A 55,426-nucleotide genomic window follows, 5' to 3' on the forward strand; every position below is an offset into this window, starting at 1 on the left:
CGCACGCGGGCGCGGCGCGATCCCGGGTCGACGGCCGCGCCGGTCAGGCGCGCCGCGCCAATGGCGCATCGGGATCCGCCCTGCGCCTGTCGCGGGATCGGCGCGCGGTCATCGGGGCGGGGCGCCGGCGGCGCTGCTATTGGGTGTTGGCGATCGAGGCGATGAAGCGCGGGCGGATGACCACGTAGCTTTTCCAGGTCTGGTTGCCGATGCCCATCCAGTCGCCAAGGGGTTCGAAAGGCACCGTGGTCTCGGTGACGATCACGGTGTCGAATTCCGCCATCACCGGCATGTTGGCTGCGGGCACGTCGGCGTTCGCAAGGGGCTGGCCGCCGCCTTTCGCGGTGGACCAGAGCACCTGATACGCATCGTTGCGGAACTCGATGCTGCTGACGCGCAATTGCTTGCCGGCGGGGGTGCGGGGCAGCAGCTTTTCCTGAAGCTGGTAGAGATCCTCGATGAAGGCGTCGCTCACCACCAGCTGTCGGGACATGATGTCGCTGAGGGTGAAGGCGGCCTTCGCGGCCTCGGAGCGTTCCTTGTAGGCGTCGAAGAAGGCGACGCTGCCTGCGAACCACAGCGCCAGGATCGGCACCCAGATGACGAATTCGATGGTGATCGCGCCGCGCGTGTCATCCAGAAACGCCCTTGCGCCGCCCCGCCGCCAGCGATCGCGGATATGATCCATGATCATCGGCTCACTCCGGTTCGTTCACGAAGGCGGAATACGAGATCAGCGCATAGCCGCCGCTGGCGTCCTTGCGCAGCTGCTTGCCGAGACCGAGCATGGGAAACAGCGGATCGACCATGGCGCAGGCGCGCACGAACATGATTTCCGAACGCGAGCCGGGGTTGAAGGAGATCACCGGTTCGATATCGGAGCCCCGGTCGATGCATTGCACCGGCCCGCTGGGGTAGCTGGCGCTGTTGGCGACCGGGGTCAGTTCCAGCTGCACCACGTTGAGGCAGTCGCTGATGACCACCGCGTGATCGCAGATCCGCGCCTTGATGTCGTCATGGCTGACATTGGGGATGCGCCCGAGCCGCAAGTCCCGGATCGCCAGATCCAGGCCGCGCTCCAGCATCACCGAGCGGGTCATCAGCCACCCGGATTCGTAGATCGAGAACACGATGGTCAGCAGCATCGGCATGATGATGACGAATTCGACCGTGGCGTTGCCCGCCGTGTCGCCGAGAAACCGGCGCAGCGCCCGCCCGACATGTCCGCCCCGCCGGGTCATTCGACAAGCTTGAGCTGCTGGATGCTGCTGGCGATCAGCGTGAAGGCGGTGGTCAGCTCGATGCCTTCGACCCGGTGAAAATGGCTGGGCGTGCTGGCGCAGGTCTGCATTTCGGTGAGCGCGTCGGCGCCGTCGGCGATGTCAAAGCCGATGGTGAACACCACCACGCCGTTCTGCTTGGCCAGGGTGCAAAGCTGGTAGAACTGCTGCACGCTGAGATCTTCGTCCGCGGTGCGGTTGGAGCTGTAGCGCAGCGTCCAGTTGCTGCTGCTGAGGCTGGTCAGACCGTGGGAGGCGAGGTATTCGCGTTCGGCCGCGGTGTCGTATGCGCTGGCCACCGGGCGCTGCTGATAGCGGATGTTGCCATCGGTCATCAGCACGATCACCTTCAGCACGTCCGGGTCGTCATAGGCGCGCGGGCGGAAGCGAAAGGCGTCGGGCACGTCGCCGGCGATGGCCATGGTCTCGATCAGCGGCTGGGTCGAGGGATCGAGCAGGCCGAGCCCCCATTTCATGGCGTTCTGGGTGCCGGTGCCGTCATGCCCCATGAAACCCTGGATGGCGGTCTTGAGCAGGTCGTTGTCGTTGGAATAGGGGATGACGGCGCGGTCGTTGGAGGGGCACCAGCCCCATTCCGCCTCATGCCCGTAATCGGCTTCGAATCGGAACCACTGGAAATGCGGCGTCTGCGGGCGGGCGTTGGCCGCGGGCAGCGCGGCGGTCAGGAAGTCATTGCCGTTGAAGTCCACGCAGCGCGAATAGCCATGCGCCTGGGACTGGCGGAAATAGTCGAACATCGTGGCGTTCAGCGCGGTCTGCCCGGCGAAGGGCACCAGCGAGATCGAGGTGGTGGCGCGGGTGTCGTCCGTGAGGATCAGGTCCACGAAGTTCGACGCCGAATTGCGCAGCACCTGCAGCCGGCTTTGCGTCACCGGGTTGCCGAACTGGTCATCGACGGTCACCGACGAGTTTTCCCGCGCCATGGAGCCGGAGATGTCGAGCACCAGCGAGATCTCCACATCCATGCGCCGTTCCTCGGCCGCCGAACCGACGCTGACGCCGAGCTGGGTCTGGTTGAGGATCTTGAGGAAAAAGGACTCCAGCGCCGAATCCGCCGTGGCGCTGACCCGGCGCGAATTCAGCAGCTGGCCGGAGCCTTCGGGGGTGGCGTTGACGGTGGGCGTCACCGGCGTGTCGTCGAACTGCCGGGTCTTCATGTAGTCATTGACCACCAGCGTCGGATCTATGGTGGAGCGCAGGGAGGTGGCGGCCAGCACGCCGCGATCGAGCGAATCCTGCAGATCGGCGCGCCGCGCCTCGAATCGCATCAGGTCGATGGCGATGCCGGTGGCCATGACGATCCCGAGGAACAGGACCAGGATCAAGGCCGTGATCGCGCCGCTGTCGTCGCGCGAAAAGTCTCGAATGCGATCAAGGAATCTCGCCATCACTCACACGCCTCACACACTGTACGCACACGCGTCCGCAGGTCGGATCGCGAGCCTTCCCATCCCGGCCTCAGCCGGGAGCTCGGTCCCCATGGTCCGCAGACTCCGCCATTAGACCCCTGACGGGGTCGGCTGTCGAGAAGAGTCAACCAAGAATTTTCCAGACATTCGCCGGATATCAGCCCGGGCGCCGCTTGCGTGACGGAGCTCGGACCGGCCATTCCTGGTTCATCTCCTCATCGGGGTTAGCGGTCCCGGCAAATCGCCTGATCCGCGTCATGTCATTATATTAATGCCTTATGAATGCATTTCATGGAGTTTCCCAAAAATCAAGCGAAGGGTAAGATTAATTGCATGTTCACTATGAATTCAGGTCGGTCATGGGCTTTTCGCGCCCCCCCAGGGTTGAAATTTCGTCACTGGTGTAACCCATTTCACTCAGAATCGCCGCCGTGTCGGCGCCCGCGGCGACCGGCGGGCGGGGGGGCGGGGCCGGGGTGCGGGCGAATCGGGGGGCGGGGGCCGCCTGGGTCAGGCCCTCGACCTCCACATGGGCGGCGCGCGCGCGGTTGTGGGGATGGGCGAAGGCCTCGTCCGGGGACAGCACCGGGGTTGCGCAGGCGTCGGTCCCGGCGAAAAGGGCCTCCCATTCGGCGCGGGTTCTGGTGCGAAACAGCGCCGCGTAGCGCGCGGATTTCTCGGGCCAGCCGCGCGGGTCGTGCTGATCGGCGCGGTCGGCGTCGGGCAGCCCGGCCTTTTGCGCCAGTTCGGCGAAGAATTGCGGCTCCAGCGCTCCGACGGCCATGTAGCCGCCGTCGGCGGTCTCGTAGCAGCGGTAGAACGGCGCGCCGCCATCGAGCATGTTGGCCTCGCGCGCCGGGCGCCATCGCCCGGTTGCGTTCATCATCCTGAAGATGCCGGTGAAGGCCGAAACCCCGTCCACCATGGCCGCATCCACCACCTGCCCCCGCCCCGAGCGCGCCCGTTCCCACAGCGCCGCCATCACCCCGAACAGCAGCAGCATCGTGCCGCCGCCGTAATCCGCCACCAGGTTGAGCGGCGGCGAGGGCGGCTGATCGCGGCGCCCCATCATCCACAGCGCCCCTGTCAGCGACAGGTAGTTGATGTCATGCCCGGCGGTCGGGGCCAGCGGCCCGTCCTGTCCCCAGCCGGTCATGCGCCCGTAGACCAGCCGGGGATTGCGCGCGGCGCAGATCTCGGGCCCCAGCCCGAGGCGTTCCATCACCCCGGGGCGAAACCCCTCGATCAGCGCGTCGCTGCGGTCGATCAGCCGCAGGGCCGCCGCGATTCCGGGCGCGGTCTTCAGGTCGAGAACCAGCGAGCGCTTGCCGCGATTGTTCACGTCATGGGGGCGGGGCGGGCCGGGCCTGCGTTCGACGACGATCACCTCGGCGCCCAGATCCGCCAGCATCTGACCGGCGAGCGGGCAGGGGCCAAGGCCCGCCATTTCGACGATCCTCAGCCCGGCCAGCGGTCCCGAATCGGCATCGGGGGCGGCATCGGGGGCGGCGGGCGCGGCCATCAGTTGCGCCTCCGTTCGTCGAGCCCGAGGCCGCGGCCGATGATTTCCTTCATGATCTCCGACGTGCCCGCATAGATGCGCGAAATCCGCGCGTCGGCGTAAAGCCGCGAGATCTCGTATTCCTCCATGTAGCCCGCGCCGCCATGCAGTTGCAGGCATTGATCCACCACCCGCCCTTCGACTTCCGAGGCCAGCAGCTTGGCCTGCGCCGCATGTTCGGGGCTGAGCGCGCCTTCCAGATGTTCGCGCACGCAGTGATCGGCGAAGGCCCAGGCGGCGTCGAGTTCGGTGCGCATCTCCGCCATGCGAAAGCGCGAGTTCTGGAACATCCCGATCGTGCGCCCGAAGGCGCGGCGCGCGGTGATGTAGTCCATGGTGACGTCAAAGGCGCGTTCGGCGCGGCTGACGAAGCCGATGGCGCCCAACAGCCGTTCCTCGGCCAGATTCATCATCATCAGCCGAAACCCGCCCGCCGGGTCGCCGATGACGTTTTCCTTGGGCAGCTTCACGTTGTCAAAGAACAGTTCGGCGGTGTCCTGGCTGTGCAGGCCCAGCTTCTTCAGGTTGCGCCCGCGCGAAAACCCGTCCATGCCGTCCTCGACCAGAAACAGCCCGATGGCGTGGGGGTTGTCGGCGCTGACGCGCGCCGCGACCAGCACGAGACCGGCCAGGAACCCGTTGGAAATATAGGTCTTCGATCCGTTCAGCAGCCAGTGGTCGCCCATGTCCTCGGCTTTCGCGCGGATCGCGGCGAGGTCGGACCCCGCGCCCGGCTCGGTCATGGCGATGGCGAGCACGGTGTCCCCGCGCACCAGCCCCGGCATGTAGCGGTCGCGCAGCGCGTCGGAGGCGAACTTATGCAGATATGGCCCGACGATGCGGTTGTGCAGCGAAATGAAGAACCCGGATTCGCGGGCCCCGATTTCCTCGACGATGATCTGGTCGTAGCGGAAATCGTCAAGCCCCAGCCCGCCGTGCTTTTCGGCGGCATACATGCAGAGAAACCCCTGCGCGCCGGCGCTTTTCCACACCTCGCGGCTGACGCAGCCATCCTCGCGCCACTGGGCTGAATGGGGGAACACCTCGGCCTCGGCCCATTTTCGCACCGTGCTGCGGAAGATCTCGTGCTCCTCGTCAAAGAGTCTTCGTTTCAACATTTTCTTTTTCCATGCTGGTTTGCGTTGGTTATTTCATCCGGCGTCTGAATTGCGCAGCCGTTCCAGCGCCGATGGTTTCACCGCAAATCGCGCGCCATGGGCCTCGGCCAGTTCGCGTGCGCGGGCGGCGAAGGCGTCGAGCCCGACGCCGCGGATGAACCGCAGCGCGCCGCCGGTATGGGCCGGAAAGCCGATGGCGAAGATCGAGCCGATATCGGCCTCGGTCTCGGAGCGCAGCACGCCCTCGTCGAGACAGCGCAGGGTCTCGACGGCCTGCCGGTAGATCAGCCGGTCCTCGGCGTCCTGCATGGAAATTTCGCCGTTGCCCTGGGCGAATTGCGCCAGCCCCGGCCACAGGGTCCGGGCCCCGTCCGCGTCGTAATCGTAGAAGCCGCCGCCATGACGCCGCCCGCCGCGGCCCATGGCGACCATCCTGTGCGCCACCGCCAGCGTCGCCGAATTGTCGGTGGGAAACCCGTTTTCGACCCCGAGCCGCGCATCCAGCGCCAGATGCGTGTCATGCACCTTCCTGCTGAGCGTCAGCGACACCTCGTCATGCACCTGCAACGGACCCACCGGCATCCCGGTCTTCCAGGCCGCGCGCTCGATCGCCGCCGGGGCCATGCCGTCGCGCAGCAGCGCCTGCCCCTCGTCGAGATAGGTCCCGAACACCCGCGAGGTGAAGAAGCCGCGCGCGTCATTCACCACGATCGGGATTTTTCCGATCTGGGTGACGTAGTCATGCGCCTTGCGGATGGTGTCCTGCGAGGTCTGCGCCCCGGCGATGATCTCCACCAGCCGCATGCGATCCACGGGCGAGAAGAAATGGATGCCGACGAAGCGCGACGGATCCGGGCAGGCCTGCGCCAGAATCGAAATCGGCAGGGTCGAGGTGTTGGAGCCGTAGATCCCGTCCTCGGCCAGAAGCGCGAAGCTTTCCGCGATCACGCTTTCCTTCAGCGCGAGGTCCTCGAACACCGCCTCGATGATGATGTCGGCGCCTGCGCAATCATCCGCGTCCGTGGGGCGGATCAGGTCGAGCAGCGCCGCCCTGGACTCCGCATCCATGCGCCGCCGTTTGATGCGGGCGTCGCACAGCGCTTCGGAATGCGCCTTGCCTTTCCGCGCGTTGCCGATATCGGTGTCCTTCAGCGCCGTCGGCAAGCCGCGCGCGGCGTGGGCGAAGGCGATGCCCGCGCCCATCATCCCGGCCCCGAGCACCGCTGAACCGGCGGCTTTCCAGCGCGGGCCCTCGGGGCGAAAGGCGCCGCTTTTCACTGCGTTCATGCCAAAGAAGAACGTGGTGATCGCCGCCTTGGCCTCGCGGCTCGGGACCAGCGCGCAGAAGGCGCGGCTTTCGGCGCGCAGGGCGCTGTCGAACCCCATGCGCATGGAATTCACCGCCAGGTCGAGGATTTTTTCCGGCGCCGGGGCCAGCCCGCGCGTGCGGGTGACCAGCATGGTCGGGGCCATCATCGCGGTCATGCGGATGTTGTCGGCCTCGGCATTGCCGCCGGGATAGGCGAACCCCTTGCGGTCCCATGGCTGGGCGTGGGCCTGCGGGTTGGCGAGAATCCAGTCCTTCGCCGCCGGGATCAGATCGTCGCGCGCCGCGGCCAGCGCGTCGATCATGCCCAGTTTCAGCGCTTTGGCCGGCGCGTGGGGCTTGCCCTCCAGCAGCACCGGCAGCGCCTTTTCAAGCCCCAGCAGCGCGGTGATGCGCACCACGCCCCCGGCCCCGGGCAGCAGGCCCAGCGTCACCTCGGGCACGCCGGTCACCGCCGCCGGATCGTTCAGCGCGATGCGGTGGTTGCAGGCGAGCGCGATTTCATAGCCCCCGCCAAGCGCCGCGCCGTTGATCGCGGCGACCACCGGGACCGGCAGGCGTTCAAGACGGCGCAGAAAATCCTTGTTTTCCTCGACATGGCCGAAATAGGTCTCGTCGGCCCTGTCCACCGCCAGCAGCGCGTGCAGATCGCCCCCGGCGAAGAAGGTCTTCTTGGCCGAGGCGATGACCACGCCGGCGAGGCCGTCTTCGGCCTCCAGCCGTTCCATCGTGGCCTTCATCAGGTCGCGATAGGCGGCGTTCATGGTGTTGGCGGACTGTCCCGCCATGTCCATGGTCACGGTGACGATCCCGTCCGCGTCCTTTTCATAGGCGAACATGGCTCAGATCCTCTCGATGATCGAGGCGATGCCCATGCCGCCGCCCACGCACATGCAGATCAGCGCGCGTTTCAGGTTCCGCCGGTCCAGTTCGTCGAGCATGGTGGAGACCAGCATCCCCCCCGTCGCCCCCAGCGGATGCCCCATGGCGATGGCGCCGCCCACCACGTTGAGCTTTTCGTCGGGCACGTCCAGATCCCGTTGCAGGCGCAGGGCGACGGACGCGAAGGCCTCGTTGATCTCCACCAGGTCGATGTCGTCGATGGTCAGCCCGGCCTTGGCCAGCGCCTTTTTCGAGGCCGGGCCGGGGCCGGTGAGCATGATCGTCGGTTCCGTGCCGGTCAGCGCCACCGACACCACCCGTCCGCGCGGCGTCAGCCCCATGTCGCGCCCCGCCTGCGCGTTGCCGACCATCACCAGCGAGGCCCCGTCGACGATCCCGGACGAATTGCCCGGGGTGTGCACATGGTCGATGCGCTCGATTTCGGGGTATTTGGCCAGCGCGATGGCGTCAAACCCGAAGGCGCCGGATTTTTCGAAACTGGGCTTCAGGGCGCCGAGCCGCTGCATGTCGGTGTCGGGCTTGATGAAATCGTCGCGGCTCTGGATGACGAAGCCGTTCTCGTCGGTCACCGGCACGACCGAGCGGTCGAACCAGCCGGACTCCCGCGCATGCGCCGCGCGGCGCTGGCTTTCCACGGCGAAGGCGTCCACGTCGTCGCGCCGCCAGCCGCCCAGCGTGGCGATCAGATCGGCGCCGATGCCCTGGGGCGCGAAGCCGGTGGCGAGGTTGGTCTCGGGGTCCTCGGCGAACGGCCCGCCATCGGCGCCCATGGGCACGCGGGACATGGATTCGTAGCCGCCGGCGCAGACCAGATCCTCCCAGCCGCTGGCCACCTTGGCGGCGGCGGTGTTGAAGGTGTCGAGCCCCGAGGCGCAGAACCGGTTCACCTGCGCCCCGGCGACGCTTTCATCCCAGCCGGCCTTTTGCAGCGCGATTTTCGGCAGCACCGACCCCTGCTCGCGCACCGGCATGACGCAGCCCAGCATCACGTCGTCGACGCGCGCGGTGTCCAGATCGTGGCGCGCCTGCATCTCGCGCAGCAGGGTGGTGACCAGCGTGATCGGCTTCACCTCGTTCAGCGTGCCCTGCGGCTTGCCTTTCGAGCGGGGCGTGCGGATCGCATCATAGATATAAGCCGTCTCGGTCATCTCGAACCTTCCACTGACCCCCCGTGCGCGGGGGGCGCCAGGGCGAGGCTAGGTCAGCCGCGCGACGCGTTCAAGCGTGGCGCGGGGCGCGCGCGGGGTGACGTCGCGGCGCCGCGCGCCTTGCCGCAGAACGCGATTTCGCATTGACCCGGGCGCCGCGCGGATCAATCCTTGCCGCCTGAGGACGACCCGCGCGGGGCGCCGATCACGCCGCGCCGCGCGCCTGCCACGAAAAATGGGGAACCACCATGCCGGACGCCAAGCAGTTCTACATCAACGGCGCCTGGGTCGCGCCCGTCGCGCCGACCCATATCGACATCATCAATCCGGCCACCGAGGACCCCGTGGGCCAGGCGGCGCTTGGCAACGCCGATGACGTGAACGCCGCCGTCGCCGCCGCCAACGCCGCCTTCCCCGCCTATGCCGCCACCAGCCGCGAGGACCGCGTGGCGCTGCTGACCCGCATCGGCGACATCTACGAATCGCGCATGCAGGACATGGCCGACGCCATCCAGACGGAAATGGGCGCGCCCTCCAAGCTGGCGCTGCAGGCGCAGGCCGCCTCGGGGCTCGGGCATATCCGCCGGGCGCTGTCGGTGCTCAGGAAATACGAATTCGACATTCCCATGCGCTCCACCATGGTGACCCGCGAACCGATCGGCGTCTGCGGCCTGATCACCCCGTGGAACTGGCCCATGAACCAGGTCTGCTGCAAGGTCGCCCCGGCGCTGGCGGCGGGCTGCACGATGGTGCTGAAACCGTCGGAAATCGCGCCGCTGTCCACCATGGTCTTCATCGAGATCCTGCACGAGGCCGGCGTGCCCGCCGGGGTCTGCAACATGGTGATCGGCGACGGGCCGGGGGTGGGGGCGGTGATCTCCGCCCATCCCGACATCGACATGGTCAGCTTCACCGGATCGACCCGCGCCGGCATCCTGGTGTCCAAATCCGCCGCCGACACGGTGAAGCGCGTGGCGCTGGAACTGGGCGGCAAATCCCCCAACATCATCCTCGACGACGCCGACATGGAACGCGTCATCAAGGGCGCCGCCATGTCGCTGTTCTCCAACACCGGACAAAGCTGCAACGCCCCGAGCCGCCTGCTGGTGCCCAGCGCCTGGAAGGACGACGTGGAATCGATCTGCGCCGCCGCCGCCGAACGCTGCAAGCCGGGCGACCCGAAGGCCCCCGACACCCGCATCGGCCCGCTGGCCAACGGCGTGCAGTTCGCCCGGGTGCAGACCCATATCGAAAACGCCATGGCCGAGGGCGCGAAGCTGGTCGCCGGCGGCCCGGGCCGCCCCGACGGGCTCAATCGCGGGTTCTACGTGCGGCCCACGGTGTTTTCCGACGTCACCAACGACATGAGCATCGCCCGCAACGAGGTGTTCGGTCCGGTGCTCGCCATCCTCACCTATGACAGCGAGGACGAGGCGGTGGCCATCGCCAACGACACCGATTACGGGCTGTCATCCTACGTGTCCTCGGGATCGCTGGAACGCGCCCGCGGCGTCGCGCGGCGCATCCGCGCCGGCATGGTGCACATCAACGGCGCCGGCGGCGACAACGCCGCGCCCTTCGGCGGCTACAAGCAGTCGGGCAACGGGCGCGAGCATGGCGTTTTCGGGTTCGAGGAATTTCTCGAAGTCAAATCCATGTTCGGCTACGCCCCGGGCTGATTGCTTTCATGTTCACGCCGGGGCCGGCGCAACCGCCGGCCCCCGATCGCGCCAACGAAAGCCCGCCATGACCATCGACCCCGAAAAGCTCATGGCGCTGCGGTTTCCCGAAATCGAGCATCGCTACGACGAAAAACACGTGATGCTCTATGCGCTGGGTCTCGGGCTTGGCGCCGATCCCACCGACCCGGCGCAGCTGCGCTACGTCTACGAGGACGGGCTGCGGGTCCTGCCCACTTTCGCCACCATGCTCGCCTATCCCGGCGCCTGGGCGCGGGATCTGGACACCGGCATCGACTATCTGAACCTCGTGCATGGCGAACAGCGCCTGCGCCTGCACGCGCCCTTGCCGGCGGCGGCGACGGTGACCGGGCGCATGCGCGTCACCGGGCTGATCGACAAGGGCGCGGGGCGCGGGGCGCTGGTGTTCTCCGAACGGGTGGTGCGCGACAAGGCCACCGGCGCGCGCCTCGCCACCGTCTCGCAAACCACCTTCTGTCGCGGCGATGGCGGCTTGGGCGATGGCGGCGGCGGGGCATTCGGCGCCCCGCCGCCCCGGCCTCACGGCGTGCCCGAGCGCCCCGCCGATGCCTGCGTCGACATCGCCACGCGCCCCGAGGCGGCGCTGATCTACCGCCTGTCGGGCGATCTGAACCCGCTGCACGCCGACCCGGCGACCGCCCGCGCCGCCGGGTTTGCGCGCCCGATCCTGCACGGGCTCGCCACCTACGGGATCGCCGGGCGCGCGGTGCTCGACTCAGCCTGCGCCAACGATCCCGCGCGACTCGCGGCGTTCGACGCCCGCTTCACCGCGCCGGTGTTCCCCGGCGAGACCCTGAAAACCGAAATCTGGATCGACGGCGCCGAAGTCAGCTTTCGCACCAGCGCGCCGGATCGCGACGCCGTGGTGCTCGACAACGGCCGCGCCGAGATCGCCCCCTGAGCCTCAGCGCCCGCCCGACACGTTCAGAATCGACCCGGTGACATAGGACGCCGCGTCCGACAGCATCCACACCGCCGCCTCGGCCACCTCCTCGGCGCGCCCGGGCCGGCCCAGCGGCGTGGTGGCGCCGATGGCCGCCGCCCGGTCCGGCGCCCCGCCCGAGGCGTGGATGTCGGTGTCGATGACCCCGGGGCGGATGCCGTTGACCCGCACGCCCTCGGGCGCCAGTTCCCTGGCAAGCCCCAGGGTCATGGTGTCCATCGCGCCCTTGGTGGCGGCGTAATCCACGTATTCTCCGCCCGCGCCGCCAAGGGCGGCCACCGACGACATGTTGACGATCGCCCCCCCGGCGCCGCCGCGCGAACGCGCCATGCGGCGCGCCGCTTCCCGCGCGCAAAGAAACGCCCCGAGGATGTTGACGCGAAACACCCGCTCCATGCGCTCGAGGCTCATCTCGGCCAGCGGCATTCCGGGCGCCACGATGCCGGCGTTGTTGACGAAACCGCCGATGGGTCCGAACCGGGCCTCGGCGGCGTCGAACAGCGCCGCGACCTGCGCCTCGACCGCCACGTCGCCCCGGATCGCCGCGCCCCGACCGCCGGCGGCGGCGATCCCGGCCGCCACCCGATCCGCCGCGGCCGCGTCGCTGTGAAAATTCACCGACACGTCCCAGCCCCGCTGGCCCGCCAGCAATGCCGTGGCGGCGCCGATGCCGCGCGATCCACCGGTTATCAACACATGCACGACGACTCTCCTCGCTCGCAATTTGCGCCAACCGCTTTTTCCTGCCGGAGGCGGGGAAAAGCTCAAGACTCCCGCGCGGGCCCGCCCGCGCTCCGTTTGATGGACGCGGCCCTCAGGTGAACCGGTTGTCCCTCGGGAACCCCCGCGGCGCCATCCGCCCCGCCGCGGCGCGCCTGGCGATGTATTCGTCAAGCTCCGGGCGCAGCACCGTGCGGGTGCGCCCGCCGCGCTCCTTCCATTGCAGCCCGTCGTCGATCGCGAAGGCGATCGCGTCGCTCAGCCCGCCATCCTTGTATTTCTGCAGCCGCACGCCCTTGCCGCGGGCCATCTCCGGCAGCTCCGACAGCGCGAACACCAGCACCTTGCGGTTGTCGCCCACCACCGCCACATGGTCCCCGGTCACCGCGCGGCAGACCCTGGCCTTGGCCGCGCCGCGCAGGTTCAACGCCTGCTTGCCGCTGCGGGTCTGCGCCGCAACATCCGCTTCCGCCACCACGAACCCGTCCCCGGCCGAGGAGGCCAGCAGCCGCTTGCCGCCGGGGCGCAACGCGAACAGGTCCACCATCGCCTCGTCATTGGGCAGATCCACCATCAGTCGCACCGGTTCGCCCATGCCCCGCCCGCCGGGCAGCCCCGAGGCCGCCAGCGTGTAGAACCGCCCGTTGGAGGCGAACAACAGGATGCGGTCCGTGGTCTCGGCGTGGAACACGAAACGCGGCCCGTCGCCATCCTTGAACTTCAGCTCCGAGTCCAGCGCGATATGCCCCTTCATCGCCCGGATCCAGCCGTTCTGGGAACAAACCACGGTGATCGGCTCGCGCTCGATCATCGCCTCCAGCGGCACCTCCTCGATGTCGGGCGCGTCGGCGAAGCCGGTGCGCCGCGCGCCCAGCGGATACTCCTCGCCATGCGTCTTCTTCAGCGCCGCCAGATCATCGACGAAGGTCAGGCCGCGAAACGCCCGCGGCGCCCCGAACTGTTTCCTGGTTTCGCGCAGTTGTTCGGCGATGCGCGCCCATTGCGCCGTCTCGCTGCCCAGAAGGTCTTCGAGCCCGGCGCGCTCCAGCGTCAGCGCGTCGCGTTCGGCCCGCAGCTCGATCTCCTCCAGCTTGCGCAGGGAGCGCAGGCGCATGTTCAGGATCGCCTCGGCCTGCACGTCGCTCAATTCGAATTCGGCCATCATCACCGCTTTCGGCTCGTCCTCGTAGCGGATGATGGCGATCACCCGGTCGAGGTTGAGGAACGCCGTCAGATAGCCTTCCAGCACCTCCAGCCGCCGGTCGATCTTTTCCAGCCGGTGGCGCGAGCGCCGCTCCAGCACCTCGCGGCGATGATCGAGAAAGGCGCGCAGCACCTCGGGCAGCGAACAGACCCTGGGCACCCGCCCGTCGATCAGCACGTTCATGTTGAGCGGAAACCTGGTCTCCAGATCGGTGAGCCGGAACAGCGTCTCCATCAGCACCGCCGGATCGACGTTGCGCGAACGCGGCTCCAGCACCAGGCGGATGTCCTCGGCGCTTTCGTCGCGCACGTCGCCAAGGATCGGCACGCGCCGGGCGTTGACCAGATCGGCGATCTTCTCGATCAGCTTGGATTTCTGCACCTGATAGGGGATTTCCGTGACCAGGATCTGCCACTGGCCGCGCCCCAGATCCTCGACCTCCCACTTGGCGCGCAGCCGGAACGACCCGCGCCCCGTGCGATAGGCGGCGACGATGCTTTCGCGCGGTTCCACCAGCACCCCGCCGGTGGGGAAATCCGGGCCCGGCACGTATTGCACCAGCGTTTCGGCCGAGGCCCCGGGCGCCTTGATCAGATGCAGCGCCGCGTCGATCACCTCGCCGACGTTGTGGGGCGGGATCGAGGTCGCCATGCCCACGGCGATGCCGCTCGATCCGTTGGCGAGCAGGTTCGGGAACGCCGCGGGCAGCACCGCCGGCTCCTCGTCGGCCTCGTCATAGGTGGCGCGGAAATCGACGGCGTTCTCGTCGAGCCCCTGCATCATCACGGTCGAAACCGCGGTCAGCCGCGATTCCGTGTAGCGCATGGCGGCGGCGTTGTCGCCGTCGATATTGCCGAAATTGCCCTGCCCGTCGATCAGCGGGTAGCGCACCGAAAATTCCTGCGCCAGCCGCACCAGCGCGTCGTAGATCGCCTGATCGCCATGGGGGTGGTACTTGCCCATCACGTCGCCGACCACGCGGGCGGATTTCTTGAACCCCTGGGGCGGGTCCAGCTTCAGCAGCCGCATGGCCCACAGCAGCCGCCGATGCACCGGCTTCAGCCCGTCGCGCGCATCGGGCAGGGCGCGGTGCATGATCGTGGACAGCGCGTATTGCAGATAGCGCTCGCCCAACGCCCGACGCAGCGGCTCCGCCGTGATCGCGCCGCCCTGATCGTTCTCGCCCGCATCGTTCATTGGCGCGTCCCGCTTCTTGCTGCCTTTGCCGATCCCGGTGATAGCCGCCGCAACCGGGAGGGTCCAGTCGCGGGCGGCGATAATCGCGCAGGGCGGGGCTTCACGCGCCGCGCGCGGCGCGGCATAACCCGGGGGACGACCGCCGTCCCGTCGCCCTCGCGTGAAAGCCCATGTCATGACCCCGAAAAACCGGCGCCGCGCGATCCTGATCACCGGCTGTTCGTCAGGGCTGGGGCGGGACGCGGCGCGCGGCCTGCGGGCGCGCGGCTGGCGGGTCTTCGCCACCTGCCGCAAGGCGGCCGACTGCGCCGCCCTGCGCGACGAGGGGCTGGAGAGTTTCCCGATCGACTACGCCGACGAGGCCAGCGTCGCGACCGGGGCGGCCGAGGCCCTGTCCCGCTGCGACGGCCGGCTGGACGCGCTTTACAACAACGGCGCCTTCGCGCTGCCCGGCGCGGCCGAGGACCTGCCCCGGGCGGCCCTGCGCGAGACCTTCGAGACCAATGTTTTCGGCGTGCATGACCTCACGCGTCGCGTGATCCCGGCGATGCGCGCGCAGGGCCATGGGCGCATCGTCAACTGCTCCTCGGTGCTGGGGCTGACGGCGGCGCGCTATCGCGGCGCCTATGTGGCGAGCAAATTCGCCCTGGAGGGCCTGACCGACTGCCTGCGGCTGGAGATGCGCGGAACCGGCATCCACGTGATCCTGCTGGAACCGGGACCGGTGCGCACGAAGATCCGCGAGAATTCGCAGGCGCCGTTCGAACGCTGGATCGACTGGCGCGCCTCGCCCCGCGCCGAAAGCTACCGCAGCGAGGTCCTGCCCCGGCTCTACGCCCCCGCCGCGCGAAAACCCGATGCGTTCGAATTGCAGCCGGCGGCCAACACCCGCCAGTTGATCCGCGCCCTGGACGCGCCGCGCCCGGCGCCGCGCTATTTCGTCACCCGCGCCACCTGGATCGCCGCCGGGCTGAAGCGGGCGCTGCCCTCGCGCTGGCTCGACGCGATTCTCGCGCGGATCTGAACCGGGCGCCGCAATGCCCCTGAAAAACGCCTTGACGCTGGTCATGGCCGGTCAGGCGCGCTATTTGTCCGTGCATGTCGAAAATACTGCTCATCATCACTCTCTTCGCCTGCCTGGCGGTTCTGGCGGTGCTGCTCTTTGGCGTCGGCAGTTTCGCGCGCGGCGGCGATTTCAACCGCAAGCACGCCAACAAGATCATGCGCCTGCGCATCATCATGCAGGCGATCGCGGTGGCGCTGATCCTGCTGACGGTCTACGTGGCGCGTCAGGGCGGCTGAGCCGCCCCGGGATTCAGAGGCTAGGCGAGGAGATCGCGACATGGTCGTGCTCAACAAGATCTACACCCGCTCGGGCGACGCGGGTCAGACCGCGTTGGGCGACGGGTCGCGCGTGGACAAGCACGCCGCGCGGGTTGAATCCTACGGCAGCGTCGACGAGGCCAACGCCGCGGTGGGGCTGGCGCGCCTGCATGCCGCGGGCGACATGAGCGCGGCGCTGGCGCGCATCCAGAACGACCTGTTCGATCTGGGCGCCGATCTCTGCCGTCCGGACATGGCCAAGGACGCCGAATCGGATTTCCCGCCGCTGCGCATGATCGACAGCCAGGTGACGCGGCTGGAGACCGAGATCGACGCCATGAACGCCCATCTGACGCCGCTGCGCAGCTTCGTGCTGCCCGGCGGCGCGCCGCTGGCGGCGCATCTGCATCTGTGCCGCACGGTGACCCGGCGCGCCGAACGGCTGGCGGTGGCGCTGGCGGCGGCGGAACCGGTCAACGAGGCGGCGATCCGCTATCTCAACAGGCTCAGCGACTGGTTTTTCGTCGCCTCCCGGGTCGCCAACGACAACGGCGCCGCCGACGTGCTCTGGGTTCCCGGCGCCAATCGTTGATCCCGGCGGCTTGGCCGATCGCGCCGCCGCGCCGTCCCCCCTTGACTTACGTTAACGTTAACGTCAATAAAAAACCCGCAGTCAAAACCCCCGATTCCGTCGCCTTGCGTCGCTTTTCCCCTCGTCCCCGCGCGCGGGCCGCTGTAAGTCGGAGGGGAAATTTTCCTGCGCGGCGCGACTGCCGCGCGCAACGAGGAGATACGCCGAGATGAAGGTGCTGGTGCCTGTCAAGCGCGTGATCGACTACAACGTGAAAGTTCGCGTGAAAGCGGACGGAACGGGGGTCGATCTCGCCAATGTCAAGATGTCGATGAACCCGTTTGACGAGATCGCCGTCGAGGAGGCCCTGCGCCTGCGCGAAAAGGGCGTGGCCTCGGAAATCGTCGCGGTGTCCATCGGCGTGAAGCAGGCGCAGGAAACCCTGCGCACGGCGCTGGCCATGGGCGCCGATCGCGCCATCCTGATCGAGGCCGCCGAGGACGTGACCACGGATATCGAGCCGCTGGCCGTCGCCAAGCTGCTGAAGGCGGTGGTCGACGAGGAGCAGCCCCAGCTGGTGCTCGCCGGCAAGCAGGCGATCGACAACGACATGAACGCCACCGGCCAGATGCGGGCGGCGCTGCTGGGCTGGTCGCAGGCGACCTACGCCTCGGAGCTGACCATCGAGGACGGCGCCGCGGTGGTGACCCGCGAAGTGGATGGCGGCTTGCAGACCATCAAGGTCAGGCTGCCGGCGATCGTGTCGGTGGATCTGCGGCTCAACGAACCGCGCTACGCGTCCCTGCCCAACATCATGAAGGCCAAGCGCAAGCCAATGGACATGAAGACCGCCGCCGATTACGGCGTCGACGTGACGCCGCGCCTGACGGTGCTGTCCACGACCGAGCCGCCGGCCCGCGCCGCCGGGGTGATGGTCGCGGATGTGGACGAACTGGTGTCCAGACTGAAAAACGAAGCGGGGGTGATCTGATGGCCGTTCTTCTTCTCGCCGAAACCTTCGGCGGCGAATTGTCGGTCGATCAGACCGGCAAGGCGCTGAGCGCCGCGAAATCGCTGGGCGATGTCACGGTGCTGGTCGCCGGCGCGGGCTGCGCCGACGCCGCGGCGGGGGCCGCGAAGCTCGACGGCGCGGCGAAGGTGCTCTGCGCCGACGATCCCGCCTATGGCAACGGGCTGGCCGAGCCGATCGCCGATCTGATCGTCTCCATCGCCGGGGATTACCAGCACATCGTCGCCCCGGCGACGGTGTCGGCCAAGAACATCCTGCCCCGGGTCGCGGCGCTGCTCGACGTGATGGTGATCACCGACGTGACCGGGGTGAAGGGCGTCGACGAATTCGAACGCCCGATCTACGCGGGCAATGCGCTGCAGGTGGTGAAATCCTCCGACGCGACCAAGGTGCTGAGCGTGCGCACCGCCACCTTCGACGCGGCGGGCGAGGGCGGGTCCGCGCCCATCGAAACCCTGACCCCGGTCGCCGATCCCGGCCTGTCCGAATGGGTCGAGGACAAGGTGCAGGCCAGCGACCGCCCCGAACTGACCTCGGCGAAGATCGTGATCTCCGGCGGGCGCGGCATGGGGTCGGCGGAAAACTTCGCCATCATCGAGCGGGTCGCCGACAAGCTCGGCGCGGCGGTCGGCGCCTCGCGCGCGGCGGTGGATTCGGGCTATGCGCCCAATGACTGGCAGGTGGGTCAGACCGGCAAGGTCGTGGCCCCCGATCTTTACATCGCGGTGGGGATTTCCGGCGCGATCCAGCACCTGGCGGGGATGAAGGATTCAAAGGTCATCGTCGCCATCAACAAGGACGAGGACGCGCCGATCTTCCAGGTCGCCGATTACGGCCTGGTCGCGGATCTGTTCGAGGCGGTGCCGGCGCTGGAAAAGGCTCTGGACTGACTTTCGCGGAATCCGGCGCGCGCCGCCGGCTTGTCGTCTTGCGCCGCCCCGCCAAGTTCGGCGGGGCGGCGCTTTGGCGTCAGGCGGCGAGCATCCAGAGCGCGACCAGCGCCAGAACGCCGCTGAACAGCATGTTGAGTTTTCGGGCGCTTTCGGGTGTCCGGAGCCGCGCGGCGATGCGATCGCCCGCCAGCGTCCAGACCGAAAAAGCCGCCATGTTGTTGAGGGTGAACACCGAGGCGATCATCAGCACGGCGCCCGCCTGGCCATGCGCCGCCGGCCCCGGGAACTGGGTGAACATCAGGGCGATGATCATGTAAGCTTTCGGGTTGAGCGCCAGCAGGATCGCCCCGTCCAGAAACCCGGCCGGACGGGCGTCGGCGGCGTTCGTCAAGGCGCCGGCGCGGAACATCTTCCAGGCGATCCAGAGCACATAGACCGACCCCGCCAACCGCAGCGCCGTGAAACCCGCGGGGAAGGCGCCCCGCGCCGCGGCGAAACCCAGGCCGATGCCGGCCGCGGCCAGCCATGTGGCCGCGTGATAGCCGAGATTGGCGCGCAGCGTCGCGCGGAAACCGAAGCGCGCGCCATTCGCGGCGAAGAACATGTTGCCGGGGCCGGGGCTGTAGGCCAGCGGAAACAGGAACGCGATGAGGGCGATGACGGACTGGTTCATGATGTTTCTCGATCGGTCAGGGACCGCCAGTCATTGCATTGCCGGCGCGGGGGCATCCACCCGGATCTTGCGCCCGGAGGCGCGGCGGTTTTTTCGGCGCGGCGCATCGCCTCAGGGCGGGCGCACGATTGCGTGACGGCCACTGGTCAAATCATGGTCGAGAACCGACATTGTCGCCAAACAAGGGAAGGCGAACGCGATGCTGCGCATACTGGGACTGTTTTTCATCGGCACGGGCCTGACCGCCGCCGCGCTCGACTATTACGGTCAGGGCGAGGGCGGCTTCGCCTTCTCGCCGATCGGCAAGTTCTGGTTCGAGATCCACAAGACCAGCCTCATCGGCCTGCAATCGGGGCTGGAGAACCGGGTCTCGCCCGAGGCCTGGGAAACCATCGCCCCGGCGCTCGACTGGCCGGCGGCGCCGGCGCTGATCGGCCTCGGCGTGGCGGTGCTGGCGCTGAAGGGGCTGCTGAAAATCCGCGCCGCCAACAAGCGCGCCAGCCGCATCTGAGCCCGACCGACCGGGATCCGCCCTGCGCAAAAGGCAAGTCTTGGCGCCTCAGGCGCGCCGCCGCCCCCGGCGTCGGGCGCGACTGGCGGCCATGGGGTCGGCGTCGAACAGCGCCGCGAGCTGTTCGGTCATGGCGCCGGCCAGCTGCTCCACATCGGTGATGGTCACCGCGCGGTCGTAATAGCGGGTCACGTCATGGCCGATGCCGATGGCCAGCAATTCCGGCTGGCGTCGCCGCTCGATCATGGCGATCACGTCGCGCAGGTGTTTTTCCAGATAGTTCGACGGGTTCACCGACAGGGTCGAATCATCCACCGGCGCGCCGTCCGAGATCACCATCATGATCTTGCGCTGCTCGGGGCGCGCGGTCAGGCGGCGCGCGGCCCATTCCAGCGCCTCGCCGTCGATGTTTTCCTTCAGCAGACCTTCTTTCATCATCAGTCCGAGATTGGCCCGCGCGCGCCGCCAGGGCGCATCGGCGCTTTTGTAGATGATGTGGCGCAGGTCGTTGAGCCGCCCCGGATTGGCCGGGCGTCCGGCCTGCAGCCAGGCCTCGCGCGACTGCCCGCCCTTCCAGGCGCGGGTGGTGAAGCCCAGCACCTCGACCTTCACCTGGCAGCGTTCCAGCGTGCGCGCCAGGATGTCGGCGGAGATCGCGGCGATGGAGATCGGGCGCCCGCGCATCGACCCTGAATTGTCGATCAGCAGGCAGACCACGGTGTCGCGGAACTTCGCCTCCTTCTCCACCTTGAAGCTCAGCGGCGTGGTCGGATTGGCGACCACGCGGGCGAGGCGGGCGGCGTCGAGCACGCCTTCTTCCTTGTCGAAGTCCCAGGATCGGTTCTGCTGCGCCTGCAGCCGGCGCTGCAGCTTGTTGGCGAGCCGCCCGACCATGCCCTTCAGGGGTTCGAGCTGCTGGTCGAGATAGGCGCGCAGGCGTTCCAGTTCCTCGGGTTCGGCCAGATCTTCGGCGTCGACGGCCTCGTCGAAGGCGGTGGTGAAGGCCTTGTAATCCGGGTCGGCCTCGGAATGGGGCTCGGGCGGCTGGGGCTGGGCCGGCGGTTCGCCGTCCTCGGCCTGGGCCGCGTCGGCCATGTCCGAGTCCTCGCTCTCCTCCATGGAGGTTTCGGCGGATGACGATTCCCGCTCCTCCGAGGAGTCCTCGTCGGCGGCGGAGTCCTGATCCTGCTGCTGGTCCTCCTCGCCGCCCTGCTCGCCGTCCTGCTGCTGGTCGTCCTCGCCCTCCTGCTGGTCCTCGTCGCTGTTCTCGGGGTCGTCAGGATCGTCGCCCAGCTGTTCGCCATAGCCGAGATCGGCGATCACCTGACGCGCCAGCCGGGCGAACGCGGTCTGGTCGTCGAGCGCCGCCTCGGCGTCGCCGATATGTTCGCCCGAACGGCTGTCCAGAAAGCCGCGCCACAGGTCCAGCACGTTGTCGCAGCCCGGGGGCAGGGGGCGCCCGGCGGCCAGTTCGCGGATCATCAGCCCGGCGGCCTCGGCCAGCGGCGCGTCGCTCGCCTCGGTGATCCCGGCATAGCCCTTGCGTTTCGCCTCGTCGGCGAGGCGGGCGTCAAGATTGTCGGCGACCCCGGGCATGGCGCGGGCGCCGATGGATTCGCAGCGGGCCAGTTCCATGCTTTCGAAAATGTCGCGCGCCATTTCCCCCTGCGGCAGGTAGCGGGCATGGGTGGCGTCGTCATGAAAGCGCAGGCGCAGCGCGTAGGCGTCCGAGGCGCCGCGGGCCAGCATCACCTCGTCGCGGGTCATGCGGCGCGACACCTGGGGCAGGCGCACCGCGTCGCCGCTCAAGCCCGGCGGGTCGATGGAAAACGCCACCGACAGCTCGGGCTCGTTGGCCATGGCGCGGGTCGTCTCGGCCAGCGCCTTCTTGAACGGTTCGGCGGGGTTGTCCTGGCCGCCTGGCCCGGCGGACCGGTTTGACTGCGGGGCGGCCATGTTCAGCCGAGGCTGACGGAGGCGGCGCTTTCCGGCAGTTCCTCGCCAAAGCAGCGCTGGTAGAATTCGGCCACGGTCTGGCGTTCCAGTTCGTCGCACTTGTTGAGGAAGGTGAGCCGGAACGCGAACCCGACATTGTTGAAGATCCGCGCGTTCTCGGCCCAGGCCAGCACCGTGCGCGGCGACATCACGGTGGACAGGTCGCCGTTCATGAAGGCGGAGCGCGTGAGGTCGGCCACCGTGACCATGCGCCCGATGGTGGTCTGGCCCTCGGGGGTCTGGTAGTCGGCGTTCTTGGCCAGCACGATCTCGGCCTCGGCGTCATGGCTGAGGTAGTTGAGCGTCACGACCATGGACCAGCGGTCCATCTGGCCCTGATTGATCTGCTGGGTGCCGTGATAGAGCCCGGTGGTGTCCCCGAGCCCCACGGTGTTGGAGGTGGAGAACAGCCGGAAGAACGGGTGCGGGTGGATCACCACGTTCTGATCCAGCAGCGTGAGCTTGCCGTCGGTCTCCAGCACCCGCTGGATCACGAACATCACGTCCGGGCGCCCGGCGTCGTATTCGTCGAACACGATGGCGACCGGATTGCGCAGCGCCCAGGGCAGGATGCCCTCGTGGAATTCGGTGACCTGCACGCCGTCGCGGATCTTGATCGCGTCCTTGCCGATCAGGTCGATGCGGCTGATATGGCTGTCGAGATTGACCCGCACGCAGGGCCAGTTGAGCCGGCAGGCGACCTGTTCGATATGGGTGGACTTGCCGGTGCCGTGATAGCCCTGGATCATCACCCGGCGGTTATGGGCGAATCCCGCGAGGATCGCCAGCGTGGTGTCCCGGTCGAAACGATAGGTGGGGTCGAACACCGGCACCCGGTCCGTGGGCTCGGCGAAGCCCTTGACCGTCATGTCCATGTCGATGCCGAACGCCTCGCGCACCGAAATGTCGACCGAGGGTTCCATCGTCTCCAGCAACGCGCCGTCCGCCATGATGTTTCGTCTTTCCTAAGATCGCGCCGTGTCTCGCAAGGGAACCGTCCGGAGGGCGAACGGCGGCGGGACCAAAACCGTCCGCCGAGAGCGTCTGCGCGCTGAACTGATCTTTTGGAACATATGGCGTGCTGGCGCAAGGGCGAGGGCGCGCGCGCGCGGCCCCTTGTCGCGTGACGCGACGGCGCCCATAATGGGTGCGGGCACAGGGGGGGAACGGTCATGAGCGGCGGCATGCGCCTGCGCATCGGCGCGGCGGTCGGCTTTTCGCTGGCCGCGGCGGGGCTGGGCTGGTCGGCGATCGATCGCCTGGATCCGGGATTCGGCGGCCGGGGGGCTGGCGGTCTGGGATTTGGCGATCGGGGCGGGCTTTCGGGCGCGCCCGGCTTCGTCACGCCCGCGGATCGACCCAAATTCATCACCCCGCCTGATGCGCCGATCGCGTCGGGCGTGCCGGACGCGGCGGGGCGCGCGCGGGTGATCGACGGCGACACGCTGGAGGTCGCGGGCCGGAAAATCCGCCTCGAGGCCATCGACGCCCCCGAAACCGACCAGAACTGCACCGACGCCGCCGGGCGCGCCTATGCCTGCGGCGACCGGGCGCGCGCGGCGCTTGACGGGTTCCTGCGCGGCCGGCGCGTGGTTTGCGCGGGCGAGGCCAGCGACCGCTATGGACGGCTGCTCGCCATCTGTCGCGTCGGCGACGGGGATGGCGACGGCGTGGATCTGGGCGCCTGGATGATCGGGCAGGGCTGGGCGCTGGCCTATCGGCGGTATTCGGCGCGCTACGGCGACGCCGAGGATGCGGCCCGCGCGGCCGGGGCCGGCATGTGGGCGGGCGGCTTCACGCCGCCGTGGGAACACCGCTCGGCGCAACGGGTGGCGGCGCGGCGCGGCGCCCCGACCGCTTTACGCAACGCGCCCGACGCGGGCTGCGTCATCAAGGGCAATATTTCGAAAAACGGCAGGATCTACCATGTGCCGGGGTCGCGCGCCTATGCCAGGACCCGCATCAGCACGGCGCGCGGCGAACGCTGGTTCTGTTCGGAATCCGAGGCCCTGTCCGCCGGCTGGCGCCCCCCGCACGGCTGATCCGGCGCGGGCGCCGCGCCGCGCGAAAGATCAGTTCGCAAAGCTGCGGCTGTCCTTGATCTGCTCCCAGGCCCAGAGCACCTCGCGCAGGCGGTCTTCTTCATCGCGGCGCCCGTCATTCATGTCCGGGTGAAGATCCTTCACCAGTCCCTTGTAAATTTTGCGAATTTCGGTTTTCGTCTGGTGATCCGCCACGCCGAGGATGGCAAGCGCCCGGCGCTCGGAATGGGGCAGGTTGCGCTTGCGCCGGGGGCGGGGATCCGGCCCGGCGCCGGTCTTGCCGGGGTTGATGGTGGCGTTTTCGCCCAGCACCTCCATGGGGTCGGCGAAGCCGAAGCGTTTCCAGGCCTGACCCTCGGCATGGGGCTCCGCGCCCTGGGGCTTTTGCGGCTGGTCGCCGAAACGCCAGGTGGGGCGGTCCCAGGTCATGTCGGCCTTGATCTGGCGTTCCATCTCGTCGGCGGTGTGATCGGCGAAGAAATTCCACGACTTGTTGTATTCGCGCACATGGTCGAGACAGAACCACAGGAACTCGTCCAGCGTGTCCGGGGCGCGCGGCGCGCGATACTGGGCCTTGGCCGCGCAGCCCGCATGGGCGCAGCTGCGCGCGCCGCCGTCCACGGCGCCGGACATGCCGCGCCGGCGCGTGCGTCTGCGCTTGTCGGCGGTGACGGAAACGTCGTAATCAAGAGGCGAACGCGGCGGCAAGCGAGGCTCCTGCATTGACCCATGACGCGGCTCGGCGCGCATGGCGTGGTTGGCGGCCCGGGCCGCTTGTCCGGCGCGCCGGTCGATGGCGCGCGAATCCGGGGACGACGACTGTATCCCATGGGGCGTAAACGCCAAGTCACCTCAGCGGGGCGCGATGCCGCGCCGCCCGCGTGACGCAAGCCAGAACGGAGACCACATGACCGCATCCAACGCAAGCGCCGAAAACCCGGACGAGAAACCCATCGCCGCCCGATTGCGCGCCAGCCTGACCGAGGCCTTCGCCCCCGAGGCGCTGGAGATCGAGGACCAGTCCGAGCGTCATCGCGGCCATGGCGGCTATCGCGAGGGCGGCGAGACCCATTTTCACCTGCGCATCCGCGCCGCCGCCTTCAACGGGCTGAGCCGGGTCGCCAGCCAGCGGCTGATCTACAAGGCGGTCGCGGCCGAGATGCGGGACCGGGTGCACGCCCTGTCGCTTGACGTGTCGGGCACGGCGGCGTGACCGCGCCGCTGGGCCTGATCGCGGCGCTGGCGCTGCTGAGCGGCTGCGCCGTGGCGGCGGTGACCGGGGCGGCGGTGGGCACGGCGGTGAGCGTCGGATCCACGGTGGTGGGCGTCACCGTGGACGCCACCGGCGCCCTCGTCAGCGCGGCGATTCCCGACGGCGAGGACGACGACGACTGAACCGCGGCCCCGACAGCGCCGCCCCGGCGCCGTCCCCGCCGCCGCCCCGGTCACCGTCGCCGCGGCGCTCAGGACGTCGCGGGGCCGAGCCGGTGCGGCGATCCCTCGGGCGCGGCGGGGTCGATCTGCATGTCGGCGCGCAGGGCGAAGGGCTCCGCCCCGGCGCGCTGCGCCAGCGGCGCCGAATCCCGCGGCGCGGGCGTCGGGCGCGGGGTTTGCTGGGGCGGCGCATTCTGCGCCAGCCGCGCCGCGATCTGCGGCGTCAATTGCGACGGGACCTGCTGGATTTCCCGGCGAAACACCAGAAAGCTGTGGAACACGTCCTCCACCCGGCGGAACAGGCCGGTCCTTTCCTGACAGGGCAGGTTTTCGGCGCGGTAGTATTCCCAGCCGTCCACCGCCTCGGCGGCGAGCAGGTCCTCGACGGTGCGCGCGAAGCTGTCCGCCTTGCCGCGCACGCCCTTGAAGCGCTTGGCGCGTTGGGGGGCGGCGACGGTCTTGTATTCGTATCTGGTCATTTCTGCTTCCCTGCGGCGCGGTCCCGGTCTGGCGTGAATTTAACCGCTGATCGCGGCGCGGTCGAGGCGCCGGGGGCGAAAACTCCGGGCGGCGCCTATTCGATGCCAAGCTTCTCGCGCACCAGTTTCTGCACCGCCTGCGGATTGGCCTTGCCGCGCGAGGCCTTCATCACCTGGCCGACGAACCAGCCGGCCATGGACGGCTTGGCCCTGGCCTGTTCGGCCTTTTCGGGATTGGCGGCGAGCACCTCGTCCACCGCGGCGGCGATGGCGGCGGTGTCGGTCACCTGCCGCATGCCGCGCGATTCGACGATGTCCGCCGGATCGCCGCCTTCGGACCAGACGATCTCGAACAGCTGCTTGCCGATCTTGCCGGAAATGTCGCCCCTGGCGATCAGGTCGATGATCCCGCCGAGCTGCGCGGCGGAAACCGGCGATTTCTCGACCGCGAGGCCCTGCTTGTTGAGCCGCCCGAACAATTCGTTGATCACCCAGTTGGCCGCCTGCTTGCCGTCGCGCCCGTCGGCCACCGATTCGAAGAACCGCGCGTTGGCCACGTCGGCGGTCAGCACCCCGGCGTCGTATTCGGTAACCCCGAAATCGGTCACGAACCGCGCCTTCTTCTCGTCGGGCAGTTCGGGCAGCGTGGCGGCGATCTCGTCCACCCAGGCCTGATCGAAGGTCAGCGGCAGCAGGTCGGGATCGGGGAAATAGCGGTAGTCATGGGCCTCTTCCTTGGAGCGCATGGAGCGGGTCTCGCCCTTGCCCGGATCGTAGAGGCGGGTTTCCTGGTCCACCTTGCCGCCATCCTCGATGATGGCGATCTGGCGGCGGGCCTCGTATTCGATGGCCTGCTGGATGAAGCGCATGGAATTCATGTTCTTGATTTCGCAGCGGGTGCCGAGCACGCTGAAATCATCGGCCTCGCGAAAACGTTCGTAATCGCCGGGGCGGCAGACCGACACGTTCACGTCGGCGCGCAGGGACCCTTCCTGCATGTTGCCGTCGCAGGTCCCCAGATAGCGCAGGATCTGGCGGATCTTGCGAACGTATTCCGCGGCTTCCTCGGCTGAGCGGATGTCGGGGCGGGACACGATTTCCATCAGCGCCACGCCGGTGCGGTTGAGATCGACGAAGGACAGCGCCGGGTCGAGATCGTGGATCGACTTGCCGGCGTCCTGTTCCAGATGGATGCGCTCGACGCGGACCCTGCGCGCCACCCCGGGCGCGATGTCCACCAGCACCTCGCCCTCGCCGACGATGGGGTGCTTGAACTGGCTGATCTGGTAGCCCTGCGGCAGGTCCGGATAAAAATAGTTTTTCCGGTCGAACACCGAGCGCAGGTTGATCGCCGCCTTCAGCCCCAGCCCCGAACGGATCGCCTGTTCGACGCATTTCTCGTTGATCACCGGGAGCATGCCGGGCATGGCCGCGTCGACGAGGCTGACATGGGTGTTGGGCTCGGCCCCGAATTCGGTGGAGGCGCCGGAGAACAGCTTGGCGTTCGAGCGCACCTGGGCGTGGATCTCCATGCCGATGACGATCTCCCAGTCGCCGGTGACGCCCGACAGGGTGCGCGCCTGGGGTTCGCGGTATTCGAGCTGGGCCATGTCTTGTCTCCTGTCGCCAACGCCGCCCGGCGCGGATGCGCGCGTCGGGCGCGTCCCGGCTTTGGCTTCACATACCGCGCGTCGCGGGCGATTTCCAGACCGCCGGCGCCACTGATTTTCCGGTCGCGCCAGGGGGGCGGCCCGGGGCCGGGGTTTGCGGCCGGCGTTCCGGTTTGCGTTGCATTGACGCGCCGGCCTTTGCACTATGGCCCTGTTGCGATGGATCAGGGAGTGCGTCATGACCGATCGATCAATCCGGGCGTCGATCCGGGCATTGACGGGGTTGGCCGCGTTGCTCGCCGTCGTCGCGCCGCCGGGCCCTGCCTTGGCCGAGGTCCGGGACGCCGTCGCCCGGATCCGCGAAACCGGTGCGATCCAGCTCGGCTACCGCCGCGACGCGCCGCCGTTTTCCTATCGCGACGAAAACGACGCCCCGGCCGGGCTGGCGGTGCTGCTCTGCGACGAGCTGGCGAACCGGATCGGCGCCGAACTGGGCCTGCCGGAGATTCGAAAGATCTGGCGCCAGCAGAGTTCGCGCTCGCGCTTTGCGGCCATTGAAGACAAGAGCGTCGACCTGCATTGCGGCCCGACCACGCAGACCGTGAACCGGCGGCGCAGCATGGATTTTTCGATCCCCTATTTCATCGACGGCGCCGGCATGGTGTTCCGCCGCGGCGGGGCGGAAAGCCTCAGGGCCCTGTCCAGCGAGCCCGTGGGCGTGCTCGGCGGCACCACCACGGAAAAGGTGGCCATGACCCTGCTGGACAAGCAGGGCGCCACGTCGCGGATCATCGCCTATGACAGCCATGTCGAGGGGCTGAAAGCCCTGCAGCGCGGCGAGATCGAGGCCTATTTCGGCGATCAGTCGATCCTGTACTACCAGCTTGGCCGGCTGCAGCCGGTGGTGCCGCTGGTGATCTCGCCCAAGCAGTATTCCTTCGAACCCTACGCGCTGGCCATGGGGCGGGGCGAATCCGAACTGCGGCTGCTGGTCGACAAGGGGCTGAGCGACATCTACCGCAGCGGCAAGATCTACGATTTCATCCGCGTGTCGCTGGGGCGGATCAACCTGTCCGAACTGACCGAAGCTGTCTATGGCGTGGTCGCGCTGCCCGATTGACGTCCCGGTCCGGGGTTGGGGGCGCCCCCACCCCCCGGGACGGCAGGAGATCAGTCGAAGCGGATCTGTTCGTTGGCGCGTTCGGCGTCGAGCCGTTTCTGATAGTTCGATTGCAGCACGTCCACCACCACCAGCACGAAGATGGCGAAGTAGAAGGTGGTCTTGGACAGCGGCTCCACCAGATAGCCGAAGATCCGCAGCTGCGCCTGATGCCCGCCTTCGCCCAGCAGCACGATGCCGACGATCATCAGGATGAACAGGCCCAGGACCTCGTATTTGCGGTTGCGGCGGATGAATTCGGTCACCCGATCCGCCAGGGCAAGCATGGCGACGCCCGACACCAGGATGGCGATGGCCAGCACCGCGAACACCTCGGTGATGGCCACCGCCGACAGGATCGAATCGAAGCTGAAGATCAGGTTCATGAAGACGATCAGCATCACCACATGCGCGGCGGATTTGGCGCCGCCGGCCTCGTCGGGCTTGTGGTCGAGCTGGTCCATGGACAGCAGATGGCTGATTTCCTTCACCGCCGTGTACATGATGAAGACGCCGCCGAACAGGAACACCAGGGTGGCGAAGTTGAACTCGCCTTCCAGAATTCCCGGCAGGCTGATGGAAAAGAACGGATCGGTGAGCCCCTCCAGCAGCTGGATCATCACGAACAGCAGCACGATGCGCAGCGCCACCGCGATCAGGATGCCCCAGCGGCGCACGCTCTGCTGCTGATCCACCGGCGCGCGCCGCGATTCGATGGAGATATAGAGCAGATTGTCGAATCCGAGCACCGCCTGAAGGAAGATCAGAACCCCCAGATTGCCGATGTTCTCGAAGGTGAACAGTTCCGCCATGTCGCGCTCCCCATCTGTCTGTCCGGCGTCTTTGCGCGCCGCGCCGCCGGGGGTGTCGCCCGGGCGCGGTCGCGTCGGCGGACAATGCCCGTCCGCGCGCGGGCAGGCAAGCGGCGGCGCGCGTCGCGTCGCCGCATTCCGCGACGCTTTCACTTGAAACGGTTGATTAATAAATTTTGAATTGATGGTAAATATTAATGAAATAGAAGGACATGGTTTTGATTTCCTGCGGACATTGCGGTATGAAGGATGGTGCAGACCGACGGAATCCTGAGCTGCCGCATGTTCTTGTGCCTCGCAGTCTTCTGAATTTCTTGATGACTGCAGACTGAGCCGCGGCAATTCCGCGAGGCGGCGGATTTTGATGGAGAGCGACAATGGCCAAGGGGACGGTCAAATGGTTCAATTCGGAAAAGGGCTTTGGGTTCATTCAACCCGATGACGGCGGCAAGGACGTGTTCGTGCATATCACCGCCGTGCAGGCGGCGGGGCTGCAAAGCCTCAGCGACGGGCAGACCCTTGAATATGAAATGGTGCCGGGGCGGGACGGCCGCATGAGCGCCGGAGACCTTGTCATCGACTGATCGGACGCCGGCCGTTGCGCGTGATCGCCCGTTGCGCGATCCCTGCGGCAATGGATCGCCTTTCGCCGAGCGCAGAGGCGGCAGACAGTGCCAGCGCGCCCCTCGGGGGCGCGTTTTGCGTCAGCAATGCGGAATGAACCGGCGCGCCCCGCGCCGCGGGACATGAGGATACGCCATGAGCATGAGCATCTTGAAGCGCGCCGCATCGGCGGCGGTGATCGCAACGACCTTCGCCGCGCCGGCGCTTGGCGGCGAGGATCTGGTGCGCGTGGCCAGCGACGCCTCGGTGGACGTGACCGTGGCGCGCCTGACGGCGGCGGTGGAAAAGGCCGGGGCGACGGTGTTCGTGGTGGTGGATCACGCGGCGGGGGCCGAGGATATCGGCGTGGCGCTGCGCCCGACCACGCTGGTGGTGTTGGGCAACCCCAGGATCGGCGCGCCGGCGATGCATGAGTCCCAGACCATCGGGTTGGCGGTGCCGCTGCGGGTGCTGACCTATGAGGACGAATCCGGCAAGGTCTGGCTGACCTACGAGGACCCCGCCGAGATGGCCGAGGATTTCGGGCTGTCCGCCGATCATCCGTCGATCAAGAAGATGCGCGGCGCGCTGGCCAAGCTCACCGGCGTCGCGGCTGGCGGCTGAAGGCCAGGGCGCGAAGGGGCAGGGCGCAAGGGGGCGGGGCTCAGGCCGCGAGCATGGCGACCGCCTCGGCGATGTCGAGGCGGCCGTCATAGATCGCGCGCCCGGATATGGCCCCGTCGAGCGGCGCCCCGCAGTCCTTGAGCGCCCGCAGATCCGCCATCGACGACACCCCGCCCGAGGCGATCACCGGGATGCGCACCGCGTTGGCCAGCGCCGCCGTTGCGGCGACATTGGGCCCCTGCATGGCGCCGTCGCGATCGATGTCGGTGTAGATGATGGCGGCGACGCCTGAATCCTCGAAACGGCGCGCCAGGTCGAGCGCGGCGATGTCGGTGGTCTCGGCCCAGCCCTGCACCGCCACCATGCCGCCCCGCGCGTCGATGCCCACGGCGACCTGTCCGGGAAACGCCTTGGCGGCCTCGCGCACCAGATCCGGGTCGCGCGCCGCGACGGTGCCGAGAATCACCCGCGCCAGCCCCTTGCCGAGCCAGCGTTCGACGGTGGCCATGTCGCGGATGCCGCCGCCGAGCTGCGCGGGAATGGCGCAGCGCGCGAGTATCGCCTCGACCGGCGCGGCGTTGACCGGCGCGCCGGCGAAGGCGCCGTTCAGGTCCACCAGATGCAGCCAGGCGCAGCCCGAGTCCTCGAACGCCTTGGCCTGCGCCGCCGGGTCGTCGCTGAACACCGTCGCCCGCGCCATTTCGCCCTTGTAGAGCCGCACGCACTGGCCGTCCTTGAGGTCGATGGCGGGGTAGAGGATCATCGCGCGGCTCCCTGATTTGACGCGGCCCGTGTTTGGCCCTTGCGGCGCGCCATTGCAAGACCCGCCCGTGCGCGGCGCGCGGGGGGGAAACCGGCCGGCGTGATTTATCAAGTAATGCTGCGAATCGTGGCGTCGGGGACGTTTTGCGGCGCAGATTTGCAGAGAAATCCGTTCGTTGTATTTCCCGAAATATTCACGCCGCACCGAAAATTCAAACCATCACGGCAATACAAAATATTCATGCGCCGTAAACGCCGGCGTTGCCGAAAAATACAAGAATGCGTTCCGAGTGCGATTTGATCAGGATCAAGGGAGAGGCGCAGATCATGAATGCCATGAATGAAACCCCGGACGAAGGCGATTCGGAATCCATCGGCGTCGTCAGCCAGGGCGTCGTCAATCCGATCGTCGCCATCCACGACATTCAGGGGGCGGGCGCCGCCAGCCCGCTCGAAGGCCAGGTCGTGGAGACCGCCGGCGTCGTCACCAGCGTGCTGCCGGGGCTGGGCGGGTTCTTCATGCAGACCCCGGACGCGGATGTCGACGCGGATGTCGCCACCTCCGAAGGGTTGTTCGTCTTTCTCGGCGACGCCTTCCCGGCGCCGGCGGTCGGCGACATGATCTCCATCGCCGGCGAGGCGGACGAGTTCTTCGGCAAGACCCAGCTTCGCAACATCGACGCGCTGAGCGTCGACGGTTCCGGCACTGAATTGCCCACCGCGTCGGTGGTGAGCTTCCCGGTGGCCTCGCTCGCCGATCTCGAATCCGTCGAGGGCATGCTGACCGTCATCCCGAACACGCTCTACGTCACCGAGTATTTCAATCTCGATCGTTTCGGCCAGCTGACCCTGTCCTCGGACGGGCCCGGAAACGCCCCGGGCACCGACGGGCGGCTGGACCAGTTCACCCAGTTCAACGCCCCCGACGCCGCCGGCTTCGCCGCGCATCAGGCCGCGATCGAACGGCGCAGCATCATCCTCGACGACGGATCCTCAAGCCAGAACCCGGCGGTGATCCGCTACGGCGGCGGCACGGATCCGCTGAGCGCCGCCAATCCGCTGCGCGGCGGCGACACCGCCCAAGGCGTGCGCGGCGTGCTTGACTACGCCTTCGGCGATTACCGCATCCAGCCCGCGGACGAGGCTTTCGAGGCGCCGGCGGATTTCGAATCCGCCAATCCCCGCACGGCGGCGCCCGAGGACGTGGGCGGCTTCAAGGTGGCCAGCCTCAACGTGCTGAACTACTTCACCACGCTTGACGTCAGCGGCAATCCGGGGTCCGGGCCGAACGGCCTTGGCCCGCGCGGGGCCGACAACGCCGAGGAATTCGCCCGCCAGACCGACAAGCTGGTGAAGGCGGTCATCGACATGGACGCCGACGTCTACGGCCTGCTGGAACTGGAAAACGAATTCCAGACCGACCAGAACGGCGACGGTCTCGTGGCCATCGATTTTCTGGTGGATCAGCTCAACGGCGTCGCCGGCGCGGGAACCTACGCCTCGGTGGATCCGGGGCGCGGCTTCGTCGATGCCGGCGACGCCATCTCGGTCGGCTTCATCTACCGCGCGACCACCACCGCGATCGCCATCGACACCAGCGTCGAGATCCTTGACGATTCCGTCGCCGCCGGCCTCGGCTTCAGCGAACAGATCTTTGACGGATCGCGCAGCAACCGCGCCTCTCTCGCCGCGACCTTCACCGAACTGGCCACCGGCGAGGACGTGACCGTGGCCGTCAACCACTTCAAGTCCAAGGGCTCGGTCAATCCCGGCGACGGCAACCAGAACGCCAATGACGGCGCCGGGAACAACAACGCCATCCGCTTGCTGGCGGCTCAGGCGCTCGACGCCTGGCTCGACGGCGACCCAACGGGGTCCGGCGACGGGGACGTGGTCATTCTCGGCGATCTCAATTCCTACCTGCGCGAGGATCCCATCGCCTTCCTCGAAGGCGCGGGCTATCAATCGCTGATCGGGCCGGAGGACCACTCCTTCGTGTTCGACGGACAGTTCGGCACGCTCGACTACGCCTTCGTCAGCGCCAGCCTGGCCAATTCGCTGACCGGCGTCACCGAATGGCACATCAACGCCGACGAGCCCGACGCCTTCGACTACAATCTCGATTTCGGCCGCGACCCGACCCTGTTCGACGGATCGACGCCCTTTCGCAGCTCGGATCACGATCCGCTGATCTTCGGGCTGGACCTTCAACGCGGCGCGCCCGAGGCCAACAGCCATCTCGAGTTCGACCTTTCGAGCCGCGCGCAGCCCGGGCTGGCGATCGCCGAACTGCACGAGGGCGGCGCCGATCAGGCCGACAGCGGCGACGAGTCATTGCTGCTCGATCAGATTTTCCGCCGCAGCAAGCTGGATCTGGACCGGGACATCGACGGCGATTCCGGGGTGCAGATCGTCGACGTTCACGGCTTCGTCTTCAACGGCGAGGCGCAATTCCCGGATCACATCGCCCCGGTGTCGCGCAAGGACGCGCGGCGGGCCGATTTGGGCGCCGATCTCGACGCCGACGACGTGATCGAGCAGCGGGTGGTGGGGCGGCGCGCGGAAAACCGCGACGCCTTCGGGGTCAGCATGGCGGTCAACGCCAGGGGCGAGGGCCGCGACGGCGGCTATGGCGAGGCCGACGCGCCCATGGACGGCGCCCGCGCGATCGACGACAGCGAATTGCTGTTCTTCGATCTGGCGCTGGACGGGCTGACGGGCGTCGGCGTGTCCTTCGCCATCGACGTCATCGCCGGCGCGCAGGCGGGCGCGGCCCCGTCCGAGGCGGGCGTCACCGTCGATTACTGGGCCGCGGCCGCGGACGGATTCGACCTCATCGCCAGCGAGACCCTGGTCGTCGAGGAAGGCCATGTCGAAAGCCTCGGCGCGGCCGAGGCCTTTGACGCGGTGTCCTTGCGGGCCGCGGATGCGGGCGCGTATTTCCGGGTCGAAAGCCTGGAGATCGACGCCGTCTATGAAGGCCTGTTCGCCTGAACCGGCCTTTCGCGCCCCCGAGCGTTGGCGCGGGGCGCTTCGCCCGCCCCGCCGAAAGAAGCCGGTCGCGAGGCCCCGGGGCCGACCCCGTTCAGATGATCGGCAGATCGGGCGCGGCGCGGGCGCTGAGAAGCGCGGCGCCATCGGCGTTGATCACGATGTTTTCTTCATGCGCCATGAGGCGCCCGTCGCCATGGTTCAGGGACGGCTCCAGCGTCAGAACCATGTTTTCCTCGATCACCGTTTCGTCGAACGCCGCCAGAGACGGCCACTCGGTCAGCTGCATCCCCAGCCCATGCCCCAGCCGACCCACATCGCCGCCCTGATCGTCGATCTCGGCGATCACCGCCCGCATGGCCAGGAACACCGTGCGGCAGGTCGCGCCGGGGCGGGCGGCGGCGATGCCGGCCTCGGTGGCGCGCCACAGCACGTCATAGGCCCGCTTCGCGTGGTCCTCGGCATGGCCAATGGCGAAATTCCGGTCGAAATCGCAAAAATACCCGTCCCATGTCGCGCCCGTGTCCAGCATCATCACGTCGCCGGCCCGAAGGGGGCGATCGGTCGGCGGCGAAATCACGTCGCGATAGCCCCCGGGGCCGGCGCCGCCCGCCAGATAGGGCACGTCATCCGCCCCCTTCGACAGCGCCGCGCGGCGAAACGCGCGGAACACATCTTGCAGCGACGCGCCGGGACGGGCGAAGTCCGGGGTCTGGGCGAAGACCCGCGATCCGATCGCGCAGACATGCGCCAGCTTTTGCAGTTCGGCCGGGGATTTCACCATGCGCAGCGCCCGCACGATCCCCGTGGCGTCGCCGATCCTCAGGCCGGGCAGCCCGGCGATCAGCCGTTCGAAATCGCCCAGCGGCATGCGCAGCGCCGTTTCATGGCCCTTCAGCAGACCGATGCGCGCCCCGGCGCGCGCCAATGGCGCCAGCAGGTCCGTCAGCAGGCTCAGCCCGTCATCGGCGGGGTTCGGCGCGCTCCAGGTGCGGATGTCGTCGATCCAGGTCCGGCGCATCAGCGCCGCGCCGATTTCCGGGATGACCGCGACGGGCTTGCCCTCGGCAGGGACGAACAGGAACCAGGGTCGGGTCGGGCTTTGCCAGAACTGGGTGTGAAACCCGCTGAAATAGCGCAGCTCCGCCTCGCTCATCAGCAACAGGCCGGCGAAATCCTGCGCGGCCATGCGGCGCTGCGCCCGCGCCGTCCGCGCGGCGAATTCCGCCGGGGCGAAGCCTCTGGCCGGGGCGTCAGCGATCGGTCCGGTCTTTCGATGGCAGCCTGTCGCGAACCGGTTGCGAGCACAGCTTGAGGCCGATGGCCGGCAGGGCGTCGTTGAAATCATGAACCGCGGCATGACGCGGCGTCCCGTGGGCGTCCTCCACCCCTTTGCCCGGCCGCATGAAACAACCGGGCAGGGCGGCGCTGAAATGGACGAAATCCTCGGAAAAGCTCATGGGCGGGCGATGGCCTTCGGGCTGGACCGCGAAAACCGCAATGCCGGCGAAATCCGGGGGCGGCGCCAGGCGTTCGGCGGCGCCCGGCAGCATGGCCATGTGACCGTCATGGCCGCAGGCATGCATGACGCGGGGGGCGCGCGATCCATGGCGCAGGGCCGTCAATCGTCGGAGACAATCAGCCATCTTCGATCCTCGGCGATTCAAGCGCGCGCATGGCCGGGGCCGGGCCTTCGAAGCGCGCTGGTCAGCGAAAAATCGGCGGTCATCTCGGTTTCCTGCGTTCGGTCTCCGGTTTTCGGCAATCGGCTTTCGGTTCCAGAGGCGCAGCGCCGTTCAGGCGCCCGCGTTGAACCGGTCGATCATCTGATCCCAGATCGGCGTCAGCCGCATCAGGCCGTCCCAGAAGGACTGATCCCGGCGCCGGTCGAAATCGGCCAGCGAGACGCCCTGCTGTTCGACCCAGGTGTAATAGCCCAGATTGAAGACGCGTTCGCGATCATGGCGACCCAGTTCGATCATGTGGTCGATTCCGACGCCAAGCATGCGTCGCCCGAAGGTCTCCGCCGCCTCCACCTGCCCAAACCTGCCGCCAAACAGCTTTTGTTCGGCGATGGCCAATTCCGTTCCATACATCGACGCGCCGTCCGTGGCGACGGTCAGCACGATGTCCGTCGCGCCCAGCCCCATGTATTTCGCGTATTTGATCGCCCCGAGGATGTTGGCGATCGACGACAGGCCGAAATCGCCGAGGGCGGCGATCTGGCGCTGGTCCAGACCCTTGCGCTCCGACAGGTAGCGCCGCCCGGCCCCGGTGTTGAACACCAGATTCAGCCCGTCGCAGGCGCGATCCGACACGCCGATGATGAAATCGGCGCCCATGACGTTGTGGATCAGCGGCACATGCTTGTCGCCAATGCCCTGGATGTTGTGCTCTCCATAGCCGTTATACAGAAGCGTCGGGCATTCCAGCGCCTCGATCGCCCCGGTCTGCATCCCCAGCGCCTGCTTCAGGTGGTCGCCGGCCGCCAGCGTGCCGCCCGATCCGGTCGCGGCCACGAACGCGCGCGGCGTCAGGCGCCCGTCGGCGTTCACATGTTCGAGGATCCGCTGCATCGCCGGGCCGGTGACCGCGCGGTGGATGATGTAGTTGCCGAATTCGCTGAACTGGTTGAGGATCAGGTTTTCCGGGTCTTGCGCCAGCGCGCGGCAGGCGTCGTAGATTTCCTTCACATTGCTTTCCGTGCCGGGCGTGCGGAGGATATCGGCCGGATCGGCCAGCCAGCGATCAAGCCAGTCGAACCGCTCCTTGCTCATCCCCTCGGGCAGGACCGCCGCCGACCGGCAGCCCAGCAGCGTCGCGATGGCCACCCCGCCGCGGCAGTAATTGCCGGTCGAGGGCCAGACCGCGCGATGGCGCGCGGCATTGAACGCGCCCGACAGAAGGCGCGGGATAAGGCAGCCATAGGCGGCCAGCACCTTGTGGGCGCCGATCATCGGAAAGGTGTTGCCCAAGGCCACGACGATGCGCGCCTTCACCCCGGTGAGCGCCTCCGGCAGCACCGCATGCGCGGGCACGTCCACCAGGCCGCGCCGATCCGCGCCATTGTGCCAATGCACCCGAAACAGGTTGCGCGGATCGGCTGAATCCGGGTCGATATCGGCCATGCCCGACAGCTGCGCCGCCAGGCGCGCCGGCGGGTCGGCGAGATCGGAAATGCGCGGCAGCGTCACCCCGGCCCGACGCAGTTGCGCAATGTTTCCGAAATAGGCGGATTGATCGACAATGCGATCTTCAAGTCCCGGCGTCATGGCGCGGCCTTTCTGTCCCTGTCGGATGGCGGCGCGCAGACAGGTTCGCCCTTCAATCTTCGCGGCTCATGTGGCATGGCTGTCATTTGGTCGCCCTGAACGCGGTGCTGGCGTCACGATATCGACAATGCGCGAGGCGATCACATCAAGTTTCGGGATTTTTCGGGAAATCGAGAGATAAAGACGTTGGTTGTCGAGGTGGGCGCGTCATGGCGGATCTGAACGAGCTTGATCGGACGATCCTGCGACTCATGCAGCGGAACGCCCGCATGCGGCTGGACGAGATCACGGCTCGGGCGGGCGCGTCCGTGGCAACGGTTCAGCGCCGGATCAGGCAACTGCGCATGCGCGGGGTCATCGCCGGCGAAGTGGTCGTCATCGACCCGGAAACCGTCGATTTCGCCATGACCTTCCTCATTCTCGTGGAACTCGAACGGGAAAGCATCCGCCAGCTTGACGGTTTTCGGCGCAAGGCGAAAGCCGAGCCTCAGATCCAGCAATGCTATTACATCACCGGCGACGCCGATTTCGCCCTGATCGCGCTGGCCAGGGACATGAAGGATTACGAAGCCCTGACCCAACGCCTGTTTTTCGAGGATTCCAACGTCAAGAGGTTCCGAACCAATGTGGTGATGGACCGCACCAAGGCGAGCATGAACGTCCCGCTCTGAGCCCTGTTGACGAAAGGGATTTCCACGGGAATCGGACCATGGGTCAGGACAGGGTTCGACGAGAAGACCGCCCTGTCGCGAAACCTGGATGCCGTTGCGGACCTGTCGCGGCGGGGCGGCGCTGCCTTGACCTGGCGTCTTGCCGAGAAGGACAACCGTCACGGCGCCGACGACGCGCGACATCGGGCTGGAAAGCCCCTCGGCCCTCGAACGGAAAGCCGCCCGCCCGGGCGCCCTGACCAGAAGCGGGGGGCGGCCTTTCATCCGCGGATGAAATCTCCGGCGTCGAGATCGTCCGCATCGGGTCCGAGCAGCTTGATGACGTCGCCCGTCAGCCTGTCGGCGCCGCGTTGGCCATGGAGATGGTCCGCGCCGGCCCCGCCTTTGATGGTGTCGCGCCCGTCATTGCCGGCGAACATGGCGTCGGCGTCCGAGCCGATGACGCCTTCGATGGCGAATGCCGTTTCCTGAGCGCCGAAGGTGTCGTGGACGCTGAGGGCGCGGGCCCCCGTCGGCGCGTCGTCGCCAAGATAGGCGGCGACGCCGCGCGTGCCGGTTGCCTTGCTGAAATCAATGACGTCGAACCCGCCGCCGTCGAACAGGCGCTCGCCGGTCGCGGGCGCATCGCCGCCGGCGCCCAGATGCAGCACGTAGCGTTCGAATTCGCCGATGCGCACGCCGTTGCCGATGTCGAAAAACGCCTTGTCCGCGCCCACCCGGCCGTTCTGCGAGGCGCCGGCGAACACCAGATCCGCGGTCTCGGTCGAAAATCCCGCGCCGAACGCGTCGCGGTCGCCGGCGCTTTCGCCGCCCGCGTAGAACCAGCGGTCGACGAGGCGATGGAGAAGGAGCTTCATGCGAAGATCGGGGATACCCCCAGTCATCGGGATCGACGCCCTCGGCGATGTCCGAATGGACGCCGCCGCGCAGATCGAAGCCGTCCTTGTAGAAACCCGGTGGCTTGAGGTCGAAGCCGCCGCGCGGAAATTCGATTTGCAGCAACGGGTCGGAATTCTCCGCGCCGACGAACCGGTCGGTCCCGCTGGCCACGGCGCCGCCGTGGGACATGCCTTTGGTGTCGGCGCCGGTGGGCAGCTTGCCCGACAGGGTCAGGCCGTCAATGATGTCGAACGAGAATGCCGGCGCGTCGACGCTCAGGTCAAACAGGTTGAAACCGCTGTTGCGCGCGGAGATGATTTCAATGTCGTCGACGGCGGCGCCGAAAAACAGCCCCGCCGACCAGTCGATGTCGCGCAGGCCGAACACCGCGTCGATGACCACGTCGAGCCCGGCTGCGGGCGCCAACGACCGGCCGCGCAGCAGCGGGTCCGGCGTGACCTGGGCCAGTTGCCTGCGGCTCGTGGGGATGACGTTCGGCAGAGCCCGGATTTGCATGTTCCGCGAACTGCGCCGGGCCGATCTGGCGCAAGGCTGACCGGGCGAGCGCGCCGGTTTTTTCGGGCTCCAAGCTGGATTCCGCGCCCCGCCGCCAGATGTGGTTCGAAATCCTGCAACCATTTCGGGACCCGTGAACCGCATCGCTATGCCAGCGCCGGTTCGCCGCCGAAATGCGCCCAGAATTCGTCGCGGGCGTTGCTGCGCGGGAATGCAGTTGCAGGAACCGGCGCGTCGAGAAAGCGGCAGACAGGCTCCCATCCATCCGCAGGGGTGAAGATCAGCAGCTTTTCCGCCGGAATCGCCGCCCTGACCTTTTCATTGTTGCGTCGATAGGCGGCAATCGAGCTTTCCCGATCAAGCCCGCCAAAGACGCCCTTCACCAGAAGTTGGTCCATGGTCTCGAAGATCGCGGCGATGGGCGGCGGCAACGCAATGTCCTTGCGGAGGCGGAAGAATTTTCCAATCGTTGCCGAATAGCTCTCCCACCATTCATCCTCGGGCCGCTCGGTGTGGATCACCTTCGCTTCCGGAAAGGCGATGGAAAGCTCGCGCCAGACGCAAGCGCCGGGGAAGTCGATCTGGCTGTCATACCCGTCGAAAACCACGGACCAGTCAACCTCCTCGCCCCGGGCGAGCGCCGCCCATTTTGCGGGCTGCGCGGGGTTCTCCATGACCTCGACCATATGGTGGCAGGGGCCGAAACCCAGATGTTCAAGCGCCAGTTTGGTTGACATCGTGCCGGTCCGGCCGAAGCCGGAGCCAATAACTTGCAGTCCCATAAGAACATATCCTTTCCGTTGGCAATATCCGAGAATGTGTGGCGAGGCCAGTTTGCGCCATGGCGCCAAGGCAATCCAACGAAAGGGTTTCAGGTATCATGAAGGAAATTCAGCTGCACAGGATCGACCTGAACCTGCTCGTGGTGTTCGAGGCGCTGATGGCGAAAGGCAGCGTCGCGGAAGCCGCGGAAATACTGGGAAAGACCCCGTCTGCAGTCAGCCATGCGCTGGCTCGATTGCGCGAACAGGTCGGCGATCCCCTTCTGGTGAAGGTCGGCGGCCGCATGCAGCCCAGCCCGTTCGCCTTGGCATTGATCGAGGACGTGGTTCCGATTCTGCGCAGCATCAAGCGGGCGCTGGCCTTGCCCGAGCCATTTGATCCGGCCACCAGCGACCGGGTTTTCCGCGTGGCTTGCCCCATATCGGGGCAGGTGTTGTCGGAGGTGGTGAATCAGGTTCATCACGCGGCTCCGGGGGTGAAGGTCGAGTGGCTTTCAGCCCCGCGAGAAGTCTACAAAGCTGTTTCCGAAGGGCTGGTTGACATCGCGCATCTGGGCGGCGAAACGCGTCTTCCCGACGGGCTTGAGCAGATCGAGATCCCCGGTTTCCAATGGACGAGTTTTGTGCGCAGGGGACACCCGGCGCTGGCGGATTGGGGGCGTCAGGCATGGTCAACCTATGGTCATGTGCAGGTGAACATTGCCAATGAATCGCGCAGCCCGTTTGACAAGCCCCTGGGCGCCAATCCGCCGGACCGCCATGTCAGCGCGCTTGTCTCGGAGTTTTCCAGCCTTGGCCCGCTCCTGGCCAACAGCGATCTGATTGGCACGTTTCCCCGGATTCTGATGGCCTGGGATATGGAGACCTACGGGTTGCGCCCGCTGGTTCCCCCGGTTTTGCCGCGGCCGTTTCGAACGCGCTTCTTCTGGTCGTCACGGCTGGCGAATGACCCGGCTTCGATGTGGATCAGGGATATGGTGATTCAGGTCTACCAGGACATCCACAATGAAGCCGATCGCATGGTGGAGCGCAAGCTCGGGGCATGAGACGAGCCCGCATCGCCCCGCAGAACCGCCGTGCAACGAGGGCGATTGCATATGGAATGGTCCGGCGTCTTGCGCCTGGGGCCATGCCGACCCTGTTGAAGCTGCCCGCAATCCGCGGAGATCAGACCGAATTCCCGCGATTCCGCGCAGCGACAGCAAGACCGGTGTCTGGCGGTCAAAGCCCTGTCGGCCCCGCCATGTCGCCGTCTAGCCTTCAGACCAACCTGTTGTCCGGCGAACCGCTTCGTCGAACAGGGCGAGACCGGCCGAAATTTCCTTTTCGGGCAGATAGGTTCTCGTGGCCCTGGGCGGGTCTTGACTGCCAACTTCGCCACCCATCGCCATCTGCGCCACGCCAAGCGAGGTCAGTTCGGCGTTGGCATGCACCCGAACGGTCATTTGCAGGACATTTGCAAGAAACTGACAAACATAGGGATTGGCGGACAACCCGCCATCCACCGAAATTTCGTCGCCCAAGGGCATTTCGCGGCGCAGAGCCTCGACGACCTGCGCTGTCCGAAACGCGATGCCCTCCAGCAGGGCCTGCATCATGTCCTGCTGCGTGGTTTCCAGCGAAAGGCCAAACCATGCCCCGGCGGCGGTTCGGTCCCAATAGGGGCATCCCAACCCGCTCAGGGCCGGAACGAAGGCCAGCTTGCGTGTGATGGCGGCGGGCGATTCAAAGCTGTCTATTTCGGAGAAATCGGAAAACAGCCCAAGCCCGCGCGCCCAGTTCACCGCCGAGGCCGCACAATAGACGCCGCCGTCCAGGGCGTAGGTCGCCGGGCGTCCCGCCGATTGCCATGCCAATGTGGGCAACAGCGCGCCGTCTTCGGGTCGAAGCAGGGTCTGGCCGGCAACCGCCAGCACGAAGGCCCCGGTTCCGAAGGTGATCTTGGCATCCCCCGGCTTGCGACAGCCGTGGCCGTAAAGCGCCGCCTGCTGGTCGACCACGCTGGCCCTGAGCGGCGCCGTGCCGCCGGCAATCGCGACCCGCCCGAAATCACCCATGGTCGGGACGATTTCCGGCAACGCCGCAATCGGCACGCCAAACAGGGCGCAAAGATCCGCGTCCCATTGGCCGGTTTCCAGATTCATCAGGGATGTGCGCGATGCGGTGGTGATGTCGGTGACGAAACGCCCGGTCAGCCGGTGCAGAAAGAAGGCATCACTGGTGCCGAGGCAGAGGCGCCCCCGCGCCAGCAAGGCCCTGGCCTCGGGTATTTGCTCAACGATCCAGGCCAGTTTGGACGCCGAGAAATAGGCGTCAAGCGGCAGCCCCGCGCGCTCCATGGCCAGGGGCGCGGCCCCGTTGGCCTTCAACCGCTCGATCTCCTTGATCGTGCGTTGATCCTGCCAGACGATGATCGGCGTGATCGCTCGCCCGGTCTCGCGGTCCCAGGCCAGACAGCTTTCGCCCTGATTGCCAAGACCGACCGCATCGACCGCGCCGGCGGCGTCCAGGCAGTCCTGGATGTGGGCGAGTATTTCCTCGGGGTCGTGTTCCACGCGGCCGGGCGCGGGATAATGTTGTTTGTGGGTGCGCCGACAAACGATCTCTCCGGCGCCGGAGTCCGGCCCCGACCCGCCCGGAACAAAGGCGCGGGTCGAGGTGGTGCCCTGATCTATGGCAACAACGCGCATGGGTCTCTAGTCCCGAAAATCCAGGCGGATCACGCCGAGCCGCAAGAGCAGGTAAAGCCCGCCGAGGAAAGAGAACACCGCCGCGTTTATCAGGGCGGCCAGCGCGTAGAGCTCTTGAGATATCCCGTGCCTGAGCGAGCCCCAGGCCAGCGTGGGCAAGGTCGGCGTGGCGCCAAGATTGTAAAAGGAAATCTCCAGATTGTTGAAGGACAACAGGAAGGACACAATGAACGCCCCCAGAATCGCCGGCCAGACAAGCGGCAGGGTGATTTCGCGAAATGTTCTCCCGGGGGTTGCGCCAAAGACCATCGCGGCCTCGTCCAGCCGCCAGTCATAGCGCGCCAGTTGCGCCAGAACCACAAGGAACGCAAACGCCGTGGCATAGGTGGCATTGGCAATGATCGCCGAGAAAATGTTTCCCGGCAATCCCAGCAAGGTCTTGTTGAACATCAGGCTCGAGATGCCAATCAGAATATGCGCGATGAACAGCGGCGAGAGAAACAGGCCGGCAATGAACTTGCTGCCCTTGACCCGGTATTTCAGGATGCCGATGGCCGCCATGGTGGCCAGCAGCGAAGAAATGATCCCGGTGCCGACGCCGATCGTCAGCGAATTTCTGAACCCGGTGTGGTAGTCGGACGCATTCCAAAGGTTGACATAGTGTTCACCGGTAAAGTCGGGCGGAAACGGCCAGATGGCATTTGTCTGGGCGGAAACGTAGACGATATATAGTATTGGTATATACAGGAATGCATAAAGCATCAGCAACACCAGAATCTGCAAGGTGATCGAAAGGTCTCTGAACATCATTCACCCCCCCCTTTTATGGTAATGCCGGATCGTTTCAGGTCGCCAATCGATTTCCAGACCAGAAACAGGACCAGCATCGAGATCAGAAACAGCACGACCCCCATGGCCGAGCCAAGCGCCCAGGTTCCGGTGGACCCGAACTGGTGCGCCAGAATGTTGCCGAACAGGGCCCCATTGGGGCCGCCGAGGAACTTGGAGGTGATCGAAGAGGCCAGCGTTGGAATGAACACCAGAACAACGCCGATTGCCGAACCGGCGCGATTGAGCGGCCAGGTGACCTCCCAGAAGGCGCGCAAGGGGCGCGCGCCGTTCACTTTGGCCACTTGCAGCAATTCGAAGTCGAAGTTGAGCAGCGAAAGGTGGATCGCCAGGACCATGAAGGGCAGCCAGAGATAGACCAGGCCAATCGCCGTGGCCGTATTCGTATACATCAAGGCCGTGATCGGCTGGAATCCGAAGCTGCCCAGCGCCATGTTGATCAGCCCGATCGGCCCCAGAATCTGCTGCATCGCGGTCACCCGAAGGATTTCGCCGGTCAGAAATGGCGTTGACGTAAGCAGCAACAGGATGATTTTGAACTGCCCGCCGTAACGGGTGATGAAGAACGCGGCGGGCCAGGCAAACACCAGCGAGACCGCCGACACCACCGTCGCCATGACCAGCGATCTGATCAGGAAAGTGACATAGGAAGGATCCGTGGCCAGCACACGATAATTGTCAAGGTTCCAGTCCGCATAAAGCTGATAGCTTTCAGTGCGCCAGAAACTGAAAACGATAATCGACATCAGAGGCAGTATCAGAAACAGCATGAGAAATACGCTGCCCGGACCGGCAAGTGACCAAAATAGGGCGCGATTGCTTTTCATGGCCTACCCCTCGACCGGAAATGCATCGGCGTTTTCCGGCATCCATGTTATGTGCATTGCCGCACCTTCGGCCAGTTGCCCCCGATGCGATCCGCTGGCGGTGATTTCCTGTCCGTTTTCCAGCACGACAAGGAAATCCGCGTATTGTCCCTTGAAAATGATGTCCCGGATTTTCCCGGACATCGTGCCAGCGCCGGAATGCATTTCGATTTTCTCGCTCTTGACATAGCACGCTGCGGCGTCGCCCGTTTTCAGCCCGCCGTGGCAGCGCGCCCGGATCTTGTGCCCGCTCCAGTCAAGCGTGGCGATGTTGTCCTCGATGGCGACCACTTTGCCCTCGAACTCATTTGGCGAGCCAAGAAAAGCCGCAACGAAACGGCTGGTCGGGTCATGGTAGAGGCTGAATTTCTCGCCCACCTGCTCCATCTTGCCCTCGCGCATGATCGCCATGCGGTCGGACATGGTGAGGGCTTCTTCCTGATTGTGAGTCACATAGACAAAGGGAATGCCCAACTCCAATTGAAATCGTCGAATTTCAACTTCCATTTCCTTGCGCAATTCGCGATCAAGATTTGCGAGTGGTTCATCAAGCAGCAACAAGGACGGGCGCGACACCAGCCCGCGCGCCAGCGCAACGCGCTGTTTCTGCCCCCCCGAAAGCTGGTGCGGATAGCGGTTTTCCAGCCCTTCCAGATGGACAAGATCGACCACCCATTTCAGGTTCGCGGCCTTGTCGGCCTCGGAGCTTTTCTGCATCTTCAGCGGAAAAATGATGTTTTCCGCCACGGTTTTGTGCGGGAACAACAGGAAATCCTGGAACACCATGCCAATGCCGCGCATATACGGGGGAAGTTTGGTTACCTCCGTGCCGCCGATCACGATGCGGCCCGTATCCGGGGTTTCGAGCCCGGCGATCATCCGCAACATGGTGGTCTTGCCCGATCCGGATGGGCCAAGCAGAGCAAAGAATTCAGTCTGGCCGACCTCGATGCTTATGTCGTCCGCAGCAGTTATGTTTCCGAAATGCTTTGAAACATTTTCAAGTGTAAGGACAGCTTTCGACACGGCGCACCCCCCCCTTCCTGTTTTTGATCCATTCATTTGCAACCATCCGGAATGGTGCAAAAAGCCCCCGCCCGCAGCATGGCGGGCGGGGGCTGTTTCCGCCTGCCTAGGCGGCTTCGACCTCGGACCAGACGCGTTCCCACTTCTCGGGAGAAGACGGCGCATCGAATTGATACAGGCCCTTGATGGCGCCGGTTTCGTTCAGGAACATGGTTTCCACATAGCGTTCGGGGATCAGGCTGCGCACGTCCACAGTCGGCGACCAGCCCACATCGGTGGCGATGATGGCCATGTTCTCCGGTTTCAGGCGCCAGTTGATCCACTTGTGCGCCAGTTCCAGGCGCTCGCTGTCCACGCCCTCGGTGATGGCCCAGGTGTCGACCCAGCCCAGGCCGCCCTCGCGCGGGCGCAGAACGTGCTGCATGTTGAGGTCGGTCTCGCCGTCCATCTTGTCGAACGCGATCCGGCGGTAGATGCCAGACCATTCGGGCGACACCCAGACCGCCTGCGCGCGCAGGAGGCGCTCCAGCGTGTCTTCGTCGTTCCAGCGCGTCAACAGCAGGCTTTTCTGTTGGATCAACAGGCGCTTGGCTTCTTCCAGTTCGGCATCCGTCAACACATAGGGGTTGAACGGCTTGCCGTCCGGGCGCGGCCCGTCCTTGGCGCCCAGCGTGTCGGCGGCCAGAATGCCGGCCAGCGCGATGTTTTCCTCGAACCGCGCGCTGGTCGAGATATGGCCGGCGTATTTGGGGTTGAACAGCACCGACAGGCTGTCGGCGTCTTGCGCCGCGATCTTGTCGAGGTTCACGGTCAGCCCGTAGCCGCCCCAGCAGTTCGGCGCGGCGATCATGTCTGAACCGCCTTCTTCCTGCAACAACATGTAATTCGGCGCTTTGAAGTCGTCGAAAACATACTGCATGTTGTCGAGCTGGCCATAATCCACCGGTTGGGTGAGGCCCTGTTTGCCATAAAGGCGCGGCCAGAAACCGTCGCCCATGACCAGATCGAAGTCCGTTGTGCCGCCGGTTTTCAGCTTGTTGTAGGCCTCGGAATTGCCGTCGAAAAACCCGGACGACACCTTGACGCCGTATTCGTTTTCGAAACCGGAGACGATGGATGAGACATTGTAGTGCTCCCAGCCCAGCCAACGCAGTTCCAGCGTTGCCGCCTGCGCGTTGCGGATGAAAGGCGTCGAAAGCGCGATCGCGCCGGCGCCCTGCAGCAGTTTTCTTCGCGTGAATGACATTGTTCTTCTCCCTTTGGTCAGTTGGTTGGTTGGTTGGATCCGCCAGATGCGAATTGCGGCGGCATGGCATTGGGTCAGATTGCGTCCTCCCTGACCTCAAATCCGAGTGGTCCCTCTATGCCGGCGGCGACTATTTCCGATACCGGCACAAGCAAGCGGCGCTCTGGCAGGCAATGAATTTTCCGGCGCCAGACGACGCCCCGGCCATTGACCGCGACCAATTCGCCGCGAACATCCTTGGTGACGCGCAATTGCAGGTCTCGCATGCCGGAATTGCCGTCGGCCGACCCGAGTATCTGCGGCATGACGTATTTCAGACGACTGTCGCGGATTTCGATGCGCAGGGCGGACGATCGGACAGGCAGCTTTCCGGTCAGATCGGCGGCGGCCCATAGTCCGGCCTTTCGCCCTTCGTTCCAGCTCCAGCCGGCGGTTTCGACCGGGCGCAGCAAATTGCCGGCGGCGAAGTAATCCGGGTCCGAACAGCGCCCCCATTGATCGACGACCGGGCCGCCGGTTGCCCGGTCAACCTCAAGATGGCCGGAGCGCGCGAGGGCCGAGTCCGGCGTGAACCGACCGCTCAGCACCACGCCGTCGCACGCGATCTCGCGGGTTGCCCCGTCAGGCCCCGCAACCCGGACCGCCGTTACGGTCTTGTCGCCAAGGATTTCCACAAGTCGGGCGCCGGTGAGAAGACTGACCCCAACCAGCCGGGGGAACAGCGCCAAAGGCCATCGGGCGGTGACGCGGGCGTTCGGCTCGATCATCGCGACCGGCGTGATGCCGGCATGGCGGCAGGTCATGATGGCGGAAAACGCCACCAATTCGCTGCCCACGACAACCGGGCGGCGGAACGGGCGGCGGTTCTTGAGGTAAACCATGGATTGCAATGCGCCGGTATTCAGCACGCCCTGCACGCGCACCCCGGACACCAGCCGCGCGGAACGCGGGGTTTCGCGCACGCCTGTGGCATAGATGACCCGGCGCGCCGACAGCTTCAGCAGGCCCTGCGCAACGGCCACCAACAGGGCGCCGCCGGGTCGGGCCTCGACCACTGTCGCCATGGTGTGGATTTCCGCACCCGCCCGTTGGGCCCGCGCCACCAGCCGCGCGGCATAGGCGGGGCCACGCAGAATGCGCCTGAACTCGCGCATGCCAAATGGCGGATGGCCGCAGTGGCGCGGAATGCCGCCGGCCTCGGCTTCGCGTTCAAGGATCGCCACGCGCCCGATCCCGGCTTCCTTCAATGCTGTTGCCGCCGCCAGCCCGGCGGGCCCCCCGCCAATGACGGCAACGTCAATCGGCGCGCCGCTTGTGAGGGGGTGGCTATCCATTGCCGATCTCTTCGCCGATCGGCATGTCAAAATGACCGCTGGTCAGGTCCGCCAGCCTTGCCAGACAGAAAAAACCCTGACATCGGCCCATGGTCACGCGGGTCTGCCGTTTCAGTCCCGCCAATGAGCGCGCCGCCAGCGGACCGCGCAGGGCCGCCTCGATTTCACGTCGGGTGACCAGTTCGCAATGGCAGACGATTTCACCATGCCCCGCGGCCTGCCAATCTCGCTGGCCGCTTTGCGCCAGCATGTTCGCCCCGGGCACGACCGGATCCGGAACGCGCCTATGGGACGGACCCATTTTACTATACAAATCAAATACATGATTGGCGATCCCCAGGGCGCCGCTCAGCCCGGTCGACCGGATCCCGCCAACGGTGATCCAGTTTTTTTCCGACGTCGCATCAATCCGGTAGTCCTTTTCCTCGGAGGCTGGACGCAGCCCCGCATATATCGCCGTGACAGGCAGGTCTTCCAAAGCCGGTATCTTGGCGATGCCATCCTCGATCAGCGCCCGCAGCGACGTTTCATCCGTCGAGGCGTCGGTCCGGCTTTCCTGATCCTCGGCGGTCGGGCCAACCGCAAGATTGCCAAACACCGTGCGAAACACCACGATCCCCTTGGTGCGCTCGGTCGGCACCGGCAGGATCACCGAGGACACAAGCCCACAGGCGGCCTTGTCAAACACCACGAACTGGCCCTTGCGCGGGGTGATATGAAACCGTGATTTTCCCAACAAAGCCGTGTCGAGCAGATCCCCGAACAGGCCGGCGCAATTAATCACCGAACGGGCTTTCAACACCCCTGTCGAGGTTTCCAGGCGCCACAATGCGCCGTCAAAGTCACCGCCCGTCACCTCGCATGCGGTGAAAACCCGGGCGCCGTTGGCCAGCGCCTGACGCAGATAGGCGTAAGGGGCCGACCATGGGTCGATGATCCCCTCTCCGGGCACCTCGACCGCCCCCAGCGCATCATGGCTCAGGTTCGGTTCGCGGGCGCGCAAGGCCCGTGCGGTGATGATTTTCACATCATCGACCCCATTTGCGTGCGCCAACGCCTGCACCGATTCCAGCCCAGCCAGTTGTTCGGGCGTCCAGGCCACCACCAGAGCGCCTGATTTTTCATGCACCAGGCCCAGATCCTCGTGAACGTTCAGATATTCCCGGTAGCCATCTCGCACGCAATCCAGTTCAAGCGACCCAAGGGGGGCATCAAAGCCTGTGTGAAGAATGGCGCTGTTGGCCTTGCTGGCGCCGTCCAGAATGTCGGGCGCCTTTTCAAGCACCGCCACGCGGGCGCCCTCCAGCGTGAACCGTCGTGCAACGGCGCAGCCCACAACGCCAGCGCCGACAACAACAACGTCATGGATTTCCGACTGAATGCGGCGCGAGGCCTGTTGCCCGGATGTTGACTGTTGTAGCGTCATTGGTTCGCTTCCGCAGGTCAGAATGATGACCATATTGGTAATGCGAATGTCGAACTCGGTCAATGTTGGGTTGTGAAGAAGAATGAAGATTCATGAACGCCAGGACAAACTGGTTGATATCGTAAGGAAAAACGAAAAGGCCTCGGTCCAGTATCTGGCCGAGGCCCTGGGCGCGTCCCGCGAAACGATTCGCCGAGACCTCACGCAGCTGGCGAAAGCGGGCAAGATCCAGAAAGTCCACGGCGGGGCGATCATTCCGCGCATTCTGGGCGAGGCGCCGTATCAACGCCGGTTGTCAAAGGATGTCGAGGCCAAGATCAGGATCGCCAAGGCGGCGGCGGCGCTGTTCAAGCCCGGTGAAACCCTGTTGATCGATACCGGCTCGACGACACTGTATTTTGCCGAGGAAATCGCCCGGATCGCCGGACTCACCATCGTAACCAATTCCACGGAAATCGCCCGCACCATCGCGAAGGCGAAAAATGGCAGCCGGGTCTTCTTGCTGGGCGGCGAATTCGCGGCGGACAACAGCCAGACGATCGGCGCGATGGTGACCGCGCAAATCAGGTCGTTTCGCGCCCACCACGCGGTTCTGACCATCGGGGCGCTGGACCTGCGGACGGGCGCCATGGACTACGATTTCGAGGAAGCGCAGGTGGCGCAGGCCATGATCGGGCAATCCGACAAACTGACGGTGCTGGTGGACAGTTCGAAATTCGATTCGCTGGCCTCGTTCGAAGTATGCCCGTTATCGGAAATCCAGACTCTGGTTTGCGACGAAGCGCCCCCAATCGACATCCGAGAGGCCCTGGCGGAGGCCGGCGGGCGCCTGGTTCGAGCTGCGGCGCAAAACGGGTGACGGGATTTGAGAGGCCGGCGCATTCTGGCGGGCGTTGAAGCCAGCCCGAACCTCCAGAGCAGAGCTGCGCCATGAAAGAGAATACGGATGTCGCCAACGTCGCCAGCCGTATTCGGTCGAGGATCCGCCGACGAAGATCGCCCGAGAACGCGCGTGCCGCATGTTGGCAGCCCCCCGTCGGCGCGAAACGGCGGAGCGCCAGCCGCCATTCAGGCGTATCGGTTTTGGACCTCCATCAACGTGCCGAAACACGATTGGTTCGCCGCACGTCCAGCAAGTCGCCAAGGTCCATCCCGCAATCCAGCCAAATTTCTCCAACGAGACCCTTGGCGTGGCAAAACCATCCACAGTCACGGTTGCCCTTGCCGCCGCCTTGCACCGTTCGCAACCGTGCCAACCGGCTGCGTCACTGCCAATGGACCAGCGTGCAAGATGGGGGCGAGTGACCGTCAGTGAAAGCTCGCCTGAAACGTCGTCGGCGTCAGGGAAACATGAGCGTCGAGCGGCGGGTGCAGTTCAAAGGCTCTGGGCTCGCGTGAGAAGTGGTAGAGCCGGAACAGGCGCCATTCCGAGCGCCGCTCCTCGGCCACGGCCAGTTCGTTGCGGGTGATGTGGAAGGGCGTGCGCTCCCAACCGTTCGTGGTCTTGACCTCGATCAGCCGCGGCTGACCGTCCGGCGCAAAGCTGGCGATGTCATAGCCCGCGCCGTCGCCATCCTCCTCCGACACCCAGCGGATCTTGCGCGCCAGATCCGCGCGCCCGGCGGCCTTGAGCGCCGCCCGCTCATGCGCCAGTACGCGCTCCTCGCCGGCGCGCCCCAGGGCGCGGTTGCGTTCGTCCCGACCGGCCACGTCGAACTTCGCGGCCACGTGCAGCATCTGTTCGAGCTCCTGCGGCGGCGGCTGGTTCGAGAGCGTCGGCGCCGGGCCGACCCAAAGCGGCGCCGCTTCGCGCAATCCGGCGGCTGTCTCTGGCAAGCGCCCCAGCCACGCGGGATTGAATGCCAGCCAACGCGCCACGGCATCGATGAGGGAGGACTGGAAATTGAACGCAGGCTTGTAGCCGGGGATCCAGTCCTCGCCGAGCCCCTTCAGCACCGCACTGATGTTCTGGTGCTTGAACTCGACGGACCCCTCGGACCGGCCGTTCAAGAGCGGCAGGAGCGCCCGACGGCGCCCGGCCTTGTTGTACGGGCGCCCGGCGATGTCTTCGGCCAGCATCGCGAAGTGATCCGCGACGATCCGGTCGTTTTCTTCATCGCTCCAGGGTCCGCTCGACATCGCCAGCCAGGCTAGAGGCGGAATGCGCTTTTGTCATCAAGGCTTTCGGGGAAGCCCGGGCGACATGCGCCGCCACCTCTACGCATCAATCCGCCACCAACCCCACAAGCTGCGCCTCCTGTTGGTTCGGGTCATGTTCCCCTCGCAGGCATTGGAAACAGGGGGCGAAGTTTTGGCGGGGTTGAAACTCAGCCCATTGAAAACACGGTGAAAAATCACACCGAACCGAATTGCGCGAGGTTCGCCTGACCAGAGACCGGGGGCGGTTCAGAGACTAAAACCGGGGGTGCGGCCCGTCTCGGCGGTTCGCACCCCTCCCGCAAACCCCTTTGAAAACGGGAAAAATCCCGGCGCGCGCCGGGGCAACACGGGTTTCGCAATGGCGATGGTGGCGGAGAGACAGGGATTCGAACCCTGGGTGGAGTCACCCCCACAACGGTTTTCGAGACCGCCCCGTTCGACCACTCCGGCACCTCTCCGCTTGTCGGGCGCTCAGCCGATGGGGCGGTGTTTAGCCATTGCGACCGGGCGTTGCAAGACGCTAATCAAGCGCGCGGCGCAGAACAAACGCCTCGCCGCCGGGACTGCGCACTTGACTTGCGCGGCGTGCGCGGGGATAACGCGCGCTCCTGCGGGGCGCCGGTCGGCGGCGCGCGGGTTTTGCGTTTCAATTCGCCCCGAAGGGGGCGCGCTGTCCGAAGGCGGGACCGGCCGCAAGGCCCCGGTCCCCGAAAGTCCGCGAAGCGGCGCCGCAGGACGCGACGACGGGAAGGAAATCGCGAGATGTTCGCGGTCATCAAGACGGGCGGCAAGCAATACAAGGTTGCCGAAAACGACGAATTCACGGTTGAGAAGCTCGCCGCCGAGGCGGGCGAGACCGTGCAGTTCAACGAGGTTCTGATGCTGGGCGGCGAGGAGGACGGCGAGACCGCCATCGGCGCGCCCTTCATCGAAGGCGCCGCGGTGCAGGCCGAGGTGGTCGAGCAGACCCGCGCGCCCAAGGTCATCAGCTTCAAGAAGCGACGCCGCAAGGCCTCGTCGAAGCGCAAGAAAGGCCATCGTCAGCACCTGACCGCCATCCGGATCACCGGCATCCTGGCGACGGGCGGCGAGGCGACCGGCGTCAAGCCGGCCCTGGGCGCGCGCGCCGCGCCCAAGGCCGCCGATTCCGCCGCCGAAGCCGCCGCCGAGTAACGACAGACCGAAGGAGATCAGACGATGGCACATAAAAAGGCAGGCGGGTCTTCCCGCAACGGCCGCGACTCCGCCGGTCGGCGTCTCGGCGTCAAGAAATTCGGCGGCGAGGCGGTGATTCCGGGCAACATCATCGTGCGCCAGCGCGGCACCCGCGTGTGGCCGGGGCTGAACGTGGGCATGGGCAAGGATCACACCCTGTTCGCCACCGCCGAGGGCAACGTCCAGTTCCGCAAGGGGCTGAAGGGACGCACATTCGTGTCGATCCTCCCGCGGGAGGATGCGGCGGAGTAACCGTCGGGTCGCATGATCCAGGTTCCAGGGGGCCGGCGGATCACCGCCGGCCCTTTCGGTTTCCAGCAGTGCGTCGCGCCCGTATTGCGCCTGACGCAAGCCGCGACAGCGCGGCGTTCCAACACCCGCGTCGCGGATCGGCGCGCCCGGCGCCGTTTCGGCGCCACGCCGTGAAAGGAGGACCGATGCTTGACGCAGGCATGATCGCGCAGGACATCACCGCCGAGCGCCTGACGCTGCGCGCGCCGCGGATGTCGGATTCCGGGCTGATCGGGCTGTATCTCGGCGATGCGCGGGTGGCGCGGATGCTCACCTCGATCCCGCATCCCTATCCCCCCGGCGCCGCGGAGGCGCTGGTGGAGCGCACGCGCGCAGGCAAGCGCGGCGGGCCGCTCTACGTCATGGACGCCGCCTGCGCGGGCGGGCCGGAGGTGGCCGGCATGGTGTTCGTGAACGGCGCCGGCGCGGGGCCGGACGGCAGGACCGGGGTGTTCAGCCTTGGCTACGTGGTCGGCCCGGCGCTGTGGAACAACGGCTACGCCACCGAGGCGGTGGGCGCGACCGCGCGGCGCCTGTTCTCCGCCGGCGCGCAGGCGCTGACGGCCTGCGTCTTCACCGACAATCCAGCCTCGGCCAAGGTGCTGACCCGGCTGGGATTCGCCTATGTTCGCGAAGATGTGGAGCATTGCGCGGCGCGGGGCGCCGTCGCGCCGGTCTGGCGCTATCGGCTGGAGCGGGACGGCTGGGCGGCCCGACCGACCGGCGCGTGACGCTGCGCACCCAAAGGCAGATCCTGCGCCCGCCCGTCGCCCGGGACGCGGCGCCGCTGGAATGGGAGGCGGCGCGGATGCGCAGCGCCATGCCGTTTCGCTGCGACGCCGCGCTCGGGCATGGGGTCGAGCCCCTCGGACGGGGGCGGCTGACGTCGGGCTGGCTCATCGACAACCGGGCCTCGGGCGCGGCGCCGGACCGGCTCGGATTCGCGCGGACCGGCGAAAGCATGCAGCCCTGCCGGGCGCGCGGCTGCGACGTGGCCCATGCGGACATGGCGCTGACGCGCGCGGTCTGGCTGGCCGCGCAGGCCGCGCAGGCCGCGCAGGTCGGTGCGACGGATCGCGGCTGACGGGGGGCATGGCGGGCGGGGCGCGCACCCCCGCGACCGCGCCGACGACGCCGCATTGACGCGACAGGGCGAAACCGCCATTCAGGCCGCGAAAGGGTCTCACGCATGAAATTTCTCGATCTGGCGAAAGTCCATATTCGCTCCGGCGCCGGCGGCCCGGGCTGCATTTCCTTTCGCCGCGAGAAATACGTCGAATACGGCGGCCCCGACGGCGGCAATGGCGGGCGCGGCGGCGATGTCTGGGTCGAGGCGGTGGACGGGCTCAACACGCTCATCGATTACCGCTACCGCCAGCATTTCAAGGCGAAAAACGGCCAGCACGGCATGGGCGCGCAGCGCACCGGCAAGGATGGCGACGAGGTGGTGCTGAAAGTGCCGGTGGGCACCGAGATCCTCGACGAGGATCAGGAAACGGTGATTGCCGATCTCACCGAGCTGGGCCAGCGGGTGCGGCTGGCCAAGGGCGGCAACGGCGGTTTCGGCAACCTGCATTTCAAGAGCGCCACCAACCGCGCCCCGCGCCGCGCCAATCCCGGGCAGGAGGCGGTCGAGCGCACCATCTGGCTGCGCCTGAAGCTGATCGCCGACGCCGGTCTGGTGGGCCTGCCCAACGCCGGCAAGTCGACATTCCTGGCCGCCACCTCGAACGCGCGGCCCAAGATCGCCGATTACCCGTTCACCACGCTGCATCCCAATCTGGGCGTGGTCGGGGTCGACGGCGCCGAATTCGTCATCGCCGACATCCCGGGCCTGATCGAGGGCGCCCATGAGGGCAAGGGCATCGGCGACCGGTTTCTTGGCCATGTGGAACGCTGCGCCGTGTTGCTGCAGCTGGTGGACGGGACTTCGGCGGACGTGGCGGAGGATTATCGCGTGGTCTCCCATGAACTGGAGGCCTATGCCGAGGATCTGGCGCGAAAGCCCCGGGTGGTGGCGCTCAACAAGGCCGACGCGCTGGATGCGCAGACCATCGCCGAAAGGATCGCGGCGCTGGAGGCGGCGGGCGCCGGGCGGGTGATGGCCATGTCCTCGGCCTCGGGCATGGGGGTCACCGA

General features: G+C 66.6%; 53 protein-coding genes, 1 tRNA gene and 1 pseudogene (1 of these 55 cut by a window edge). 24 read left to right on the plus strand and 31 right to left on the minus strand.

Going from position 1 to position 55,426, the window contains the following annotated elements; genetic code table 11:
- Positions 1-136: 136 nt before the first annotated feature.
- The 7 genes from AC1HC7_RS13000 to AC1HC7_RS13030 form a co-directional block, all read right to left on the minus strand.
- Complete coding sequence (locus tag AC1HC7_RS13000) at positions 137-688, minus strand: TadE/TadG family type IV pilus assembly protein (RefSeq protein WP_479499087.1); 552 nt, start codon at positions 686-688, stop codon at positions 137-139.
- Positions 689-698: 10 nt separating this feature from the next.
- The gene (locus AC1HC7_RS13005; RefSeq protein WP_479496275.1) at positions 699-1,241 is read right to left on the minus strand and encodes a TadE/TadG family type IV pilus assembly protein; all 543 of its coding nucleotides are present in this window, start codon (positions 1,239-1,241) and stop codon (positions 699-701) included.
- Positions 1,238-2,689: a pilus assembly protein TadG-related protein gene (locus tag AC1HC7_RS13010; protein ID WP_479496276.1), complete on the minus strand. Its 1,452-nt coding sequence runs from the start codon at positions 2,687-2,689 to the stop codon at positions 1,238-1,240. Before AC1HC7_RS13010 ends, AC1HC7_RS13005 begins: the two co-directional genes overlap by 4 nt.
- A gap of 361 nt (positions 2,690-3,050) precedes the next feature.
- Positions 3,051-4,232 carry a CaiB/BaiF CoA transferase family protein gene (locus AC1HC7_RS13015; RefSeq protein ID WP_479499088.1) on the minus strand — a complete coding sequence of 394 codons (1,182 nt, stop codon included), beginning with the start codon at positions 4,230-4,232 and terminating at the stop codon, positions 3,051-3,053.
- A complete protein-coding gene (locus AC1HC7_RS13020; RefSeq protein WP_479499089.1) occupies positions 4,232-5,389 on the minus strand; it encodes an acyl-CoA dehydrogenase family protein in 1,158 nt (385 codons plus the stop codon). Before AC1HC7_RS13020 ends, AC1HC7_RS13015 begins: the two co-directional genes overlap by 1 nt.
- A 33-nt stretch (positions 5,390-5,422) precedes the next feature.
- Positions 5,423-7,555: a 3-hydroxyacyl-CoA dehydrogenase NAD-binding domain-containing protein gene (locus AC1HC7_RS13025; protein ID WP_479499090.1), complete on the minus strand. Its 2,133-nt coding sequence runs from the start codon at positions 7,553-7,555 to the stop codon at positions 5,423-5,425.
- A 3-nt stretch (positions 7,556-7,558) separates the two neighbouring features.
- On the minus strand, positions 7,559-8,767 hold the full coding sequence (locus tag AC1HC7_RS13030) for an acetyl-CoA C-acetyltransferase (protein WP_479496280.1): 1,209 nt from the start codon (positions 8,765-8,767) through the stop codon (positions 7,559-7,561).
- A 248-nt stretch (positions 8,768-9,015) separates the two neighbouring features.
- Here AC1HC7_RS13030 and AC1HC7_RS13035 point away from each other — a divergent pair, with 248 nt between their 5' ends.
- Together AC1HC7_RS13035 and AC1HC7_RS13040 are read left to right on the plus strand one after the other, a co-directional pair.
- Positions 9,016-10,446 (plus strand): aldehyde dehydrogenase family protein, encoded by a 1,431-nt coding sequence (locus AC1HC7_RS13035; protein ID WP_479496281.1) that lies wholly within the window; start codon positions 9,016-9,018, stop codon positions 10,444-10,446.
- Positions 10,447-10,513: 67 nt separating this feature from the next.
- A complete protein-coding gene (locus AC1HC7_RS13040; protein WP_479496282.1) occupies positions 10,514-11,389 on the plus strand; it encodes a MaoC/PaaZ C-terminal domain-containing protein in 876 nt (291 codons plus the stop codon).
- Positions 11,390-11,392: 3 nt separating this feature from the next.
- Here the strand turns inward: AC1HC7_RS13040 and AC1HC7_RS13045 are convergent, their stop codons facing one another.
- Positions 11,393-12,133: an SDR family oxidoreductase gene (locus AC1HC7_RS13045; protein WP_479496283.1), complete on the minus strand. Its 741-nt coding sequence runs from the start codon at positions 12,131-12,133 to the stop codon at positions 11,393-11,395.
- A gap of 112 nt (positions 12,134-12,245) precedes the next feature.
- Positions 12,246-14,552: a DNA topoisomerase IV subunit A gene (gene parC / locus AC1HC7_RS13050; protein ID WP_479496284.1), complete on the minus strand. Its 2,307-nt coding sequence runs from the start codon at positions 14,550-14,552 to the stop codon at positions 12,246-12,248.
- A gap of 175 nt (positions 14,553-14,727) precedes the next feature.
- Here parC and AC1HC7_RS13055 point away from each other — a divergent pair, with 175 nt between their 5' ends.
- From AC1HC7_RS13055 to AC1HC7_RS13075, 5 genes are all read left to right on the plus strand, one after another.
- On the plus strand, positions 14,728-15,576 hold the full coding sequence (locus tag AC1HC7_RS13055; RefSeq protein WP_479496285.1) for an SDR family NAD(P)-dependent oxidoreductase: 849 nt from the start codon (positions 14,728-14,730) through the stop codon (positions 15,574-15,576).
- Positions 15,577-15,650: 74 nt separating this feature from the next.
- Positions 15,651-15,854 (plus strand): twin transmembrane helix small protein, encoded by a 204-nt coding sequence (locus AC1HC7_RS13060; protein ID WP_479496286.1) that lies wholly within the window; start codon positions 15,651-15,653, stop codon positions 15,852-15,854.
- Between the two features lie 40 nt (positions 15,855-15,894).
- Positions 15,895-16,467, plus strand: coding sequence for a cob(I)yrinic acid a,c-diamide adenosyltransferase (locus AC1HC7_RS13065; protein WP_479496287.1), 573 nt, complete (start codon positions 15,895-15,897; stop codon positions 16,465-16,467).
- A 208-nt stretch (positions 16,468-16,675) separates the two neighbouring features.
- Positions 16,676-17,437: an electron transfer flavoprotein subunit beta/FixA family protein gene (locus AC1HC7_RS13070; protein WP_479499091.1), complete on the plus strand. Its 762-nt coding sequence runs from the start codon at positions 16,676-16,678 to the stop codon at positions 17,435-17,437.
- Positions 17,437-18,366 (plus strand): electron transfer flavoprotein subunit alpha/FixB family protein, encoded by a 930-nt coding sequence (locus AC1HC7_RS13075; protein WP_479496289.1) that lies wholly within the window; start codon positions 17,437-17,439, stop codon positions 18,364-18,366. Before AC1HC7_RS13070 ends, AC1HC7_RS13075 begins: the two co-directional genes overlap by 1 nt.
- Before the next feature lie 79 nt (positions 18,367-18,445).
- Here the strand turns inward: AC1HC7_RS13075 and AC1HC7_RS13080 are convergent, their stop codons facing one another.
- A complete protein-coding gene (locus tag AC1HC7_RS13080) occupies positions 18,446-19,042 on the minus strand; it encodes a LysE family translocator (protein WP_479499092.1) in 597 nt (198 codons plus the stop codon).
- A gap of 199 nt (positions 19,043-19,241) precedes the next feature.
- On the opposite strand from AC1HC7_RS13080, the gene AC1HC7_RS13085 reads away from it, so the two are divergent.
- Positions 19,242-19,553 carry a hypothetical protein gene (locus tag AC1HC7_RS13085; protein WP_479496291.1) on the plus strand — a complete coding sequence of 104 codons (312 nt, stop codon included), beginning with the start codon at positions 19,242-19,244 and terminating at the stop codon, positions 19,551-19,553.
- A gap of 48 nt (positions 19,554-19,601) precedes the next feature.
- Here the strand turns inward: AC1HC7_RS13085 and cobT are convergent, their stop codons facing one another.
- Positions 19,602-21,509 (minus strand): cobaltochelatase subunit CobT, encoded by a 1,908-nt coding sequence (cobT, locus tag AC1HC7_RS13090; protein WP_479496292.1) that lies wholly within the window; start codon positions 21,507-21,509, stop codon positions 19,602-19,604.
- A gap of 2 nt (positions 21,510-21,511) precedes the next feature.
- Positions 21,512-22,498 carry a cobaltochelatase subunit CobS gene (gene cobS / locus AC1HC7_RS13095; RefSeq protein WP_479496293.1) on the minus strand — a complete coding sequence of 329 codons (987 nt, stop codon included), beginning with the start codon at positions 22,496-22,498 and terminating at the stop codon, positions 21,512-21,514.
- A 222-nt stretch (positions 22,499-22,720) separates the two neighbouring features.
- Here cobS and AC1HC7_RS13100 point away from each other — a divergent pair, with 222 nt between their 5' ends.
- Positions 22,721-23,590, plus strand: a complete 870-nt coding sequence (locus tag AC1HC7_RS13100; protein WP_479496294.1) for a thermonuclease family protein — start codon at positions 22,721-22,723, stop codon at positions 23,588-23,590.
- Positions 23,591-23,620: 30 nt separating this feature from the next.
- Here the strand turns inward: AC1HC7_RS13100 and AC1HC7_RS13105 are convergent, their stop codons facing one another.
- Positions 23,621-24,298: a DnaJ domain-containing protein gene (locus AC1HC7_RS13105; protein ID WP_479496295.1), complete on the minus strand. Its 678-nt coding sequence runs from the start codon at positions 24,296-24,298 to the stop codon at positions 23,621-23,623.
- Positions 24,299-24,497: 199 nt separating this feature from the next.
- On the opposite strand from AC1HC7_RS13105, the gene AC1HC7_RS13110 reads away from it, so the two are divergent.
- Positions 24,498-24,803, plus strand: a complete 306-nt coding sequence (locus AC1HC7_RS13110; protein WP_479496296.1) for a BolA family protein — start codon at positions 24,498-24,500, stop codon at positions 24,801-24,803.
- The gene (locus AC1HC7_RS13115) at positions 24,800-24,985 is read left to right on the plus strand and encodes a hypothetical protein (protein ID WP_479496297.1); all 186 of its coding nucleotides are present in this window, start codon (positions 24,800-24,802) and stop codon (positions 24,983-24,985) included. The genes AC1HC7_RS13110 and AC1HC7_RS13115 overlap by 4 nt, the downstream gene beginning before the upstream one ends.
- A 68-nt stretch (positions 24,986-25,053) precedes the next feature.
- Here the strand turns inward: AC1HC7_RS13115 and AC1HC7_RS13120 are convergent, their stop codons facing one another.
- Both AC1HC7_RS13120 and gatB read right to left on the minus strand, forming a co-directional pair.
- Positions 25,054-25,503, minus strand: a complete 450-nt coding sequence (locus tag AC1HC7_RS13120) for a hypothetical protein (RefSeq protein ID WP_479496298.1) — start codon at positions 25,501-25,503, stop codon at positions 25,054-25,056.
- 95 nt (positions 25,504-25,598) lie between these two features.
- Positions 25,599-27,113, minus strand: a complete 1,515-nt coding sequence (gene gatB, locus AC1HC7_RS13125; RefSeq protein WP_479496299.1) for an Asp-tRNA(Asn)/Glu-tRNA(Gln) amidotransferase subunit GatB — start codon at positions 27,111-27,113, stop codon at positions 25,599-25,601.
- A gap of 238 nt (positions 27,114-27,351) precedes the next feature.
- Between gatB and AC1HC7_RS13130 the strand changes: the two genes are divergently transcribed.
- Entirely contained in the window at positions 27,352-28,233 is an 882-nt protein-coding gene (locus AC1HC7_RS13130; RefSeq protein ID WP_479499093.1) for an amino acid ABC transporter substrate-binding protein, read from the plus strand.
- Positions 28,234-28,283: 50 nt separating this feature from the next.
- Here the strand turns inward: AC1HC7_RS13130 and AC1HC7_RS13135 are convergent, their stop codons facing one another.
- A complete protein-coding gene (locus tag AC1HC7_RS13135) occupies positions 28,284-29,084 on the minus strand; it encodes a TerC family protein (RefSeq protein WP_479496301.1) in 801 nt (266 codons plus the stop codon).
- 377 nt (positions 29,085-29,461) lie between these two features.
- Here AC1HC7_RS13135 and AC1HC7_RS13140 point away from each other — a divergent pair, with 377 nt between their 5' ends.
- Both AC1HC7_RS13140 and AC1HC7_RS13145 read left to right on the plus strand, forming a co-directional pair.
- Positions 29,462-29,668, plus strand: a complete 207-nt coding sequence (locus tag AC1HC7_RS13140; protein ID WP_479496302.1) for a cold-shock protein — start codon at positions 29,462-29,464, stop codon at positions 29,666-29,668.
- A gap of 175 nt (positions 29,669-29,843) precedes the next feature.
- On the plus strand, positions 29,844-30,311 hold the full coding sequence (locus AC1HC7_RS13145) for a DUF302 domain-containing protein (protein WP_479496303.1): 468 nt from the start codon (positions 29,844-29,846) through the stop codon (positions 30,309-30,311).
- A gap of 40 nt (positions 30,312-30,351) precedes the next feature.
- Here AC1HC7_RS13145 and hisA read toward each other — a convergent pair whose 3' ends face one another.
- Positions 30,352-31,074, minus strand: coding sequence for a 1-(5-phosphoribosyl)-5-[(5-phosphoribosylamino)methylideneamino]imidazole-4-carboxamide isomerase (gene hisA / locus AC1HC7_RS13150; RefSeq protein WP_479496304.1), 723 nt, complete (start codon positions 31,072-31,074; stop codon positions 30,352-30,354).
- Between the two features lie 326 nt (positions 31,075-31,400).
- On the opposite strand from hisA, the gene AC1HC7_RS13155 reads away from it, so the two are divergent.
- Positions 31,401-34,067, plus strand: coding sequence for an ExeM/NucH family extracellular endonuclease (locus tag AC1HC7_RS13155; protein WP_479499094.1), 2,667 nt, complete (start codon positions 31,401-31,403; stop codon positions 34,065-34,067).
- Between the two features lie 91 nt (positions 34,068-34,158).
- Here the strand turns inward: AC1HC7_RS13155 and AC1HC7_RS13160 are convergent, their stop codons facing one another.
- The 3 genes from AC1HC7_RS13160 to AC1HC7_RS13170 form a co-directional block, all read right to left on the minus strand.
- Entirely contained in the window at positions 34,159-35,325 is a 1,167-nt protein-coding gene (locus AC1HC7_RS13160) for a M24 family metallopeptidase (RefSeq protein WP_479496351.1), read from the minus strand.
- A complete protein-coding gene (locus AC1HC7_RS13165; RefSeq protein ID WP_479496355.1) occupies positions 35,318-35,524 on the minus strand; it encodes a hypothetical protein in 207 nt (68 codons plus the stop codon). Before AC1HC7_RS13165 ends, AC1HC7_RS13160 begins: the two co-directional genes overlap by 8 nt.
- A 336-nt stretch (positions 35,525-35,860) precedes the next feature.
- Positions 35,861-37,336 carry a pyridoxal-phosphate dependent enzyme gene (locus tag AC1HC7_RS13170; RefSeq protein WP_479496306.1) on the minus strand — a complete coding sequence of 492 codons (1,476 nt, stop codon included), beginning with the start codon at positions 37,334-37,336 and terminating at the stop codon, positions 35,861-35,863.
- 209 nt (positions 37,337-37,545) lie between these two features.
- Here AC1HC7_RS13170 and AC1HC7_RS13175 point away from each other — a divergent pair, with 209 nt between their 5' ends.
- Complete coding sequence (locus AC1HC7_RS13175) at positions 37,546-38,007, plus strand: Lrp/AsnC family transcriptional regulator (protein WP_479496307.1); 462 nt, start codon at positions 37,546-37,548, stop codon at positions 38,005-38,007.
- Positions 38,008-38,267: 260 nt separating this feature from the next.
- Here AC1HC7_RS13175 and AC1HC7_RS13180 read toward each other — a convergent pair whose 3' ends face one another.
- Entirely contained in the window at positions 38,268-38,864 is a 597-nt protein-coding gene (locus AC1HC7_RS13180; protein WP_479499095.1) for a calcium-binding protein, read from the minus strand.
- Between the two features lie 266 nt (positions 38,865-39,130).
- Between AC1HC7_RS13180 and AC1HC7_RS13185 the strand changes: the two genes are divergently transcribed.
- Positions 39,131-39,442, plus strand: coding sequence for a hypothetical protein (locus AC1HC7_RS13185; RefSeq protein WP_479499096.1), 312 nt, complete (start codon positions 39,131-39,133; stop codon positions 39,440-39,442).
- A gap of 106 nt (positions 39,443-39,548) precedes the next feature.
- Here the strand turns inward: AC1HC7_RS13185 and AC1HC7_RS13190 are convergent, their stop codons facing one another.
- Positions 39,549-40,184 (minus strand): sulfotransferase family protein, encoded by a 636-nt coding sequence (locus AC1HC7_RS13190; protein WP_479496310.1) that lies wholly within the window; start codon positions 40,182-40,184, stop codon positions 39,549-39,551.
- Between the two features lie 98 nt (positions 40,185-40,282).
- Between AC1HC7_RS13190 and AC1HC7_RS13195 the strand changes: the two genes are divergently transcribed.
- Positions 40,283-41,230 (plus strand): LysR family transcriptional regulator, encoded by a 948-nt coding sequence (locus AC1HC7_RS13195; RefSeq protein WP_479496311.1) that lies wholly within the window; start codon positions 40,283-40,285, stop codon positions 41,228-41,230.
- Between the two features lie 207 nt (positions 41,231-41,437).
- On the opposite strand, the gene AC1HC7_RS13200 is transcribed toward AC1HC7_RS13195, so the two are convergent.
- The 7 genes from AC1HC7_RS13200 to AC1HC7_RS13230 form a co-directional block, all read right to left on the minus strand.
- Positions 41,438-42,874: an FGGY family carbohydrate kinase gene (locus AC1HC7_RS13200; protein WP_479496312.1), complete on the minus strand. Its 1,437-nt coding sequence runs from the start codon at positions 42,872-42,874 to the stop codon at positions 41,438-41,440.
- Between the two features lie 6 nt (positions 42,875-42,880).
- Positions 42,881-43,684 (minus strand): ABC transporter permease, encoded by an 804-nt coding sequence (locus AC1HC7_RS13205; RefSeq protein WP_479496313.1) that lies wholly within the window; start codon positions 43,682-43,684, stop codon positions 42,881-42,883.
- Positions 43,681-44,550, minus strand: coding sequence for an ABC transporter permease (locus AC1HC7_RS13210; RefSeq protein WP_479496314.1), 870 nt, complete (start codon positions 44,548-44,550; stop codon positions 43,681-43,683). The genes AC1HC7_RS13205 and AC1HC7_RS13210 overlap by 4 nt, the downstream gene beginning before the upstream one ends.
- Before the next feature lie 3 nt (positions 44,551-44,553).
- On the minus strand, positions 44,554-45,615 hold the full coding sequence (locus AC1HC7_RS13215) for an ABC transporter ATP-binding protein (RefSeq protein ID WP_479496315.1): 1,062 nt from the start codon (positions 45,613-45,615) through the stop codon (positions 44,554-44,556).
- Between the two features lie 106 nt (positions 45,616-45,721).
- Complete coding sequence (locus tag AC1HC7_RS13220; protein ID WP_479496316.1) at positions 45,722-46,861, minus strand: ABC transporter substrate-binding protein; 1,140 nt, start codon at positions 46,859-46,861, stop codon at positions 45,722-45,724.
- A 74-nt stretch (positions 46,862-46,935) separates the two neighbouring features.
- A complete protein-coding gene (locus AC1HC7_RS13225) occupies positions 46,936-48,195 on the minus strand; it encodes an NAD(P)/FAD-dependent oxidoreductase (protein WP_479496317.1) in 1,260 nt (419 codons plus the stop codon).
- On the minus strand, positions 48,188-49,684 hold the full coding sequence (locus AC1HC7_RS13230) for an FAD-dependent oxidoreductase (RefSeq protein ID WP_479496318.1): 1,497 nt from the start codon (positions 49,682-49,684) through the stop codon (positions 48,188-48,190). The genes AC1HC7_RS13225 and AC1HC7_RS13230 overlap by 8 nt, the downstream gene beginning before the upstream one ends.
- A gap of 19 nt (positions 49,685-49,703) precedes the next feature.
- Between AC1HC7_RS13230 and AC1HC7_RS13235 the strand changes: the two genes are divergently transcribed.
- Complete coding sequence (locus AC1HC7_RS13235; RefSeq protein WP_479496319.1) at positions 49,704-50,480, plus strand: DeoR/GlpR family DNA-binding transcription regulator; 777 nt, start codon at positions 49,704-49,706, stop codon at positions 50,478-50,480.
- Positions 50,481-50,929: 449 nt separating this feature from the next.
- On the opposite strand, the gene AC1HC7_RS13240 is transcribed toward AC1HC7_RS13235, so the two are convergent.
- A complete protein-coding gene (locus AC1HC7_RS13240) occupies positions 50,930-51,760 on the minus strand; it encodes a protein NO VEIN domain-containing protein (RefSeq protein WP_479499097.1) in 831 nt (276 codons plus the stop codon).
- A 389-nt stretch (positions 51,761-52,149) separates the two neighbouring features.
- Positions 52,150-52,239: transfer RNA gene (locus tag AC1HC7_RS13245), tRNA-Ser, on the minus strand.
- Between the two features lie 304 nt (positions 52,240-52,543).
- Here AC1HC7_RS13245 and rplU point away from each other — a divergent pair.
- From rplU to obgE, 5 genes and pseudogenes are all read left to right on the plus strand, one after another.
- Positions 52,544-52,948 (plus strand): annotated as a pseudogene (rplU, locus tag AC1HC7_RS13250) (50S ribosomal protein L21); the annotation flags it as partial.
- 30 nt (positions 52,949-52,978) lie between these two features.
- Positions 52,979-53,248: a 50S ribosomal protein L27 gene (gene rpmA / locus AC1HC7_RS13255; protein ID WP_479496321.1), complete on the plus strand. Its 270-nt coding sequence runs from the start codon at positions 52,979-52,981 to the stop codon at positions 53,246-53,248.
- 185 nt (positions 53,249-53,433) lie between these two features.
- Positions 53,434-54,018, plus strand: coding sequence for a GNAT family N-acetyltransferase (locus tag AC1HC7_RS13260; RefSeq protein ID WP_479496322.1), 585 nt, complete (start codon positions 53,434-53,436; stop codon positions 54,016-54,018).
- Complete coding sequence (locus tag AC1HC7_RS13265) at positions 54,015-54,371, plus strand: GNAT family N-acetyltransferase (protein ID WP_479496323.1); 357 nt, start codon at positions 54,015-54,017, stop codon at positions 54,369-54,371. Before AC1HC7_RS13260 ends, AC1HC7_RS13265 begins: the two co-directional genes overlap by 4 nt.
- Before the next feature lie 105 nt (positions 54,372-54,476).
- Positions 54,477-55,426, plus strand: partial view of a GTPase ObgE gene (obgE, locus tag AC1HC7_RS13270; RefSeq protein WP_479496324.1) — the 5' portion only. The gene runs 91 nt beyond the window's last position; 950 of the gene's 1,041 nt are visible here — the first part of the coding sequence; the start codon lies at positions 54,477-54,479; the stop codon falls past the right edge of the window.

The sequence above is a fragment of the Oceanicella sp. genome (assembly GCF_056449545.1).

Bases quoted from the DNA above. Each gene is read 5' to 3' on its own strand.
- AC1HC7_RS13140 (WP_479496302.1), top strand. From the start codon at position 29,462: ATGGCCAAGGGGACGGTCAAATGGTTCAATTCGGAAAAGGGCTTTGGG.
- AC1HC7_RS13130 (WP_479499093.1), top strand. From the start codon at position 27,352: ATGACCGATCGATCAATCCGGGCGTCGATCCGGGCATTGACGGGGTTG.
- AC1HC7_RS13165 (WP_479496355.1), bottom strand. From the start codon at position 35,524: ATGAGCTTTTCCGAGGATTTCGTCCATTTCAGCGCCGCCCTGCCCGGT.
- AC1HC7_RS13225 (WP_479496317.1), bottom strand. From the start codon at position 48,195: ATGGATAGCCACCCCCTCACAAGCGGCGCGCCGATTGACGTTGCCGTC.
- AC1HC7_RS13235 (WP_479496319.1), top strand. From the start codon at position 49,704: ATGAAGATTCATGAACGCCAGGACAAACTGGTTGATATCGTAAGGAAA.
- parC (WP_479496284.1), bottom strand. From the start codon at position 14,552: ATGAACGATGCGGGCGAGAACGATCAGGGCGGCGCGATCACGGCGGAG.
- AC1HC7_RS13240 (WP_479499097.1), bottom strand. From the start codon at position 51,760: ATGTCGAGCGGACCCTGGAGCGATGAAGAAAACGACCGGATCGTCGCG.
- AC1HC7_RS13170 (WP_479496306.1), bottom strand. From the start codon at position 37,336: ATGACGCCGGGACTTGAAGATCGCATTGTCGATCAATCCGCCTATTTC.
- AC1HC7_RS13070 (WP_479499091.1), top strand. From the start codon at position 16,676: ATGAAGGTGCTGGTGCCTGTCAAGCGCGTGATCGACTACAACGTGAAA.
- gatB (WP_479496299.1), bottom strand. From the start codon at position 27,113: ATGGCCCAGCTCGAATACCGCGAACCCCAGGCGCGCACCCTGTCGGGC.
- AC1HC7_RS13135 (WP_479496301.1), bottom strand. From the start codon at position 29,084: ATGGCGGAACTGTTCACCTTCGAGAACATCGGCAATCTGGGGGTTCTG.
- AC1HC7_RS13190 (WP_479496310.1), bottom strand. From the start codon at position 40,184: ATGGGACTGCAAGTTATTGGCTCCGGCTTCGGCCGGACCGGCACGATG.
- AC1HC7_RS13055 (WP_479496285.1), top strand. From the start codon at position 14,728: ATGACCCCGAAAAACCGGCGCCGCGCGATCCTGATCACCGGCTGTTCG.
- AC1HC7_RS13060 (WP_479496286.1), top strand. From the start codon at position 15,651: ATGTCGAAAATACTGCTCATCATCACTCTCTTCGCCTGCCTGGCGGTT.
- AC1HC7_RS13185 (WP_479499096.1), top strand. From the start codon at position 39,131: ATGTCGAACGAGAATGCCGGCGCGTCGACGCTCAGGTCAAACAGGTTG.
- AC1HC7_RS13025 (WP_479499090.1), bottom strand. From the start codon at position 7,555: ATGTTCGCCTATGAAAAGGACGCGGACGGGATCGTCACCGTGACCATG.
- AC1HC7_RS13075 (WP_479496289.1), top strand. From the start codon at position 17,437: ATGGCCGTTCTTCTTCTCGCCGAAACCTTCGGCGGCGAATTGTCGGTC.
- AC1HC7_RS13155 (WP_479499094.1), top strand. From the start codon at position 31,401: ATGAATGCCATGAATGAAACCCCGGACGAAGGCGATTCGGAATCCATC.
- AC1HC7_RS13175 (WP_479496307.1), top strand. From the start codon at position 37,546: ATGGCGGATCTGAACGAGCTTGATCGGACGATCCTGCGACTCATGCAG.
- AC1HC7_RS13145 (WP_479496303.1), top strand. From the start codon at position 29,844: ATGAGCATGAGCATCTTGAAGCGCGCCGCATCGGCGGCGGTGATCGCA.
- AC1HC7_RS13000 (WP_479499087.1), bottom strand. From the start codon at position 688: ATGGATCATATCCGCGATCGCTGGCGGCGGGGCGGCGCAAGGGCGTTT.
- rpmA (WP_479496321.1), top strand. From the start codon at position 52,979: ATGGCACATAAAAAGGCAGGCGGGTCTTCCCGCAACGGCCGCGACTCC.
- AC1HC7_RS13020 (WP_479499089.1), bottom strand. From the start codon at position 5,389: ATGTTGAAACGAAGACTCTTTGACGAGGAGCACGAGATCTTCCGCAGC.
- cobS (WP_479496293.1), bottom strand. From the start codon at position 22,498: ATGGCGGACGGCGCGTTGCTGGAGACGATGGAACCCTCGGTCGACATT.
- AC1HC7_RS13010 (WP_479496276.1), bottom strand. From the start codon at position 2,689: ATGGCGAGATTCCTTGATCGCATTCGAGACTTTTCGCGCGACGACAGC.
- AC1HC7_RS13180 (WP_479499095.1), bottom strand. From the start codon at position 38,864: ATGAAGCTCCTTCTCCATCGCCTCGTCGACCGCTGGTTCTACGCGGGC.
- AC1HC7_RS13260 (WP_479496322.1), top strand. From the start codon at position 53,434: ATGCTTGACGCAGGCATGATCGCGCAGGACATCACCGCCGAGCGCCTG.
- AC1HC7_RS13200 (WP_479496312.1), bottom strand. From the start codon at position 42,874: ATGCGCGTTGTTGCCATAGATCAGGGCACCACCTCGACCCGCGCCTTT.
- AC1HC7_RS13195 (WP_479496311.1), top strand. From the start codon at position 40,283: ATGAAGGAAATTCAGCTGCACAGGATCGACCTGAACCTGCTCGTGGTG.
- AC1HC7_RS13035 (WP_479496281.1), top strand. From the start codon at position 9,016: ATGCCGGACGCCAAGCAGTTCTACATCAACGGCGCCTGGGTCGCGCCC.
- AC1HC7_RS13100 (WP_479496294.1), top strand. From the start codon at position 22,721: ATGAGCGGCGGCATGCGCCTGCGCATCGGCGCGGCGGTCGGCTTTTCG.
- AC1HC7_RS13085 (WP_479496291.1), top strand. From the start codon at position 19,242: ATGCTGCGCATACTGGGACTGTTTTTCATCGGCACGGGCCTGACCGCC.
- AC1HC7_RS13210 (WP_479496314.1), bottom strand. From the start codon at position 44,550: ATGAAAAGCAATCGCGCCCTATTTTGGTCACTTGCCGGTCCGGGCAGC.
- AC1HC7_RS13030 (WP_479496280.1), bottom strand. From the start codon at position 8,767: ATGACCGAGACGGCTTATATCTATGATGCGATCCGCACGCCCCGCTCG.
- AC1HC7_RS13005 (WP_479496275.1), bottom strand. From the start codon at position 1,241: ATGACCCGGCGGGGCGGACATGTCGGGCGGGCGCTGCGCCGGTTTCTC.
- cobT (WP_479496292.1), bottom strand. From the start codon at position 21,509: ATGGCCGCCCCGCAGTCAAACCGGTCCGCCGGGCCAGGCGGCCAGGAC.
- AC1HC7_RS13065 (WP_479496287.1), top strand. From the start codon at position 15,895: ATGGTCGTGCTCAACAAGATCTACACCCGCTCGGGCGACGCGGGTCAG.
- AC1HC7_RS13120 (WP_479496298.1), bottom strand. From the start codon at position 25,503: ATGACCAGATACGAATACAAGACCGTCGCCGCCCCCCAACGCGCCAAG.
- AC1HC7_RS13080 (WP_479499092.1), bottom strand. From the start codon at position 19,042: ATGAACCAGTCCGTCATCGCCCTCATCGCGTTCCTGTTTCCGCTGGCC.
- hisA (WP_479496304.1), bottom strand. From the start codon at position 31,074: ATGATCCTCTACCCCGCCATCGACCTCAAGGACGGCCAGTGCGTGCGG.
- AC1HC7_RS13205 (WP_479496313.1), bottom strand. From the start codon at position 43,684: ATGATGTTCAGAGACCTTTCGATCACCTTGCAGATTCTGGTGTTGCTG.
- AC1HC7_RS13220 (WP_479496316.1), bottom strand. From the start codon at position 46,861: ATGTCATTCACGCGAAGAAAACTGCTGCAGGGCGCCGGCGCGATCGCG.
- AC1HC7_RS13015 (WP_479499088.1), bottom strand. From the start codon at position 4,232: ATGGCCGCGCCCGCCGCCCCCGATGCCGCCCCCGATGCCGATTCGGGA.
- AC1HC7_RS13040 (WP_479496282.1), top strand. From the start codon at position 10,514: ATGACCATCGACCCCGAAAAGCTCATGGCGCTGCGGTTTCCCGAAATC.
- AC1HC7_RS13110 (WP_479496296.1), top strand. From the start codon at position 24,498: ATGACCGCATCCAACGCAAGCGCCGAAAACCCGGACGAGAAACCCATC.